Annotated in this window: 49 protein-coding genes (1 of these 49 only partly in view); 25 read left to right on the forward strand and 24 right to left on the reverse strand. The window is 70.4% G+C overall.

The features are described 5' to 3' along the window. Nucleotides 1–91: 91 nt before the first annotated feature. Nucleotides 92–769 (forward strand): maleylpyruvate isomerase N-terminal domain-containing protein, encoded by a 678-nt coding sequence (locus ACEN2M_RS12125; RefSeq protein WP_441648387.1) that lies wholly within the window; start codon nt 92–94, stop codon nt 767–769. 425 nt (nt 770–1,194) lie between these two features. On the opposite strand, the gene ACEN2M_RS12130 is transcribed toward ACEN2M_RS12125, so the two are convergent. Next, complete coding sequence (locus ACEN2M_RS12130; protein WP_441648388.1) at nt 1,195–6,645, reverse strand: DUF4011 domain-containing protein; 5,451 nt, start codon at nt 6,643–6,645, stop codon at nt 1,195–1,197. Between the two features lie 282 nt (nt 6,646–6,927). Here ACEN2M_RS12130 and rpsO point away from each other — a divergent pair, with 282 nt between their 5' ends. Further along, nucleotides 6,928–7,197 (forward strand): 30S ribosomal protein S15, encoded by a 270-nt coding sequence (gene rpsO / locus ACEN2M_RS12135; protein ID WP_066594293.1) that lies wholly within the window; start codon nt 6,928–6,930, stop codon nt 7,195–7,197. Between the two features lie 107 nt (nt 7,198–7,304). On the opposite strand, the gene ACEN2M_RS12140 is transcribed toward rpsO, so the two are convergent. Further along, the gene (locus tag ACEN2M_RS12140) at nt 7,305–7,919 is read right to left on the reverse strand and encodes a hypothetical protein (protein ID WP_441648389.1); all 615 of its coding nucleotides are present in this window, start codon (nt 7,917–7,919) and stop codon (nt 7,305–7,307) included. Then, nucleotides 7,916–8,203: a hypothetical protein gene (locus tag ACEN2M_RS12145; RefSeq protein WP_441648390.1), complete on the reverse strand. Its 288-nt coding sequence runs from the start codon at nt 8,201–8,203 to the stop codon at nt 7,916–7,918. The genes ACEN2M_RS12140 and ACEN2M_RS12145 overlap by 4 nt, the downstream gene beginning before the upstream one ends. 204 nt (nt 8,204–8,407) lie before the next feature. Here ACEN2M_RS12145 and ACEN2M_RS12150 point away from each other — a divergent pair, with 204 nt between their 5' ends. Then, nucleotides 8,408–9,220, forward strand: coding sequence for a fructosamine kinase family protein (locus tag ACEN2M_RS12150; RefSeq protein ID WP_441648391.1), 813 nt, complete (start codon nt 8,408–8,410; stop codon nt 9,218–9,220). A 247-nt stretch (nt 9,221–9,467) separates the two neighbouring features. On the opposite strand, the gene ACEN2M_RS12155 is transcribed toward ACEN2M_RS12150, so the two are convergent. Continuing rightward, entirely contained in the window at nt 9,468–10,022 is a 555-nt protein-coding gene (locus tag ACEN2M_RS12155) for a type 1 glutamine amidotransferase domain-containing protein (RefSeq protein WP_441648392.1), read from the reverse strand. A 233-nt stretch (nt 10,023–10,255) separates the two neighbouring features. Between ACEN2M_RS12155 and ACEN2M_RS12160 the strand changes: the two genes are divergently transcribed. After that, the gene (locus ACEN2M_RS12160) at nt 10,256–11,794 is read left to right on the forward strand and encodes an amino acid permease (protein WP_441648393.1); all 1,539 of its coding nucleotides are present in this window, start codon (nt 10,256–10,258) and stop codon (nt 11,792–11,794) included. A gap of 222 nt (nt 11,795–12,016) precedes the next feature. Further along, complete coding sequence (locus ACEN2M_RS12165) at nt 12,017–14,044, forward strand: multicopper oxidase family protein (protein ID WP_441648394.1); 2,028 nt, start codon at nt 12,017–12,019, stop codon at nt 14,042–14,044. A gap of 29 nt (nt 14,045–14,073) precedes the next feature. On the opposite strand, the gene ACEN2M_RS12170 is transcribed toward ACEN2M_RS12165, so the two are convergent. Both ACEN2M_RS12170 and ACEN2M_RS12175 read right to left on the reverse strand, forming a co-directional pair. After that, nucleotides 14,074–14,526: a hypothetical protein gene (locus ACEN2M_RS12170; protein WP_441648395.1), complete on the reverse strand. Its 453-nt coding sequence runs from the start codon at nt 14,524–14,526 to the stop codon at nt 14,074–14,076. A gap of 109 nt (nt 14,527–14,635) precedes the next feature. Then, on the reverse strand, nt 14,636–16,357 hold the full coding sequence (locus tag ACEN2M_RS12175) for a glycoside hydrolase family 13 protein (RefSeq protein WP_441648396.1): 1,722 nt from the start codon (nt 16,355–16,357) through the stop codon (nt 14,636–14,638). Nucleotides 16,358–16,641: 284 nt separating this feature from the next. Between ACEN2M_RS12175 and ACEN2M_RS12180 the strand changes: the two genes are divergently transcribed. From ACEN2M_RS12180 to ACEN2M_RS12200, 5 genes are all read left to right on the forward strand, one after another. After that, nucleotides 16,642–17,844 carry an LLM class flavin-dependent oxidoreductase gene (locus ACEN2M_RS12180; protein ID WP_441648397.1) on the forward strand — a complete coding sequence of 401 codons (1,203 nt, stop codon included), beginning with the start codon at nt 16,642–16,644 and terminating at the stop codon, nt 17,842–17,844. Between the two features lies 1 nt (nt 17,845). Beyond that, on the forward strand, nt 17,846–18,487 hold the full coding sequence (locus ACEN2M_RS12185) for an FMN reductase (RefSeq protein WP_441648398.1): 642 nt from the start codon (nt 17,846–17,848) through the stop codon (nt 18,485–18,487). A gap of 230 nt (nt 18,488–18,717) precedes the next feature. Further along, on the forward strand, nt 18,718–19,776 hold the full coding sequence (locus ACEN2M_RS12190; protein WP_441648399.1) for a dihydroorotate dehydrogenase: 1,059 nt from the start codon (nt 18,718–18,720) through the stop codon (nt 19,774–19,776). Then, the gene (locus ACEN2M_RS12195; protein ID WP_441648400.1) at nt 19,773–20,870 is read left to right on the forward strand and encodes an iron-sulfur cluster-binding protein; all 1,098 of its coding nucleotides are present in this window, start codon (nt 19,773–19,775) and stop codon (nt 20,868–20,870) included. The genes ACEN2M_RS12190 and ACEN2M_RS12195 overlap by 4 nt, the downstream gene beginning before the upstream one ends. A 276-nt stretch (nt 20,871–21,146) precedes the next feature. Continuing rightward, on the forward strand, nt 21,147–23,435 hold the full coding sequence (locus ACEN2M_RS12200; RefSeq protein ID WP_441648401.1) for a polyribonucleotide nucleotidyltransferase: 2,289 nt from the start codon (nt 21,147–21,149) through the stop codon (nt 23,433–23,435). A gap of 101 nt (nt 23,436–23,536) precedes the next feature. Here the strand turns inward: ACEN2M_RS12200 and ACEN2M_RS12205 are convergent, their stop codons facing one another. After that, complete coding sequence (locus ACEN2M_RS12205; RefSeq protein WP_441648402.1) at nt 23,537–24,016, reverse strand: Lrp/AsnC family transcriptional regulator; 480 nt, start codon at nt 24,014–24,016, stop codon at nt 23,537–23,539. Between the two features lie 161 nt (nt 24,017–24,177). Here ACEN2M_RS12205 and ACEN2M_RS12210 point away from each other — a divergent pair, with 161 nt between their 5' ends. Further along, complete coding sequence (locus ACEN2M_RS12210; protein WP_441648403.1) at nt 24,178–24,840, forward strand: VOC family protein; 663 nt, start codon at nt 24,178–24,180, stop codon at nt 24,838–24,840. Nucleotides 24,841–24,869: 29 nt separating this feature from the next. On the opposite strand, the gene ACEN2M_RS12215 is transcribed toward ACEN2M_RS12210, so the two are convergent. Further along, nucleotides 24,870–25,373, reverse strand: coding sequence for a glutathione peroxidase (locus ACEN2M_RS12215; RefSeq protein WP_441648404.1), 504 nt, complete (start codon nt 25,371–25,373; stop codon nt 24,870–24,872). Nucleotides 25,374–25,574: 201 nt separating this feature from the next. On the opposite strand from ACEN2M_RS12215, the gene ACEN2M_RS12220 reads away from it, so the two are divergent. From ACEN2M_RS12220 to ACEN2M_RS12230, 3 genes are all read left to right on the forward strand, one after another. Continuing rightward, entirely contained in the window at nt 25,575–26,684 is a 1,110-nt protein-coding gene (locus tag ACEN2M_RS12220) for an aldo/keto reductase (RefSeq protein ID WP_441648405.1), read from the forward strand. Between the two features lie 63 nt (nt 26,685–26,747). Beyond that, entirely contained in the window at nt 26,748–28,115 is a 1,368-nt protein-coding gene (locus ACEN2M_RS12225; protein WP_441648406.1) for a M16 family metallopeptidase, read from the forward strand. A gap of 65 nt (nt 28,116–28,180) precedes the next feature. Then, nucleotides 28,181–28,783, forward strand: a complete 603-nt coding sequence (locus tag ACEN2M_RS12230) for a histidine phosphatase family protein (RefSeq protein WP_441648407.1) — start codon at nt 28,181–28,183, stop codon at nt 28,781–28,783. Between the two features lie 19 nt (nt 28,784–28,802). Here ACEN2M_RS12230 and ACEN2M_RS12235 read toward each other — a convergent pair whose 3' ends face one another. From ACEN2M_RS12235 to rfaE2, 3 genes are read right to left on the reverse strand one after another with little or no spacing between them, the layout of a single operon-like run. After that, a complete protein-coding gene (locus ACEN2M_RS12235) occupies nt 28,803–29,285 on the reverse strand; it encodes a GNAT family N-acetyltransferase (protein ID WP_441648408.1) in 483 nt (160 codons plus the stop codon). Nucleotides 29,286–29,288: 3 nt separating this feature from the next. Beyond that, a complete protein-coding gene (locus tag ACEN2M_RS12240; protein WP_441648409.1) occupies nt 29,289–30,161 on the reverse strand; it encodes a glycosyltransferase family 2 protein in 873 nt (290 codons plus the stop codon). Then, nucleotides 30,158–31,693, reverse strand: a complete 1,536-nt coding sequence (rfaE2, locus tag ACEN2M_RS12245; protein WP_441648410.1) for a D-glycero-beta-D-manno-heptose 1-phosphate adenylyltransferase — start codon at nt 31,691–31,693, stop codon at nt 30,158–30,160. The genes ACEN2M_RS12240 and rfaE2 overlap by 4 nt, the downstream gene beginning before the upstream one ends. Nucleotides 31,694–31,880: 187 nt before the next feature. Here rfaE2 and ACEN2M_RS12250 point away from each other — a divergent pair, with 187 nt between their 5' ends. Further along, on the forward strand, nt 31,881–33,017 hold the full coding sequence (locus ACEN2M_RS12250; protein WP_441648411.1) for a glycosyltransferase family 9 protein: 1,137 nt from the start codon (nt 31,881–31,883) through the stop codon (nt 33,015–33,017). Here the strand turns inward: ACEN2M_RS12250 and ACEN2M_RS12255 are convergent. The 7 genes from ACEN2M_RS12255 to ACEN2M_RS12285 all read right to left on the reverse strand — a co-directional run bounded on the left by ACEN2M_RS12255 (nt 32,986) and on the right by ACEN2M_RS12285 (nt 39,835). Continuing rightward, entirely contained in the window at nt 32,986–33,687 is a 702-nt protein-coding gene (locus ACEN2M_RS12255; protein WP_441648412.1) for an SDR family oxidoreductase, read from the reverse strand. The two genes, ACEN2M_RS12250 and ACEN2M_RS12255, sit on opposite strands and share 32 nt — an antisense overlap. Before the next feature lie 81 nt (nt 33,688–33,768). Continuing rightward, nucleotides 33,769–35,151: a PfkB family carbohydrate kinase gene (locus ACEN2M_RS12260; RefSeq protein WP_441648413.1), complete on the reverse strand. Its 1,383-nt coding sequence runs from the start codon at nt 35,149–35,151 to the stop codon at nt 33,769–33,771. After that, a complete protein-coding gene (locus tag ACEN2M_RS12265; RefSeq protein ID WP_441648414.1) occupies nt 35,148–35,786 on the reverse strand; it encodes a D-sedoheptulose-7-phosphate isomerase in 639 nt (212 codons plus the stop codon). The genes ACEN2M_RS12260 and ACEN2M_RS12265 overlap by 4 nt, the downstream gene beginning before the upstream one ends. After that, nucleotides 35,783–37,114 (reverse strand): glycosyltransferase, encoded by a 1,332-nt coding sequence (locus tag ACEN2M_RS12270; RefSeq protein ID WP_441648415.1) that lies wholly within the window; start codon nt 37,112–37,114, stop codon nt 35,783–35,785. Before ACEN2M_RS12270 ends, ACEN2M_RS12265 begins: the two co-directional genes overlap by 4 nt. After that, nucleotides 37,111–38,154: a glycosyltransferase gene (locus tag ACEN2M_RS12275; RefSeq protein WP_441648416.1), complete on the reverse strand. Its 1,044-nt coding sequence runs from the start codon at nt 38,152–38,154 to the stop codon at nt 37,111–37,113. Before ACEN2M_RS12275 ends, ACEN2M_RS12270 begins: the two co-directional genes overlap by 4 nt. Next, entirely contained in the window at nt 38,151–39,284 is a 1,134-nt protein-coding gene (locus ACEN2M_RS12280) for a glycosyltransferase family 9 protein (RefSeq protein ID WP_441648417.1), read from the reverse strand. The genes ACEN2M_RS12275 and ACEN2M_RS12280 overlap by 4 nt, the downstream gene beginning before the upstream one ends. Next, on the reverse strand, nt 39,281–39,835 hold the full coding sequence (locus ACEN2M_RS12285) for a D-glycero-alpha-D-manno-heptose-1,7-bisphosphate 7-phosphatase (RefSeq protein ID WP_441648418.1): 555 nt from the start codon (nt 39,833–39,835) through the stop codon (nt 39,281–39,283). The genes ACEN2M_RS12280 and ACEN2M_RS12285 overlap by 4 nt, the downstream gene beginning before the upstream one ends. 85 nt (nt 39,836–39,920) lie before the next feature. Between ACEN2M_RS12285 and ACEN2M_RS12290 the strand changes: the two genes are divergently transcribed. Continuing rightward, complete coding sequence (locus ACEN2M_RS12290; protein WP_441648419.1) at nt 39,921–40,910, forward strand: glycosyltransferase family 9 protein; 990 nt, start codon at nt 39,921–39,923, stop codon at nt 40,908–40,910. Here ACEN2M_RS12290 and ACEN2M_RS12295 read toward each other — a convergent pair. After that, on the reverse strand, nt 40,832–41,770 hold the full coding sequence (locus tag ACEN2M_RS12295) for a sigma-70 family RNA polymerase sigma factor (protein WP_441648420.1): 939 nt from the start codon (nt 41,768–41,770) through the stop codon (nt 40,832–40,834). The two genes, ACEN2M_RS12290 and ACEN2M_RS12295, sit on opposite strands and share 79 nt — an antisense overlap. Nucleotides 41,771–42,026: 256 nt before the next feature. On the opposite strand from ACEN2M_RS12295, the gene dapB reads away from it, so the two are divergent. Together dapB and ACEN2M_RS12305 are read left to right on the forward strand one after the other, a co-directional pair. After that, nucleotides 42,027–42,842, forward strand: coding sequence for a 4-hydroxy-tetrahydrodipicolinate reductase (dapB, locus tag ACEN2M_RS12300; RefSeq protein ID WP_441648421.1), 816 nt, complete (start codon nt 42,027–42,029; stop codon nt 42,840–42,842). Continuing rightward, complete coding sequence (locus tag ACEN2M_RS12305) at nt 42,839–43,282, forward strand: tetratricopeptide repeat protein (RefSeq protein WP_441648422.1); 444 nt, start codon at nt 42,839–42,841, stop codon at nt 43,280–43,282. The genes dapB and ACEN2M_RS12305 overlap by 4 nt, the downstream gene beginning before the upstream one ends. 249 nt (nt 43,283–43,531) lie before the next feature. On the opposite strand, the gene ACEN2M_RS12310 is transcribed toward ACEN2M_RS12305, so the two are convergent. From ACEN2M_RS12310 to ACEN2M_RS12330, 5 genes are all read right to left on the reverse strand, one after another. Beyond that, the gene (locus ACEN2M_RS12310; protein ID WP_441648423.1) at nt 43,532–44,512 is read right to left on the reverse strand and encodes a hypothetical protein; all 981 of its coding nucleotides are present in this window, start codon (nt 44,510–44,512) and stop codon (nt 43,532–43,534) included. 357 nt (nt 44,513–44,869) lie between these two features. Next, entirely contained in the window at nt 44,870–45,754 is an 885-nt protein-coding gene (locus ACEN2M_RS12315) for a TIGR01777 family oxidoreductase (protein WP_441648424.1), read from the reverse strand. Nucleotides 45,755–45,772: 18 nt separating this feature from the next. Further along, nucleotides 45,773–46,198, reverse strand: coding sequence for an OsmC family peroxiredoxin (locus ACEN2M_RS12320; RefSeq protein ID WP_441648425.1), 426 nt, complete (start codon nt 46,196–46,198; stop codon nt 45,773–45,775). A 97-nt stretch (nt 46,199–46,295) separates the two neighbouring features. Further along, nucleotides 46,296–46,778 carry a DUF4395 domain-containing protein gene (locus ACEN2M_RS12325; protein ID WP_441648426.1) on the reverse strand — a complete coding sequence of 161 codons (483 nt, stop codon included), beginning with the start codon at nt 46,776–46,778 and terminating at the stop codon, nt 46,296–46,298. Continuing rightward, nucleotides 46,775–47,236 (reverse strand): TlpA family protein disulfide reductase, encoded by a 462-nt coding sequence (locus ACEN2M_RS12330; RefSeq protein ID WP_441648427.1) that lies wholly within the window; start codon nt 47,234–47,236, stop codon nt 46,775–46,777. Before ACEN2M_RS12330 ends, ACEN2M_RS12325 begins: the two co-directional genes overlap by 4 nt. Before the next feature lie 113 nt (nt 47,237–47,349). Here ACEN2M_RS12330 and dapA point away from each other — a divergent pair, with 113 nt between their 5' ends. The 7 genes from dapA to pgsA form a co-directional block, all read left to right on the forward strand. Beyond that, nucleotides 47,350–48,327 carry a 4-hydroxy-tetrahydrodipicolinate synthase gene (dapA, locus tag ACEN2M_RS12335; RefSeq protein ID WP_441648428.1) on the forward strand — a complete coding sequence of 326 codons (978 nt, stop codon included), beginning with the start codon at nt 47,350–47,352 and terminating at the stop codon, nt 48,325–48,327. Nucleotides 48,328–48,412: 85 nt separating this feature from the next. Next, nucleotides 48,413–50,089 (forward strand): ribonuclease J, encoded by a 1,677-nt coding sequence (locus tag ACEN2M_RS12340; protein WP_441648429.1) that lies wholly within the window; start codon nt 48,413–48,415, stop codon nt 50,087–50,089. A 181-nt stretch (nt 50,090–50,270) separates the two neighbouring features. After that, nucleotides 50,271–51,350 (forward strand): hypothetical protein, encoded by a 1,080-nt coding sequence (locus ACEN2M_RS12345; RefSeq protein ID WP_441648430.1) that lies wholly within the window; start codon nt 50,271–50,273, stop codon nt 51,348–51,350. Next, nucleotides 51,347–52,099 carry an ABC transporter ATP-binding protein gene (locus ACEN2M_RS12350; RefSeq protein WP_441648431.1) on the forward strand — a complete coding sequence of 251 codons (753 nt, stop codon included), beginning with the start codon at nt 51,347–51,349 and terminating at the stop codon, nt 52,097–52,099. The genes ACEN2M_RS12345 and ACEN2M_RS12350 overlap by 4 nt, the downstream gene beginning before the upstream one ends. After that, the gene (locus ACEN2M_RS12355) at nt 52,096–53,322 is read left to right on the forward strand and encodes an ABC transporter permease (RefSeq protein ID WP_441648432.1); all 1,227 of its coding nucleotides are present in this window, start codon (nt 52,096–52,098) and stop codon (nt 53,320–53,322) included. Before ACEN2M_RS12350 ends, ACEN2M_RS12355 begins: the two co-directional genes overlap by 4 nt. 168 nt (nt 53,323–53,490) lie before the next feature. After that, entirely contained in the window at nt 53,491–56,403 is a 2,913-nt protein-coding gene (locus ACEN2M_RS12360; protein WP_441648433.1) for a DNA translocase FtsK 4TM domain-containing protein, read from the forward strand. Nucleotides 56,404–56,406: 3 nt separating this feature from the next. Then, a protein-coding gene (gene pgsA / locus ACEN2M_RS12365) for a CDP-diacylglycerol--glycerol-3-phosphate 3-phosphatidyltransferase (protein WP_441648434.1) crosses the window boundary here: on the forward strand, nt 56,407–56,607 show its 5' portion. 402 nt of this gene lie beyond the right edge of the window; only the first 201 of its 603 coding nucleotides appear in the window; it begins with the start codon at nt 56,407–56,409; its stop codon lies beyond the right edge, outside the window.

Here is a 56,607-nt window from a genome sequence, read left to right on the forward strand (position 1 = left end):
CCCCCCCCCCCCCCCCCCCCTCCCCCCCCCCCCCCCCCCCCCCCCCCCCCCCCCCCCCCCCCCCCCCCCCCCCCCCCGCTACTCTGTGGGCATGAGTGAGACTCCCCGGGACTGGTCAGACACGCTTTTCGCCTTCGACACCGCCACGAGATGGTTCGTGGCCGTGACCGCCGGCATCGCCGAGCGCGCCGCCGGCGATGCCGCGGTCTGGGCGCAGCCGGGCCTGGGCGAGTGGACCGTGCGCGACCTCGTCGGGCACACCAGTCGGGCGCTGAGCACCATCGAGGCCTACCTCGACCTCGCGGCGGAGGAGGATGCCGCCGGAGTGGCCGCGCCCATCGAGGTGACCTCTCCTGCCGCTTACTACGAGCGGGCGCTCGCCGCGGGCACCCCCGAGGTGATCGCCCAGCGCGGCAGGGAGACCGCGTTGACCCTCGGCGCCGAGCCCGCGGCGGCGGTGGCGGCGCTCGCCGCCAGGGTGCTGGCGAGAGTGGCCACCCTCGATGGCTCCGAGCCGGCCGATACGCCGGCCGGGCGCATCCGCATCGCCGAGTACCTGCCGTCGCGCACGGTGGAACTCACGGTGCACACCAGCGACCTGCTGCAGAGTCAGGGGGTGCCGGCCGCCGAGCAGACCGTGCCCGAGCCCGCCGCCGCCGCGACCCTGCACGTGCTCGCCGACCTGGCCGCCCAGAAGGGCGTGGCCGCGCCCCTGCTGCGCGCCGCGACCGGCCGGGCGCCCCTGGCCGCCGGCTTCACGGTGCTCTAGGCCGGGCGCCGCTGGCCGCCGGCTTCACTGTGCTCTAAGCCGGGGCAGCCCCCGCCCCAACCCCAGGCTTGCCGTCAGACGACATGACTCGCCCGATTTTGCTAGTGGAGGGGCGTTCCGCACTAGCAAAAGTGGGCCACTCTCGTTGCGCCCTGCGATGACTGGCCGAATTTGCTAGTGCGAGGGGTGCCTTCACTAGCAAAAGTGGGCCAGTCTCGGGTGCGGGTGCGGGTGCGGGTGCGGGTGCGGGTGCGGGTGCGGGCGCGGTCTGCGGCCTCCGATGACTGGCCCGAATTTGCTAGTGCGAGGGGTGCCTGCACTAGCAAAAGTGGGCCACTCTCGTTGCGCCCTGCGATGACTGGCCCGAATTTGCTAGTGCGAGGGGTGCCTGGACTAGCAAAAGTGGGCCAGTCTCGGTGGGGTGGTCAGGGGAGGGCGGCCGCCTCGTGCGCCTGACGGGCGGCGTCGAGGGCGTCGAGCCTCTCGGCGAGGCGGTCGAGCACCGCATCGCGGTCGCCGAGCCACTCGGGCATCCACACCCGCTCCACTGCAGGCCAGCCCATCAGCCTGGACAGCACCTCGACGGGCAAGCCGTCCCGGTCCGACACCGTGCGGCGCGCGGCCCAGGTGGGGCCGTCGAGCAGTACCGCCATCACCGGATGCCCGGGCGCCCCGTTCGTGGCCACGCTGAGGTCGACCCTGAAGTCGGAGAGTCCCACGTCGGCCTGCACCGCGAAGCCGCGCTCGCGCAAAGCCTCGGCGATCTCCTCCCGGTGCCGGTCCAGCGCCGCCGACTGGCGCAGCGGGCTGGCGAGCCCGGCCGAGCCTCCGGCGGCCAGGTCCAGGTAGGCGCGCAGGTCCTTCACCCCGGCGGAGATGGTCTCCTCGGCGCGCAGGTCGGCGGGCGCGAAGCTGCTGAACACGATCACCTGGCGCCTGGCCCTGGTGATCGCCACGTTGAGGCGGCGCTCGCCGCCGGGCAGGTTGAGCGGACCGAAGTTCAGCGGCAGCCGGCCGGAGGCATCCGCGCTGAACGCCGTGGAGAACAGGATGGTGTCACGCTCGTCGCCCTGCACGTTCTCGAGGTTCTTCACGAACAGGCCGTCGGTATCGGTGTCGAGCGCGTGCACGATGCGCTCATCGCCGCTGTCGCGGAGGCTGCCCTCGATGAGGGCCCGCTGCTGCACATTGAAGGTGATCACGCCGATCGACGGGGTCTCCTCGGGGTCGCTCGCGAACCGGGCCAGGATCTCGGCCACGATGGCCTGGGCCTCGACCGGGTTCGTGCGCAGGGACTTGCCCGTGCCGCTCCGCAGGAAGGCACCGTCGACCCGGCGGAGGCTGACGCCGTACCCGGCCACGCCGACCGTCGACTCGGCGGCCGGCCCGGCGCCGAGCTCGGGGGCACCGTGGTGCGGCGCCGGGAACGACGACAGCCGGTCCCGGTAGTAGGCGCGGTTGCTGAACGCGATCAGCGACTCGTCCTGGCTGCGGTAGTGCCAGGAGAGCCACTTGCTCGGCACCTGGGCCTGCACGCACTCCGACAGGATCGACTCCTCGTCGCGCACGAACTCGAGGGTGTCTGCCTCGCCGTCGCCGGCGCCGATGGTCGACTCAGCGAACGAGGTGGGCGGCATCTGCTTGCTGTCGCCCACAACCACCACCGAGCGGGCCCGCCCCATGGCGCCCACGGCATCCGACACCCGCACCTGGGACGCCTCGTCGAAGACCACGATGTCGAACAGGCCGGCCTGGGCCGGGAAGAACCGGGCCACAGACTCCGGGCTCATCAGCATGCACGGCAGGATGTCGGTGATCAGGTCGCCGAACTCGTGCATGAGTTCCCGCACCCCCATGCCGCCGCGCTGCCGGTCCAGCTGGCGTTTGAGCAGGCCGAGCCGGGCGGCCGGGTCGGCCGTCGACGGGTCGGGTGCAGCGGTGGCCGGCTCGGCCGCCCCGATGGACCGCCGCCGCAGCACGCTGTAGGGGATGAAGGTGGGCAGGTGCCTGCGCACCGCGCCCGACGACGTGGTGAAGCGGGTGATCGAGCGGTTCTGGGCGGCGGCGTCGAACTGGTCCAGGGTGGTGGCCGTGCCGCGCTCGGCGACGGATGCGTTGGCGAGCCCCTTTTCGAACGCCAGGCCGGCGTCGTCGGCGTCGACCTCGCCGCGGAGCACCGCCGTGTGCGCGGCCGTGAGCCCGAGCCGGCGCAGCGGTTCCAGGTGCTCGAGCAGGGCGATCCACCGGGTGAGCGTGGGCAGCCCGGGCGCCTGGGCGTCCCGTTCCTCGCGGCCGCGGGACCAGACGGCGACGAGGCCGCCGTCCGCGGCCCAGCCCGCGATCGCGGCCGGTCCGGCGCCGGTGGCCGTCATCACGGCCTGCAGGGCGGTCAGGGCGCGGCCCAGTGCGGTGGCGAGCGCGGCGTCCGGTGCGGTGGTGGCGTCGAGGTAGTCGCGCAGGGCGGCCACGAAGTCGTCGCCGAGGTCGCGGTGCTCCGACGAGACCACACCGCCGGCCCAGCGCAGCCAGGCGAGGCGGGCGGCGAGTTCGTCCCGGCCGGTCTGCCCCGTCGGCGCCCCGGCGACGAGGGGGTTCCAGTCGTCCGCGATGCTGACACCGTCGACGGCGCGCACCAGGTCGCGCAGCGTGAGCAACTGCGCCTGGCTGTCGGCGAGCTGGCCGGTCACCGTCGAGAGGGAGCCCAGGGGCAGCTTGCTGCCGGGCTTCAGCTCGGCGGCCAGGCGCGCGAGCACGGCCTTCCGGCGGCCGCGGCGACCGAAGAAGCCCGACGCATCCGCCGCCTGGGCGTCACGATGCAGTGACGCGGCCTCCAGCCGCAGCGCACCGGGCTCAAGCACCGTCAGTGCCGGGTGCTCCGCCTGCACGAAGGCCGTGGTGCCCTGCTCGGCGGCGGCCGCGGCCGCCACCCAGTCTGCGGAGCGGGTGTGGTCGAGGGTGGCCAGCGGAATCCGGTCTGCGGCGGCGAGGCTGCTCAGGGTGACGAACTCGGTGGGGCTCGCCGCCGCGGCCACCGCCGTCGCCGTGGCGGTGGCGGCCGGCGACTCGGCCGGCCCGGCCTGTTCGCCGACCTGGGTCAGTGCGGCCAGCGCCTCGTCGAGCTCGAGCACGGCGCGGGCCACGGTGGTCAGGTCGAGCGGGTCGGCGGGCGGTGCGGTGATGAACGCCCACGGATGCTGCGGCCGAGGCCTCGCCGGATCGGTCACGTCGGGCAGGTCCCGCAGCATCCGCCGCAGCTCGTCGAGCTCGTCGGCGGTGATGCGCGTGGGCAGGTCGGCCGGCACGGGCAGGGCCCGCACGTCGTCGTCCGCGGTGAGCTGGGCGGTGCGGGCGGAGTAGAACGACAGACCGGCGGCGTTCTGTTCGTGCAGGCGGTCGGTGTACCGGGCCAGGCTGCGCCTTGCGGTGCCGAGCACGTCGAGGTCGTTCTTCAGCCCCTGGCCGTCCACGGACACCTCGTGCTCGAGGGCCTGCCGGATCTGGGCGCGCACGGCGGCCGGCTTGCTGGCCAAGGCGTGCAGGTCGAGGGCGAACGGCCCCATGCCCACCTCGTTCAGCCGGGCCTGCACCACCTGCAGCGCGGCGCGTTTCTCGGCGACGAACAGCACCTTCTTGCCCTCGTAGACGGCACGGGTGAGCAGGTTGGTGATGGTCTGCGATTTGCCGGTGCCTGGGGGGCCCTCGAGCACGAACGTGCGCTCGGCGATGGCCTCGGCGACCGCGGCGAGCTGCGACGAGTCGCCGGGCACCGGGCACTCGGCCCCGAGCGCATCGAGGTCGGCAGGTTCGGGCAGCGGCACCGGGTCGACGTACGGCTGGGTGGGGGTGTGCACAAGATGGTTCACCAGGGAGTTCTCGGCCAGGGTCGCCCAGTTCTCGTCGAGGTCCTTCCAGAGCCGGAACTTCGCGAACTGCAGGATCGACAGGTCGAGGGTTTCCTCCACCCGGTAGGGCAGCCCCGCGGCCAACAGCGCCTCGCGGGTGGCGCGGAACGCGGCCGCCAGGTCGATGCCCGCGGCGTCGTCGGCCGGGGTCGCCAGCCCGGGAATCGTGAGGCCGTGCTGCTGGCGGAGCTTCTCGAGCAGACAGTAATTGGGCGTGGACGCCCCCGACTCGTCCAGTCGCACCCTGTAGTCGCCGCCGCGGCCGGCGGGCTCGAGCGCCACCGGCACGAGCACCAGGGGGCTGCGCAGCTCCCGGTCGTTCGCGGTCCAGACCAGACTGCCGAAGGCCAGGTAGAGGTTGTTTGCGCCGGTCTCCTGCACCACGGTGCGGGCCTTGTAGGCCAGCGCGCGCAGCTTGGTGGCGTAGGCGGCGTCGGTGACGTCGGCGAACACCGCCTTCTTGTCGGCGAGCACGGCCGCGAGCTGGTCGGCGGGCAGGTCGCGGCCGAACCGGATGCCGCGCTCCCGGTCGGTCGTGGACATCCGGTCGGCGGGCAACAGGGTCAGCCCGGCACCGTCGGTGACGAGGTCTTCGACGGCGGCCAGCTGCCGGTCGGGCACGGTGAGGGCGAGGGCGCCGCGTTCGGTGAAATTGATCAGCCGGTTGCGCAGGCTCAGGTCGAGGAGGGCGTTCTTCCACTGGCTGATGCGGGGCGGCGTGCCCGGCGCCGTGGGGTCGGTGCTCGTGGCCGGCGTGGCGGGGGTCGTCGCATCCGTCGGAGCGACCTGGCTGCCGTCGCCCGGCGCGGCCGGCCGGTACTCGGTGACGACCACGGTGCCGTCGGCGGCCACGGTGCGGGCCGGCAGCGGCAGGATGTGCGTGCGGCGCGCCTGCACCACGTCGACGACGCCGATCACGGTGGAAAGGTCGGCCAGCCACTGCAGGTGGGGGGAGCGTTGCGCCTGGGCGAAGGTGACCGGACTGTGGATGTGCTGGTCGGTGACCTGGGTGGTCTCGACGAGCCGGATCAGGTCGAGGTCGATGAGGTTGATCACCTCGGCCACGTCGGTGAGCGCCGGAGAGCCGAGGGTCTCCTCCTCGCGCCAGTAGCCGAGGAAGGCGTGCCCGGAGACCACCCAGAGCAGCGGATGCAGCCCGGCCTGCTCGAGGGCGGCGGCCATCACGACCACGGTGTCGAGGCAGGTGCCCACGCCGGTGGTGCCGCCGTCGGGCGCGCGGCCGAGCACCTCGCCGGGCGTGCGCACCTTCTGGCCGTCGTCGGCCCAGCTGGCCGGCGGGGTGGCGTAACGGATGCCGCGGGCCCGCATGGCCACGAAGACGGCCTCGACCACCTGGTCGACGCGGTCGGGGCCCGACTGGTAACCGGGCATCGCTGCCGAGCCGGTGCGGGCCTCGAGCAGGGCGGCGGCCTCGCCCAGCAGGACAGCGATCTCGGGGTGGTTGGGCAGCACGTGCGCCGAGAGCATCTCCAGGGCCAGGTCCACCGGCTGGGCGATCCACTGCTGCGCGGCGAGCAGCTGAATCGGCACCGAGGCCTCGGCCACGGCGACCCCGTCGACGAGCAGGCCGGCCCGGATCTCGGCCGGCCGCTGCTCCTCGATGAGCAGCATGGCGGCCGGGTCGACGGTGAGCGAGACATCCGTGAAGGTGGCGGTGCGCTCGGCGGCCAGGTCCACGAGGAGGTCGCGGGCGGTGCCGAGGGTGGCGCCGTCGCTCTGTACCTCGAGCCGCAGCACGGCCTCGCGCACGGCCGGCCCACGGTTGTCGACGCCCACCCGGCCGACGACGTTGATGCGGTTGTGCGCCAGGGCGTAGCTGAGCACCGGCGTCGCCGTGAGGGTGAGGGAGATCTCCGTGTTGCTGGCGGTGCCGATGGTGTTGATGGCGATGTCGCCGGCAGTGGCGGGCGCGGGGGAGTCCGGGCTGGTCGGTGCCGTCTCGGTCGATGCCATCGGGGTGCTCCTCGTGTCGTGCGGGTGTGGTGCCTACGCTGCGCGTGCTCTGGTCCCCCCACCTGGGGGTCCATTCAATCATCGGCGAGGTGAGCCCGTCCGGGCGGACCTCGCCCGCGAACCGGCCGGTGTGTCTCGCGCCACGGGCGGGAGGCACCCTCGATCCGCCGGGAGGGCCCAACTCTGCTAAGATCTTGAGGTTGCCGTTCAACGGCCGCGGACAAAGAGAGCTCAGGCATTCTGCCCCGAGCACCGCGCAGTGAGAGAAAGGGGATCCCATCTATGGCACTCGAAGCTAATGCTAAGAAGGCGATCATCGAAAAGTACGCTACCCACCCAGGCGACACGGGTTCCCCCGAAGTTCAGATTGCCATGCTCACGCAGCGCATTCTCGACCTCACGGAGCACCTCAAAGAGCACAAGCACGACCACCACTCGCGTCGTGGCCTGCTCCTCCTGGTTGGTCAGCGTCGCCGTTTGCTCGGCTACCTGTCCGATGTGGACATCAACCGTTACCGCTCGCTCATCGAGCGTCTCGGCCTGCGCCGCTAACGCACGTAGCCGAATGGTTCGCTGATAACGCGATCTTCTTCGAAACGGGCCGTCACCTTTGAGGTGGCGGCCCGTTTTGTGTACCCGGATGCGGCCGGCCGCGACGCTCAGACGGGCTCGGCCGGCAGATCGAGCTGCCGGGTGTAGTACCCCCAGGGGAATGTCGTATCGCGCACCAGGTGCCAGCCGTCGGCTTCGAGGTGCAGTCTGGCCGCGCTTCCAGGTGACCACAGCAGCCGGCGGTGCTCCCACTGCCGGTCGGACGACTCCAACACGTGAGACATCGTGCCGTAGTCGACAACGTGCCACCCGCGGCGGCCCTCGTCGGCGAGCAGGGCCATTTCGTCGAACGCCGTCACCGGACCGATCACCTTTCGACTCGGCTGGCCAGGCCCGCCCGGCCGGCCGGTTGCCGTGACGGTCGTGCTGGAGAACCGCTGCTGGGCGGCCTGCCGACTCACGCCGAGCAACCGGCCGAGCGTGTCCCAGCTGTGCCCCGCGGCGCGAGCGCCGGAGATCGACTCCCGGAGCAGCCGGCTGGTCTCCTCCGCGGCGGTGCGGCTGGCACTGACCAGCCGCAGGTACGCATCCGGGTCGCCTTCGAGGTCAGCACGGAGCCCGGCCGGCGTGCCCAGCACCGCCTCGGCGACGGCATCGCGCACCGCGGTCGCTTCCGCGGGAGTCAGCGCGTGCCGGGAGTGATCGGAGGGTTGCGCCATCATCGCTGGTCAGTGCCGTCGTCGTCGGTGGCTACCCGTAGTGGTTCGAGGTCGTCGAGTGCCGCCGCATCGCGTCGTCTGGCCATCAGCTTGCGGCCGATCTCGGTCCACAGCACGACGCACACCAGGAGCATGCAGATGGCACCGGTGAAGAAGCCGAAAACGCCGTCGGCAGCGTCGTCGTCGACCAGCACGGCCGCCCCGGAGAGCGCGGCGATGACGACGACTGCGGCCGCAATGGCGGGACCGTACCAGCGTGGGCGGGGGAAGGAAGCGGCTGAATTCATGTGTCAAGGATGCCTTGACGCTGCGACAATGTCAAGTATTTCTTGACACCTGCCACTCTGCTGTCGGTGCGTCCTCCCGCGCGATCCTCCCGCGAGAGCGGGGGTGTGGTTGCTTCGGCAGCGCGGAGGCGACCACATGGCCGCTCTCGCGGGATGCGGCGTGCCCCCGTAGCGCGAGACCGGGCAAGCGGCAACAGTGGAGGGATGAACGACTTCGTCAACTCACCCACCGGCGACCCGCGGGGCTTCGACAAGAGGCGCCACGGGGCCCCCTCGGGCTTCTTCGAGGCCGAGGCCGCCGGCCTGGTCTGGCTCGCGGTGCCCGGAGGGGTGCGCACGGCGCAGGTGATCGACCTGGAGCCCGGGCATATCGTGCTGGAGACCGTCGATGAGGTACCGCCCACCCCGGCCGCCGCCCGCACCTTCGGGGCCGAGCTCTCGGTGACCCACTCCGCCGGGGCACCGGCGTTCGGCGCCCCGCCGGATAACTGGAGCGGCCCGCTGTTCATCGGCAATCGCAGCCTCCCGGCCGCGTACGAAAGCACCTGGGGAGCGTTCTACGCCCGCTACCGGGTGCTGCCGTATCTGGACATCGCCGTCGACGTGGGCGGGATCACGGCCAGGCAGGCCGAGGCCGTGCATGCCGCCTGTGCCCGCATCGGGGCCGGCGACTTCGACGACGGCGCCCCGCCCGCCCGGGTGCACGGTGACCTCTGGACCGGCAACGTGCTCTGGTCGGCCGATGGCGTGGTGTTGATCGACCCGGCCGCGCACGGTGGCCACCGCGAGACCGATCTGGCGATGCTGGCCCTCTTCGGCTGCCCGTACCTCGAGGAGATCACCGCCGGCTACGAGTCGGCGTCTCCGCTTCGGCCGGGCTGGCGGTCGCGCACACCGCTGCACCAGCTGCATCCGCTGGCCGTGCATGCCGCCGGGCACGGTGCGGCGTACGGCCGGGCGCTCGAGCAGGCCGCCGAAGCGGTGCTCGAGCTGCCCAGTGTGGCCCGGCCCGAGTAACCGGTTCCGCCCCGCCTGGCTCACTTCGGGCCAGCCCACCCCGTGCATCCGCTCGTCGAGTTGCGGCACAAGCCCCCATGGGCGCCTCCGATGGGTGCATCCGGCGCAACTCGCGGATGTCTCTCTCCCTGAGTTGCGGCAACGTGCCCCATGAGTGCGGGCAAAGTGAAGGGGGAGTTTGCCGCAACTCGGCGACGGGCAGGGTGCCACTCACCCGGATGCGGGCGGCGGAGCCGACGTTGTGTGACTACGGGGTCTGGCCGGCGTGGGCGCCCTCGCGCGCCTCTTCGATCACCTTCGCGTTGAAGGCGGGCAGGTCGGCCGGGGTGCGACTGGAGACCAGGCCCTGATCGACCACCACCTCTTCATCGACCCAGGTGGCGCCCGCGTTTCGCAGGTCGGTCTTCAGGCTCGGGTAAGACGTGAGGGTGCGCCCCTCGATCACTCCGGCCTCGATCAGAATCCAGGCGGCATGGCAGATGGCCGACACCGGCTTGTGCTCGGCGAAAAAGTCCCTGGTGAAGGCGATCGCGTTTTCATCCAGGCGCAGGTGGTCGGCGTTCACCACCCCGCCGGGCAGCACGAGGGCGTCGAAATCCGCGGCCTTCGCATCGGCGACGGCGAGGTCGACGTACTGGGAGTGGCCCTTCTTGCCGGTGACGCTCTCGGTGGCGGGGGAGACGAGCACGGCGGTGGCGCCGGCATCCGTCACGGCCTGCCAGGGGCTGCTGAGCTCGCTGTCTTCGTAGCCGTCCGTGAGTAGGAAGGCGATGCGCTTGCCGGACAGTTCGGTGGTCGTCATGAGGTTCTCCTTGTCATCGGTGGGTACGGCATGAGTCGATTCCACGCTAGCCACGACCGCGGGGCCGACCGAGAATACTCACGAAACGTGAAGGTTTCGCCCAGCCGGCCCCAGGCCGCAGGCGGTCCTGTGCAAGGCATCGCACATCGCGGCGGTGCCCGCTAGGGACTTTTGGTCTGCCGCTCGGGAACCCGTCGCCCTAAACTTGAGCTTTACACGGAACGGAACCCCTCATGAGTCTCTGGCGTACGAAGAGCATCGAGTCATCGATAGCGGATTCCCTGGAAAAGGGGCACAGCCTCAAACGCACCCTGGGCACCTGGGACCTGATGGTCATGGGCGTGGCCGTGGCGGTGGGCGCAGGCATCTTCTCGGTGGGCGCCAAGGCGGCAGGCAGCTACGCCGGCCCATCCGTGACGCTGGCCTTCGTGCTCGCCGCGGTCACCTGCGCTCTCGCGATCATGTGTTACGCCGAGTTCGCCTCCGCGGTGCCGGTCGCCGGCTCCGCCTACACCTTCACCTACGCCACCCTCGGCGAACTGCTGGCCTGGATCATCGGCTGGGACCTGATCCTGGAGATGCTCACCGCCGCCGCCGTGATCGCCAAGTACTGGGGCATCTACCTCAGCAACGTCTTCGAGCTCTGGAACTGGAACGTCCCCGACACCATCACCGTGCTCGGCCTCAACGTGAGCTGGGGCGCCTTCGTGATCGTCGCCATCTTCACCACCCTGCTGGTGCTGGGCACCCAGCTCTCCGCCCGGGTCGCCAGCGTGTTCACCATCATCAAGGTGGCGATCGTGCTGTTCGTCATCGTGGTCGGCGCCTTCTTCATCAACCCGGCCAACTACTCGCCGTTCATCCCCGAGTCCGTGCCCACCACGGATGGCGTCGGCAGCGACGTCTGGACCCAGTCGCTGTTCTCCTTCATGACCGGCGCCGCGCCCGCGCAGTACGGCATCTTCGGCCTGCTCGCCGGCGCCTCGCTGGTGTTCTTCGCCTTCATCGGCTTCGACGTGGTTGCCACCAGCGCCGAAGAGGTCAAGAACCCGCAGAAGACCCTGCCGCGCGGCATCTTCGCGGGCCTGGCCATCGTCACCGTTCTCTACGTGGGCGTCAGCCTGGTGCTCACCGGCATGGTGCCGTACACCGTGCTCGCAGACGACCCCAACGCCTCGCTGGCCACGGCCTTCGTCGCGGTCGGTGCCGGATGGGCCGCTCAGGTCATTTCCATCGGCATCCTGGCCGGCCTCACCACGGTGATCATGGTGCTGCTGCTCGGGCTGAGCCGGGTGCTGTTCGCCATGAGCCGCGACGGCCTGCTGCCGCGCTGGCTGAGCGTCACCTCGGAGAAGCGCCGCACACCGGTGCGCATCCAGATCATCACCGGAGCCGCAGTGGCGCTGATCGCCGGGCTCACCGACGTGGGTGTGCTCGAAGAGATGATCAACATCGGCACGCTCTCGGCATTCGTGCTCGTGAGCATCGCCGTCGTGGTGCTGCGCAAGAAGCGCCCCGACCTCAAGCGGTCGTTCCAGGTGCCGTGGTCGCCGTTCCTGCCGATCCTCTCGGCCGTGCTCTGCTTCTGGCTGATGCTCAACCTCACTACCCTCACCTGGGCGCGATTCGGTGTCTGGCTGCTGCTCGGTTTCATCGTGTACTTCGCCTACGGCCGCCGGCACTCGCTGGTGGGCATCAACGCCAAGCTTCTCGTCGACGCCACCGAACGCGAAGAGCTCCAAGCCGAGAAGCGGGCGATCAAGGGCGAGTAGCTCCGTAACTGTTCCCGAAACGGACCTGTGCACCCGGCGCACCGGACGCAAATGTCCGCTTCGGCAACAGAAACCCGTCGGTTGCCGTGATGGGGAGCGGGGCCTCGCGCTGCCGCTTGGGGCGGAGTAGCGTTTTTTGCGGATCGCCCGTTCGAACCGGACGGGCGTGCGAGCCGCAGCCCGGAGGAAGATCCCATGCACCGGCACTCGGAGTGATCAGCCGTGACGGCGTCGCTGCTGCTCGCCCTCGACCTCGTTGCGGCCATCGTCACCGCCGGGGCGTGGATCGGCGCCGCGGTTCTGGCGGCTGGGCTGGGCGCGCGCGGGTCGCCCGCGGCTGACCCCCGCCCGCCGGATGCCGCCCGCCCGCCGAGTGACGCGCACTCGCCGCACCCGCACCCGCCGCCGACGACCCGTCAGCGCCGGGTCGCCTGGCTCGTGATCGCCCTGTTCGGCGTCGGCGCCCTGGGTCTTCTCGCCCAGGTGTTCTGCACCGCCCTGCTCGCCGGTCACGGTTGGTGGTTCGTTCAGGAGAAGGTGGTGTTCGCGCTGCCGGTGGCCGTCGCCGCGTCGGTCGCCGTCGGCGTGCTCGCCGTCCCCGAGCTGGTGGCCGTGGCCCGCGGCATCCGCCCCGCTCCCGGCGCGCACGGCCGAGCGGCTCTTGTCGGTGCTGCCGCGGCCGGCGCCGCCGGGATCATCGCCCGGCTGGTGATCGGCTATCCGTTGGAGCTCATTCCGGCGCTGGTGCTGCTGGCGCTCGTGCTCCTGAGCGCCGCGCTGGCCTGGGCTGTGGGCGCGGGGCGGCCGACGCGGGTGGTCACCGGGCTCGCAGCATTCTGCGTGCTCGTCGTCGCGGCATCCCTCGGAGTGGTGTGGCTCGGCAGCGTCGCAGCGCCGGGGGCGTTGTCGGCGACCCACGAACACGGCGCCGCCGACCCGGCGACGGCACCGCCGGGCGGCGTGTCGGTGACCGACCTGCGCACACCCGCCGACACGCCGGGCACCCTACGATCCTTCGACCTCACGGCGCAGCAGCAGCGGGTGACGCTTGCTTCGGGCAAGAGCGTGGCGGCGTGGACCTACGGGTCGCTGCCCGGCCCGGAACTGCGGGTCACCCAGGGCGACCTGGTCGAGGTGACTCTGCACAACGCCGACATCGAGGAGGGCGTCACCATCCACTGGCACGGCTACGACGTGCCGGCCGGCGAGGACGGCGTCGCCGGGGTCACCCAGGACGCCGTGCTGCCCGGCGACTCGTTCACCTACAGGTTCGCGGCCACCGACACCGGCACCTACTGGTATCACACCCACCAGGTGTCGGCCGATGGTGTGCGGCGCGGACTGTTCGGCACCCTGGTGGTGCTGCCGCCGGCCGGGGTCGCCGAATCGGTCGACCTCACGGTGCCGCTGCACACGCTGAGCACCGCGGTGATCCTCGGCGATTCCGATGTGGCGTCGGCCCGGGATGTCGCCGCCGGGCAATCCGTGCGGCTGCGGCTGGTCAACACCGACCAGGTGCCGCACCGCTTCACCCTCGACGGAGCCCCGTTCACCGTGGTCGCCGCAGACGGCCGCGACCTGGCCGGCGGCACGCCGGTCGCCGGCCAGGCGCTCCGGGTCCCCGCGGGCGGGCGACTGGATGTCTCGGTGACGGTGCCGGAGACCGGTGTGCGCCTCAGCAGCAACGCTTCGACGACGGCCATCCTCACGCTCGGGCCGGCCGAAACGGCGGCGCCCCCGGCGGCCCCCGCATCCGGCGACCTCGACCTGCTGCGCTACGGCACGCCCACCGACCAGGCGCTGCCGGCCGGAGCCGGCCGGGTGGAGGCGACCATGGTCCTGGACCGCAACCCCCGGTTCCTGGCCGGCCGGCCCGCCTACGGGTACACCGTCAACGGTCAGGTGTTCCCGCACATTCCGAGCATCGAGGTGAGCGAGGGGAACACGGTGCGGCTCACGGTGGTCAACCGTGGGCTGGAGACGCATCCGATGCACGTGCACGGCCATCATGTGCGGGTGCTGTCGCGGGACGGCCGCCCGTCGACCGGGGCGCCGCTCTGGCTGGACACCTTCGACGTGCAGCCAGGCGAGGTGTGGGTGGTCGAAACCACCGCCGACAACCCGGGCATCTGGATGGACCACTGCCACAACCTCGACCACGCTGCCGAGGGGATGATGATGGCGCTGACCTACCGGGGCGTGACGAGCCCGTTCGAGCAGGGCGGCCCGCACGGCAACCGGTCCGAGTGACCGGGCGCGGCATGGCCGGCCCGGTTCGGTCAGGCCGAGTCGTCCAGCGCGGTGCGCTCAGCTGCCGGCGTGCGTACGCTCTTCGCGCCGCTCGGCTGCGTCCCGACCATCCTGGCACCCGTCTCGGCCAGGCCGAGGATGACGAAGGCGTTGATGCCGTGCAACAGGCCGAGGCCGGGAACGTCGAACGAGGTGTAGCCGAGGAACAACTGCACCAGGACGGCCACCAGCAGCCAGACCGCCCAGCTGATGCCGATGCGAGCGATCAGCGCGATCACGAGCACGGTGAGCACCAGCAGCGGGATGACCAGCTGGCCCACGGCGCTGTGCACAATGAAGCCGGTGACGCCCGACTCCACCGAGACGGTACCGCCCTCGTCGGAGGCATTGAGGATTGCGAACGTTGACCACGCGATCACGGCGGCCTGCACAACGACGCAGACAGCGATGATGTGGCACACGATCTGATAGGCCCTGCGCATGGCAGGCCTCCTTCCGGTCGACCGGAACCCAGATCGAAGCCGATCCAGGCTTCGCGGGCAGCGTACGCCCGGACGCCGGGGCCGGTCAACGGGGCCGACCGGCCCCCTCCTAGAGCCTGTAGAGCCGGGCCTCCCAGGGGCGGAGCGCCGCGGAACCGTCACCGGGGTAGTTGCCCAGCAGCAGCTCGGCGCCCGAGATGTCGTCGGGCAGCCAGTCGCCCTGCACGGTCAACGGGGCATCCGAGACGTTGGCCAGCACCAGCAGCGTCTGGCCGTTCAGGATGCGCGTGAACGCGTAGAGCCGGTCGTGGTCGGGGGCGATCAGTGTGAAGGCACCGAGCGCGACCACGGGATCGGAGTGGCGCAGTTCGATCAGCCGCTGGTAGAAACCGAAAACGCTGCGGGCAGCCGCGCGGTCGGCCGCCACGTTGATGGTGCGGTAGTTCGGGTTCGCCGCCAGCCACGGGGTGCCGGTGCTGAACCCGGCGTGCTCGGAGTCATCCCACTGCATCGGTGTGCGGGCGTTGTCGCGGCCCATGGCGTGCACCCCGGCCAGCACACTCGCCGGAGACTGGTCGAACTGCTCCACGGCCTCCCGGTAGTGGTTGAGCGATTCGATGTCGCGGTAGTGCTCGATGCCGTCGAACCGCACGTTCGTCATGCCGATCTCTTCGCCCTGATAGATATAGGGCGTGCCACGGTGCAGGTGCAGTACCAGCGCCCACAGCGTGGCCGACTCGTAGCGGAAATCGGTGTCATTGCCGAACCGTGACACCAGCCGGGGCTGGTCGTGGTTGTTCAGGTACAGGCTGTTCCAGCCGGTCTCGGCCAGGCCGTCCTGCCACCGGGCCAGGCTCTTCTTCAGCGGCACCAGGTCGCGGGGCAGCGGGTCGAACTTGTGGCTGCCCTGGTCGAGCGAGACGTGCTCGAACTGGAAGATCATGTCGACCTCGGCGCGTGCGGCATCCGTGAACAGCACGGCATCGTCGATGCTCACCCCGGGCATCTCGCCCACGGTGAGGTGCTCGCCGGTGCGGCCGGCGAACACGGCTCGGTGCATCTCCTGCAGGTAGTCGTGGATCTGCGCGCCCATCGGGGAGCCGCCGCCCGTCGACGCTGCCGGTCCGCTGACCAGCTCCACCTGCTTGGCGATGAAGTTGATCACGTCCATCCTGAACCCGTCGACGCCGCGGTCCAGCCACCAGTTCATCATGTCGTAGACCGCGCTCCGCACCTCAGGGTTCTCCCAGTTGAGGTCGGGCTGCTGGGTGGCGAACAGGTGCAGGTAGTACTCACCCGTCGTCTCGTCGAGGGTCCAGGCCGGGCCGGAGAACGCGCTGCCCCAACCGTTGGGCTCGGCGCCGTCGGCGCCGGGCTGCCGCCACCAGTACCAGTCGCGCTTGGGGTTGTCCAGTGACGAGCGCGACTCGACGAACCACGGATGCTCGTCGCTGGTGTGGTTGACCACCAGGTCCATCACGATCTTGAGGCCGCGCTCGTGGGCCTCGGCCAACAGCAGGTCGAACTCGGCCAGGCTGCCGAACACCGGGTCGATGTCCTGGTAGTCGCGAATGTCGTAGCCGTTGTCGTGCTGCGGCGACGGGTACACCGGGGAGAGCCAGATCGCGTCGACGCCGAGCTCGGCGAGATAGTCCAGCTTGCCGCGCACACCGCCGAGGTCGCCGATACCGTCGCCGTTGGAGTCGGCGAAGCTGCGCGGATAGACCTGATAGACCACGGCGGTGGTCCACCACGGGGCCGCGGCGGACGGGGCGTCGCTGGGCGCGGGGGCGGAGCGCGCGGGCACGGTGCGGTTGTCGAGACTGGTCACGGGGTCCTCCCAAGCCGGGAGGTCCAGCGCGGGCGAGCCCGGGCCATCCGGCGTCACACGAATTGGTTGCCTGCAGAAATAATCGTCCGTCCAATGTAGCGTCCGGGGCTCGGCTGGCACCACTCTGGGGAGACGCGGCCGCCGAGGGGGAGCGCGGGACACCCCGGTCAGCCGGCGCCGAGCCGTTTCGGTCTGCTGCCGCGATAATGGGTCGGGAATAGGATCGGGTCATCCGCCGTTGACACCCACATACATGCAAACGCATTGAGTCTTGGAGGCTGGAAATGCAGTTCGGAATCTTCACTGTCGGCGATCTCACCACCGATCCCACCAACGGGAGCACCCCCACCGAGCACGAGCGCATCAAGGCCATGCTCACCATCGCCCAGAAGGTGGAAGAGGTCGGCCTCGACGTCTTCGCCACCGGCGAGCACCACAACCCGCCGTTCGTGCCGTCGAGCCCGACGACCATGCTCGGCTACATCGCGGCCAAGACGGAGCGGATCATCCTCTCCACCGCCACGACGCTGATCACCACGAGTGACCCCGTGAAGATCGCCGAGGACTTCGCGATGCTGCAGCACGTGGCCGACGGCCGGGTCGACCTCACCCTGGGCCGCGGCAACACCGGCCCGGTCTACCCCTGGTTCGGCCAGGACATCCGCCAGGGCATCCCGCTGGCGCTGGAGAACTACGCGCTGCTCCGCCGCCTGTGGCGGGAGGACTACGTCGACTGGGAAGGCCAGTTCCGCACCCCGCTGCAGGGCTTCCAATCCACCCCGCGCCCGCTCGACGGCGTGGCTCCGTTCGTCTGGCACGGCAGCATCCGCAGCCCCGAAATCGCCGAACAGGCCGCGTACTACGGCGACGGCTTCTTCTCCAACCACATCTTCTGGCCCGCCTCGCACACCGCGAAGATGGTGAAGTACTACCGCAACCGCTTCGAGCACTACGGTCACGGCACCGCCGCGCAGGCGATCGTCGGCCTTGGCGGCCAGGTCTTCATGAGCAAGAACTCGCAGGACGCCAAGCGCAAATTCCGCCCGTACTTCGACAACGCGCCGGTCTACGGCAACGGCCCGAGCATGGAGGACTTCACCGAGCAGACCCCGCTCACCGTGGGCAGCCCGCAGGAAGTCATCGACCGCACCCTGGGCTTCCGGGACTACGTGGGCGACTACCAGCGCCAGCTCTGGCTGATGGACCACGCCGGCCTGCCGCTGAAGACCGTGCTCGAGCAGCTCGACATCCTCGGCGAGGAGGTCGTGCCCGTGCTCCGCAAGGAGTTCGCGAAGAACCGTCCCGCCGATGTGCCCGAGGGTCCCACCCACGAGTCCCTGGTGCTTGCCGCCGGCGCCGCCCCCGCGACGGATGCCGTCGCATCCGCTGCGCGCGACGACCTCGACACCGCCGGCGCCATCGCGCCGCACCGCCGTGCCAACGGAGCCGCATTCGGCCTCGCCGGTGCGACCAAGACAGGAGCCTAGGATGACCGAGCGCACCCTCGCGGTTGTCTCGGCCGGCCTCAGCCAGCCGTCGTCGACCCGGTTGCTCGCCGACAAGCTCGCCACGGCCACCGTGGCGCGGCTGGCCGACGAGGGCATCACGACGAAGGTGGTGACCTACGAGCTGCGCGACTATGCGCAGGACATCATGAACAACATGCTCACCGGGTTCGCCAACCCGCGGCTGGAAGAGATGATCGAGGCCGTCACCTCGGCCGACGGCCTCATCGCCGTCACCCCGATCTTCACGACCAGCTACAGCGGCCTGTTCAAGACCTTCTTCGACGTGATCGACAACCGGTCGCTCACCGATCAGCCGGTGCTGATCGGTGCGACCGCGGGAACTCCGCGGCACTCGCTGGCGCTGGACTACGCCTTGCGGCCGATGTTCACCTACCTGCACGCCGTGGTGGTGCCCACCTCGGTGTTCGCCGCCTCGGAAGACTGGGGCACAGGTGACGGCGGCCGCGTCGACAGCCGGGTGCAGACCCTGCCGGCCCGCATCGAGCGCGCGGCGGGGGAGCTCTCGGCCCTGGTCGCCCGCTCCGACCGGTCCGCCCGGGTGCGCGACCCGTTCGAACTGCCCGCGGACTTCAACCCCGCCGGGATGTTCCCGCCCCGCTAGTTCCGCTCCACGAAAGCGGTCGTGTGGTCACGTGCGTCCCACGAAAGCGGTCGTGTGGTCGCCTCAGCTCGCTGAGGTGACCCCACGACCGCTTTCGCGTGCTCACCGGGTGTGCCGGGACTTTCGGCTCTGATGGAGCCGCGCGGCAGGCGGCAGACTGAAACGCGGTGCGCCGGAGAGAGTGCTTCCGCGAGACGGAACCCGTGACAACCGCGCAGACAGGTCGTCGCATGGTCCCCGTTCTCGACGGCACCGCGGCCCCGGATGCCCGCGCCGCGGCCCCGCAAGCCGGCACCGCAGTCCCGGATGCCCGCGCCGTGGCCCCGGATGCCCGCGCCGCGTTTTTCGCCGCTGCCCCCGACCCGCTCGACCCGGCCGGCGCCCCGGCGGTCGACCTCTCCGTGCGCATCGGCACCCTCACGCTGCACACCCCGGTGATGCCGGCATCCGGCTGCTTCGGCCCTGAGCTCGGCGCGCTCATCCCGGTCGCCGAGCTGGGCGCGACCGTCACCAAGACCGTCTTCGGTTCCGCCCGCGGCGGCAACCCGGTGCACAGGCTCACCGAGATCCCCGCCGGCATGGTCAACAGTGTCGGCATCCCCAGCCACGGCCCGGCCGGCTACCTGGCCACGCTGCATCCCCGGTATGCGGCGCTGGACGCACCCACCATCATCAGCGTCGGCGGGCACCGGCCGGGCGAATACGCGCCGGTCGTGGCGGCGCTCGGCGAGCACGGCGCGGCCTACGAGCTCAATGTGTCCTGCCCCAACCTCGATCGTGACGGCACCGACATCGGCTCGGATCCGGCCGCGATCCGCGAGGTCGTCGCCGCCGTGCGCCTGGTCACCGACAAGCCCATCATCGTGAAGCTGCCCGTGCTGGTCGCCTCCATCGCCGCCTGCGCGCGGGCCGCCGAGGAGGCCGGCGCCGACGCGGTCTGTGTGGCCAATTCGATACCGGCGATGCCGCTGGATGCGCTCACCCGCCGACCCATTCTCGGCAACGTCATCGGCGGGCTGTCCGGCCCGTCGATCAAGCCGATCGTGCTGCGGCTGGTCTGGCTGGCGTCGCGGGCGGTGCAGATTCCCGTGATCGCCTGCGGTGGGGTCGGCTCTGTCGACGACGCCCTGGACTACTTCTCGGTGGGGGCCAGAGCAGTGCAGGTGGGCACGGCCAGCTTCGCGCGGCCGTTCGCGGCGGTGGAGATCGCGCGCGGGTTGCGGCAACGGTGCATGGATGCCGGGGTGGGCAGTATTCGCGAGTTGCTTGAGCTGGAGGCTGCGCTGTGAACCCGAACCTGTCCTCCGAACGCAACCATGCGTTGGTCGAGCCTGTCGACACCCCGCAGGTCGGGTCACGGGGTCTCGACACGCTCGACCAGCGAGGTGGGGACGGACGCAGGCGGGCGACAGCCGAGTACACGGCAGGTCGCGAGGCCGCCGCGCGGGCACGCGCGTTTGCCGAGGCTGATGAACGCGCCCTGGAGGGGCTCATCTCGGTGCGACCGCGCTCGGCCGTGTCACGGCCGCAACCGGTGTGGGACGACGCCCTGGTGCTCGTGCACGAACCGGTGGGGGAGCGCTACCGCCGCCTGGTCCTGGCCAGCGACACCATCGCCGCCACGGCCCAGGCCGGCCAATTCCTCATGATCACGGTGCCCCCGCACGACGGCGCCACGATTCTGCTGCCCCGGCCGATGGCCATCCATCGCCGCCGCCCGGCCACGCCGGCTCGCCCCGCCAGCACCCACCAGCCGGCGACCGCTGCCGCGCCCGGCACGATCGAGCTGATCTACGGCGTCGTCGGCCGCGGCACCCGTGCCCTGGCCGCCGTGCCCGTCGGCGGCACCCTGCAGCTCACCGGCCCGCTCGGCCGTGGCTTCGAGTTCCCCGCCGGCACCCGCACCGTCCTGCTCATCGGTCGCGGCGTCGGCATCTGCGGCGTGATGGGCGCCGCCGAGGATGCCGCGGCGGCGGGCATCCGCACCACCATGGTGCTCAGCGGTCGCAGCGCCGACCAACTGCTCGGTCGCACCGACTGCGCCGAACTGGGCGTACGCGTGCTCGAAGCCACCGACGACGACGGCACCAGCGACCTGACGGCACTGAGCGCCCGGCTGCGCGGCCACTTCGACGGCACGACGACGGAGAAGACCCCGCCCGACGTGGTCATGGTCTGCGGCGCCGGCGTGCTCGCCCGGCTCGCCGCCGAGCTCGGCGCGCACTGGGAAGTGCCGGTGCAGGCCTCGCTCGAAGCGCACATGGCTTGCGGCCTGGGCTACTGCCACGGCTGCGCCGCCCCGGTGCGCACCGACCCCAGTGTGGAGGGGCCGCTGGTCTGCGCAGACGGCCCGGTCTTCGACGCCGTCATCCCTATCGTTTAACCCCTGTTCTGCTAGGCTTGGTCAGGTAGTTCTTCGGATCTACCGGTAATACCCGGAGCAGACTGGCAGGACGCTGGTCCTCGGTGGTGGTTTCCCAACGCGACAGTGTCAAAAAACACGGTGCCAGGCACAGCGCCGTTGGTGAATTTCTACTGGTGGCCAGCAACGTCAGCGCCCAACACATGTTCGGCAGCTTGTTCTGCTGCGTTCCTGCTCCGATGTCCCACTCGCGCGCCACACGGGCAAACGAGTCTAAACAAAGGAGAGAACCCCCATATGGAGGGTCCAGAAATCACGTTCGCCGAGACCGTTATCGACAACGGCAAGTACGGCAAGCGCACCATCCGTTTCGAAACCGGGCGTCTCGCCCAGCAGGCGCAGGGCTCTGCCGCCGCCTACATCGACGAAGAGACCATGCTTCTCTCCGCCACGAGCGCCAGCAAGCAGCCGAAGGACAACTTCGACTTCTTCCCGCTGACGATCGACGTTGAAGAGCGCATGTACGCCGCTGGCCGCATCCCGGGCAGCTTCTTCCGCCGCGAAGGTCGCCCGTCGACCGAAGCGATCCTCACCTGCCGCCTGATCGACCGGCCGCTGCGCCCGTCGTTCGTCGACGGCCTGCGCAACGAGATCCAGGTTGTCGTCACCGTTCTGGCCATCGCGCCCGACGAGTACTACGACGTGCTGGCCATCAACGCCGCGTCCATGTCGACCCAGATCGCCGGCCTGCCGTTCTCCGGTCCGATCGGTGGCGTTCGCGTCGCCCTCATCCCCGACGACAACGGCTCCGGCCAGTGGGTCGCCTTCCCGAAGCACTCGCAGGTTGAAGAGGCAGTGTTCAGCATGGTCGTCGCCGGCCGCGTTGTGACGGATGCCGATGGCAGCGAAGACGTCGCGATCATGATGATCGAGGCCGAAGCCACCGACAACGCCTGGACCTTGATCCAGGGCGGCGCCATCAAGCCGAACGAAGAGGTCATCGCCGAGGGTATCGAGGCGTCCAAGCCGTTCATCAAGCAGCTCATCGTCGCCCAGCAGCAGGTCGCGTCCGCCGCGTCCAAGCCCACCGGCAACTACCCGCTGTTCCCGCCGTACACCACCGAGGTCTACGACGCCGTCGCAGCCCTCGCGTACGACGGCCTCAAGGACGTCTACGTGATCGCCGACAAGATCGCGCGTCAGGATGCCGACGACGTGCTCAAGGCATCCGTCAAGACCGCCGTCGCGGCCAAGGTCGAAGCGGGCGAACTGCCCGCAACCGCCAACAACCAGGTCGGCGCGGCGTACAAGTCCGTCACCAAGCTCGTCGTGCGCTCACGCGTGCTCAACGAGGGTGTCCGTATGGACGGACGCGGCCTGGCCGACATCCGCCCGCTCGACGCCGAGGTTGCGGTCATCCCGCGCGTGCACGGTTCCGCTATCTTCCAGCGCGGCGAAACCCAGATCCTGGGTGTCACCACGCTGAACATGCTCAAGCTCGAGCAGACGATCGACTCCCTGAGCCCGGTCACCAAGAAGCGTTACATGCACAACTACAACTTCCCGCCCTACTCCACCGGTGAAACCGGTCGGGTCGGCACGCCCAAGCGTCGCGAGATCGGCCACGGAGCGCTCGCTGAGCGTGCCCTGGTTCCCGTGCTGCCCACGCGTGAGGAATTCCCGTACGCCATCCGTCAGGTCTCCGAGGCGCTCAGCTCCAACGGTTCCACCTCGATGGGTTCCGTTTGCGCTTCCACCCTGTCGCTGCTGAACGCCGGAGTGCCGCTGCGCGCCCCGGTCGCCGGCATCGCCATGGGCCTCATCTCCGACACCGTCGACGGCAAGACCCGCTACGCGGCTCTGACCGACATCCTCGGCGCCGAAGACGCCCTCGGCGACATGGACTTCAAGGTTGCCGGCACCAGCGAATTCGTCACAGCGATCCAGCTCGACACCAAGCTCGACGGCATTCCCGCGTCGGTCCTGGCCGGTGCGCTGACGCAGGCGAAGGATGCTCGCACGACGATCCTCGCCGTGCTGAACGCCGCGATCGACAAGCCCGACGAGATGGCACCGACCGCGCCCCGCGTGATCAGCGTGCAGATCCCCGTCGACAAGATCGGCGAGCTCATCGGCCCGAAGGGCAAGATGATCAACTCGATCCAGGACGAGACCGGAGCCGACATCTCGATCGAGGAAGACGGCACCGTGTACATCGGTGCTGTCGATGGTCCCTCGGCCGAGGCCGCTCGCGCCATGGTCAACTCCGTCGCGAACCCCACCAACCCCGAGGTTGGCGAGCAGTTCCTCGGAACTGTCGTGAAGATCGCCGCTTTCGGCGCCTTCGTCTCGCTCCTCCCGGGCAAGGACGGCCTGCTGCACATCTCTGAGGTGCGCAAGCTCGCCGGCGGCAAGCGCGTGGAGAACGTCGAAGACGTCCTCGGCGTGGGCCAGAAGGTCCTCGTTGAGATCACCAAGATTGACGACCGTGGCAAGCTTTCGCTCGCCCCGGTCCTCGCCGATGAAGCCGACACGCACGGTCGTGACGCTGCATCCGAGGGACCCGAAGCTCCGGCCGAAGGTTAGTCACTAGTTCTGCCGGCCACCTCTCGCCAGGTGTGCCGGTCAGACGGAAGGCCCGTCCTGCTTCGGCAGGGCGGGCCTTTTCGCGTCTGGGGGGCCGGGCGCTAGGCGGGGCGGGGCCGTACGCCGCGCTCGAGCAGCGGCACGATCCGGAACGGGATGAGCTCGCCCATCGCCAGGGCGGTCTCGGTGCGCTCGACACCCTCGCAGGCGAGGATGGTGCGGTCGATCCGGAACAGGTCTTCGGCGTCCGAGCAGGCGACCTGCACCAGAAGATCGGCCGCCCCGCTCATGCCGTGCGCCTGCACGACCTCAGGGATCGTGCTGAGTTGGGCGATGATCTCGGCGGCGCGCTTTTGCACGATGAACACCTCGATGAACGCCGTCAACGGATAGCCGAGCACGGCCGGGCTGATCCGACGATCGAACGCGAGGAAAACCTTGGACTCCGCCAGTCGACTCATCCGGGCCTGCACCGTGTTGCGGGAGAGGCCGAGGGTTTGCGCCAGCCCCACGAACGTGCTGTCCGGGTCGGCGCACAGCGCACGGAGCAATTCAAGGTCGACTTTGTCCACGTGGTGCATACTGCCTGACCGTAGCACGCAGAGTGACCCCTGAACAGGGCACAGTGCACACCGAGACCGGCATCGGCTGCGCGGATGGTCAAGTACTTGCCCGCTCGTAGAGGAAGCACGGCGCTCCGACGAGGGTTGACCGGGTCGGCGCCGCACGGAAGAGTGGTCGGATGAACGACACGGCGAACACCCTGACTCCCGCCCAAACCCGCTCGGTGCTCGCCGGGGGTGACTTCCTGCATCTGGAGGGAACGCTGTACGCGACCTACCGCACCCCGGATTTCGCCACGGCCGTTCGTCTGGTGGATGCCGTGGCCGCCGACGCCGAGGCGCTGGACCACCACCCGGACGTGAAGCTCGGCTACGGAACCGTGGAGTTCGAACTACAGAGCCACGATGTGGGCGGCGTCACCGAACGGGATCTGCGGCTCGCCCTGCGCATCCAGGAGCTCGCGGCCGAGCAGCACGCCGAAGCCACCCGTCTCGTGCCCAGCCGTGCCGATGTGGCAATCGACTGCAGCGATGCCGAAGCGGTGCGCCCGTTCTGGCGGGTGGGCCTGGGCTACCGGGAGTTCGGACCGGCCGACGACCTCGAACTGCGCGATCCCCGCGGCGTCGGCCCCAAGGTGTGGTTCCAACACATGGAGATTCCGCGCACCGAGCGCAACCGCATCCACCTGGACGTGTACGTGCCCGTGGCCGACTGTGAGGAGCGGGTGGCCGACATTATCGACGTCGGGGGAGTGCTGCTCACCGACGAGCACGCCCCGGACTGGTGGGTGCTCGCCGACCCGGAGGGCAACGAGCTCTGCGTGTGCAGCTGGGACGCCTGACCGGCGTAGTGCGGTCGAGCGTGCCGAGATCAGGCGGTCGCGCGCGCCAGGGCCTTCTCGATCGCGCCCACGAGCTGGGCCGATTCGGGCTCGACCGTCGACGCGAACCTGTCCACGATCACGCCGTCCGCGTTCACCAGGAACTTCTCGAAGTTCCACTTGATCAGGCCGGGCAGCACGCCCTTCTTGAACGCGGTGAGCTGGGCGTAGAGCGGATGCTGATGCTTGCCGCGCACGTCCACCTTGGCGGTGAGCGGGAAGGTGACGCCGAAGTTGAGCTCGCAGAACTGCTGGATGTCCTCTTCGCTGCCGGGTTCCTCGCCCATGAACTGGTTGCACGGCAACCCGAGCACGACCAGGCCGTCGTCGGCGAACCGGCGATAGAGCGCCTCGAGCCCCGCGTACTGCGGGGTGAAGCCGCACTTCGACGCCACGTTGACGACCAGCACGGTCTTGCCGGCGAAGCGGCCGAACGTGGTGGGCGTGCCGTCGATCAGGGTGAGCGGGATGTCGTAGAGCGGGGAGTCGGACATGCCGAAAAGACTACTCCTCGACGGTGGGGAGCGGCTCCGAAGGCACATTGCCCAGCCGATCGGGGGTTAAGGCACACGTTTCGGTAACGCTTGCCGCGCGCCCCCAGCGGATCTGGCGGATCGGGTTATTGTCGGCTTTACACGGGTTTGCGTGGAGCCGCGCTCACCCGTTCGAGGGGTGGTGGAAGCGTGAAGAACGGCATGGTGACTGGTGGAGTCGCGGGGGTTGGCGTGCAAAACGGCGACAGGACAGCCACGAGTACCACCGAGCCGGACCCGCGCCTGGACGTCCTGCCCCTCGAACAGAGGGCGGCGGCAGAGGCCCTCGCCCTGCAGACCCGCCCGGTGCAGGTGCAGCACACGGCACCCGTGCGGCTGCCGAAACGCGCCGCCGGCATCCGCCGCACCATCGGCGACACCGACCTCACCGTGCATCCGCTCGCCCTGGGCTGCAGCGTCTTCGGCTGGACCACCGACGGTGACACCGCGATGGCGATCCTGGACCGGCACTGGGAGCTCGGCGGCAATTTCCTCGACACCGCCGACAGCTACGCGGCGGGCCGCAGTGAGGTGCTGATCGGGTCGTGGATGCGAACCAGGGGCGTCCGGGACGACGTCGTCATCTCCACCAAGATCGGCCGCAACCGCGACAACCCCGGACTCTCGCCGCGCAGCATCGTCGGGGCCGTGCACGCGTCCCTGGAGCGGCTCGGCACCGATCACATCGACCTGCTGCACTTCCACTTCGACGACCTCGACGTTCCGCTGGAGGAGAGTCTCGGTGCCATGGAAATGCTCATCGCCGACGGCACCGTCGGCCACCTGGCGGCATCGAACTTCACGGCAGAACGCCTGATGGAAGCCCGGGTTCTGGCCGCCAACGGCCTGCCGAGGTTCGTGGCCGTCGAGACTCCGTACAACCTGATGAACCGGGTCTCCTACGAATCGTCCCTGGCCCTGGTCACCCGCGCGCAGGGGCTGGCCGTGATGCCGTATTTCGCTCTCGCGCACGGTTTCCTCACCGGCAAATACCACTCCAAGGCCGACCTCACCGACAGCATCCGCGCCGGCCGGGCGTCGGCGTACCTCAACCGCACCGGCCTGAAGGTGCTGGCCGTGCTCGAACGCATCGCGGAGGACCACGGTGTGGCACCGTCGACGATCGCGTTGGCCTGGCTGTTGGCCAGGGAGGGCGTGGTGGCGCCGGTGGCCAGCGCGAGCCGGCCGGACCAGGTGGATGCCCTCGTGGCCGCGGCCGCCGTGCGGCTGGGCCGGGCGGACATGGTCGACCTCGACAAGGTCTCCGCCTGACCCCCGGCCCGCCAACCCGACCGGCAGGCCCCGCACAGCGTGGTGTCGTAAGGTTGACCTGATATGAACGGCGCCGTTGAATTTCCCCTTGACCTGACCGAACTCTCGTTTCGGGCCGCCGGTGACTCCCTCGTGCGGCGCAGCGTGCTGCCCAGCGGGGTGCGCATCGTCACCGAACAGGTTCCGGGCAGCCGTAGCCTCACCATCGGTTACTGGGTGGCCGTGGGTTCCCGCGACGAGCAGGTCGGCCACTTCGGGTCCACCCACTTTCTCGAGCACCTGCTGTTCAAGGGCACCAAGCAGCGCACCGCGCTCGACATCGCGATAGCGTTCGACGCCGTCGGCGGCGAGCACAACGCCATGACGGCCAAGGAATACACCTGCTACTACGCCAAGGTGCAGGACCGGGACCTCACCATGGCCGTCGAGGTTCTCACCGACATGATCACCTCGTCGCTGCTGGATCCCGCCGAATTCGAAACCGAACGCGGCGTCATCCTCGAGGAACTCGCGATGGCCGACGACGACCCGGCCGACGTCGCCAACGAACGGTTCTTCCAGGCCGTCATGGGCACGCATCCGCTGGGCCGGCCGATCGGCGGCAGCCCGGACACCATCCGCGCCGCAAGCCGTGACGCGGTCTGGGAGCACTATCGTGCCAACTACCGGCCGCAGGACCTGGTCGTGACCGTCGCCGGCGCCGTGGACCACGACGTGCTCGTGGCCGCCGTGACCCGGTCGCTGCTGCAGGCCGGCTGGGACCTGGGCGAGTGCGCCGCACCGGTGGGACGCCGCTCCGGCACCGCAGCGGTGATCAACCAGGGCCAACCCGTCAGCGTCGTGCACCGGCCGCTGGAACAGGCCAACCTGCTGATCGGCGTGCCGGGCCTGGTGGCCGCCGACGACCGCCGGGTGGCCATGAACGTGCTCACCTCCATCTTCGGCGGCGGCATGTCGTCGCGGCTGTTCCAGGAGGTACGCGAAAAGCGCGGCCTGGCCTACTCCGTCTATTCGTTCGCGCCAGGCTACTCGGATGCGGGCATCTTCGGCATGTACGCCGGCTGCACCCCCGCCAAGGCCGGGCAGGTCACCGAGATCATGCTCGACGAGCTGCACCGCCTCGCCGACCACGGCGTGACCGCCGACGAGATGAAGCGGGCCTCCGGCCAACTCTCCGGCGCATCCGCCCTGGCCCTCGAAGACTCCGACACGCGGATGTCCAGGCTCGGCCGCTCCGAGATCACCCTGGGCGAGTTCGTGGACCTCGACGAGGCCCTGCGGCGCCTCGCGCTGGTCAGCGCGGACGACGTGCAGCAGCTGGCCGCGGACATGGTGGCCCGGCCGTTCTCGATCGCCGCCGTCGGCGCGCTCGAGGAAGACGTTTTCGACACCGTGCTGTCCCGCAGAACCGTGCCGCGCCCGCCGAGCTGACCAGTTCTTCCCGGCGAGCCCCGGATCCGGTTCGACATGTCCCGACATCAACCGAAAGGGCGATGATGCCCCAGTACCTCTACCTTGTGCGACACGGCGAACAGCAGGACGCCGAGTACGGCCTGCCGGACGGCCCGCTGTCGCCGCGCGGCAAGCGTCAGGCGCACCTCATCGCCGAGCGCCTCGGCGGGGTGCCGTTCACCGGTGCCTGGCATTCGCCGCTGCAGCGCGCCGCGGAGACTGCCGCGATCATCGCGGACCGGTTGCCGTCGCTCACCCCGGAGCCGTCGCCGTTGCTGTTCGACTGTGTGCCGTCCGGCCGGTCCCCGGAGATGCCCAAGTCGTACGGGGCGTTCTTCAACTCCGTCAGCGAAGAATCGATCGAGGCCGGGCGCGCCCAGATGGAAGACGCGGTCGCCGAGTTCCTGCATCCGCACCGTGGCCCCCGGCACGACCTGCTGATCACACACAACTTCGTGATCGCCTGGTTCGTGCGTGAGGTGCTCGGGGCGCCGGACTGGCGGTGGATCAGCATCAACCAGGCCAACTGCGGCCTCACCGTGCTGCAGCAGAAGCCCGGGCGGCCGTGGTCACTGGTCACCCATAACGACCTCGGCCACCTGCCGGTGGAGTTGCGCACCGGCCTGCCGGACCCGCTGCTGTTCTAGCCGCTCAGGTCTGACCAGCTCAGCCGAGGCTCTTGCGGTACCAATTGGTGGCGTTCGGGTTGTCGTTGTACGGCGGTACGTCCACGTACCCGGAGCGCTGGTAGAGCCGGCCCGCCGCCTCCAGGCTCGAGTTGGTGTCGAGCACCAGCTCCGTGGCCCCGAACTGCCTGGCCCGCTTCTCCAGCTCGGCGAGCAGCAGGCTGCCCCAGCCGCGGCCGCGCACCTGCGGTTGCAGCCAGAGGTGTTTGGCCTCGAATCGCACAGCGCCATCCGCTCCGTCATCGATGCGCCGGATGCCGCCGCAACCCACGAATGTTCGCGGTTGGGACTCCTCGCTCACCAGCAGGAACAGGCCGCGCGGGGGCACAAACTGTTCAGGCGGCGGAAACGTGGTGCGGTAGCCTCCCGAGCTCGGGAAGGTGGAGGCGCGATCACTGAAATACTGCGTGAGCAAGGCGATGGATCCAGCATCCGTCACCGGCACATCCGTGAACTGGGGCATGCCTCAAGGGTACGTGGCGGCGGGGCGGAAGACGATGTCCCCAGCCTCGGTGCTGCGGTCGGGCACGGTGGTCGGCGCTTCGAGGTGCACGGCGCCGCTGGGCAGGATGCCCGCACCGCCGAAGCGTTCCATCACCCGCCACTGCGCCACCACGTCTTCGCCCACATGACTGGACGGCAGCGTGCTCCAGAAGTCGAATCCGCCGCACTCGACCAGGAGCTGCCGGCGGAACAGCACACAGCCGCCCACCCAGGCGATCTTGTAGGCCAGCCAACTGCCCCTGTCGATGGTGAGCTCACCGGCCACGTGGGTGAGATTGGCCGCGTTGTGCAGGGTCATCCGGTCCACCTGCGGGGAGTCGCTGCGCAGCACCTCCGGACGCACGGCGTCGTCCCACAGCTCGAAAGGTTCCCGCTGGGCCGGCCGGCTGTCGTGCAGGTAGGACAGCCCCTGCACCGCCGCCCCGACGAAACCGCACCGCAGGGTATCCAGGGCATCGGACAGGCGGGCCAGCATGCCAGGTTCCAGCCACACGTCGTCGTCGAGGAAGAGCACAGCGTCGGCCACCGACTGGTCGAGCAGGAATTGCCGGTGTTCGGCGAGTCCGCGCCGCGGCCGGTGCACGAGGTAACGCACCTCGCGGCCCTGGGCACGCAGTACCCGCAGCATCGCGGCCACCGCCGGCCTGGATTCGGAACTGGTCTCGGACTGCTCGCTCACGGTGACGCTGAACGGCGGGTCGTCCTGACCGGCCAGACCTGCCAGCGTCACGGCGAGCTCCGCCGCCCGGTCCACGGTGGGAATGAGTACCTCGAGGCGCGCCGCCGACTGCTCCGGCGGCAACGCCCAGGCACCGGACCAACGCCGGGAGGTCACGAGTCGGCCGCCGTCGCTCGCGGGGAGGCCGACCCGAGGATGCGGTTGACGATGGCTGTCGTGGAGTGCGCGGGAACGTAGTCCACAATCCGCACCTCCCCGCCGTAGGACGTGACCACCGGGGCCTCGTCGAGCATGTCGGGGGAGTAGTCGCCGCCCTTGGCGTACACTTCCGGGCGCAGGGCCTCGAGCAGCGGAATCGGTGTGTCGGTGTCGAACACGACGACGTAGTCGACGCAATCCAATGCCGCCAGGACGGCGGCCCTATCGGCGACGGGGTTCACCGGCCGGCCCGGTCCCTTCAACCGCCGGGTGGAGTCGTCGCCGTTGACCGCGACGACGAGCACGTCGCCAAGCCTGCGGGCCTGGCGAAGGTACGCGACATGGCCGCGATGCAGCACATCGAAACAGCCGTTGGTGAACACGACGCGCCTGGCGGCTTGCCGTTCCGCCCGCATCCGCTCGGCCAGGGCCTCGGCCGTCAGCACCGGGTCGGTGCTGCCGCCGAGAGCGTAGACCAGGTCGGCGGTTGAGCAGACCGCGGTGCCCGGCCGGCGCACCACGACGTCGGCCGCCACCTGGGCCAGCTCTGCGCTGACCGGCCAGGACAGGCCGGCGCCGCGCGCCACGGCGAGCGCGGCAACGTAGGTGTCACCGGCGCCGGCGGCGTTCTGCTCGGGGGCGGGCGATGTGCGGGTGCGGTACCGGAAGGTGTCCGGACCGAGCAGCAGGCTGCCCTCCACGTCGAGGGTCACGGCGACCATGCCGGCGCCGGTGCGGGCGCGCAGCTCGTCAGCATGCTCGAGGAAGAAGTCGGCTCGATGGTCGGCCGGAGGACCAGGGCGGCCCAGCGCCCTGGCCGCCTCAGCGGCGTTGGGGGTCACCAGCTGGGGTGCGAGCACTGCCCAACGCACGGCGTCGTGCGCGTCGACCACGATCAGCGGCGCCGAATGGTTCTGGGCGGCCAGTTCGCGGATGCCGTCGGCGTCGAACAGGCCCAGACCGTAGTCGGCGAAAACATCCGCCGCCGACCCCACCCGGGCGCGCCGGGCGGCGTCGAGTACCGACCGGCGGGCGTCGCCGGGCAGAGCACCCCGGTGCGAGTCGTCGACTCTCACCAGGGTCTGGCCGCCGCTCACGATGCGGGTCTTGGTGGCCGTGCTGACGCCGGGGTGCACGATCAGGCCCGCCACGTCGATGCCGGCGTCGCCGAGAGCCCGGCGCAGATCGCGTCCGGCGTCGTCGGCGCCGACCAACCCGACCACGCGCACCCTGGCGCCGAGGGCCGCGAGATTCATGGCGGTGTTGGCCGCCCCGCCCGGCCGCAGAACCCGGGCACGCAGGTCGACCACCGGCGCCGGTGCCTCCCGGCAGAGCCGGTCGCTGGTACCGCTCCACCACATGTCGAGCAGGAAGTCCCCGATCACGGTGATCGCGGGCGCGGCCACCCGCAGGTCGGCGGGCAGGTCAGGCCAGAGCGGCACGGAGCCGCGCTCGGCGGACCGCTGCTTGGGCGAGGAATCGTTCGTCACCCTGTCCTCCCGGCTTGGGGTCTCGCTGGTGCACGGTGGCTTTTCTGTCGGAGCCTGCAGATCCCATACCCACATCCGCTGACCGGCACACCCGGGTTTCAATTTCTGCCGTCGGGGGCACAACCAAGGAAAGGACCTCGCAGCCTGGACCGGTGGAGCCCGAGCGGGCCGAAACGAAGGAGCCACCATGGCCGACCGGCAGGACACCCCCGCAGGCTCGCCGGTGGTCTTCGGAGACGTGCTGGCACCATTCGCCGATGTGCAGCGCATCGCCGTACTGCGGGCGGGCGGGCTGGGCGACCTGCTGGTCGTCGAACCCGCGCTCGCCGCCCTGGCCGCGGCCTACCCGGCGGCCGAGCTGACCCTGCTCGGAACCGGCGCGCAGCACCGGCTCCTCGAGGGACGACCGGGACCAATCAACAAGGTGGAGGAACTGCCCGCCGGGCGTGGCCTGCGAGCCGGGGCAGAGGACCCAGCCGAGTACCAACGATTCGTGCGGCGGATGCGCCGGCGGAGGTTCGATCTGGCTGTGCAACTGCACGGCGGCGGCCGGAATTCCAACCCGTTCCTGCTCGACATCGGAGCACGCCACACCGTGGGCATGCGAACGCCGGATGCGCCGGCGCTGGAACGAACCCTGCCGTACGGGCACACCCAGCACGAGCTGTTGCGTGCCCTCGAGGTGGTGGGCTTGGCCGGGGCGGCACCGGTCACGCTCGGGCCGGCCCTCGCGGTCACGGCAGCGGAGCGCCGCCGAGGCGTGCAGCTGGTGCCGGCCGGGTCAGGGCCGGTGGTGGCCATCCACCCCGGCTCGACCGACCCGCGTCGACGCTGGCCGACCGAGAGGTTCGGCCAGGTGGCCAAGGCGGCGCTGTCCGACGGTGCGAGGGTGGTGGTGCTCGGCGACGAGTCGGAGCGCGGCATCGCCCGCGACGTGGTGGAGGCCGCCGGCCGGCCGGCCGAGGGAGTGGCCCCCACGCTGTCGCTCGCCGGAAGCATCGACCTGCCGGGCCTCGTCGGCGTGCTCGCCGAAACCGACATCCTGGTCGCCAATGACAGCGGTCCGCGTCACCTGGCCCAGGCGGTCGGAGCGGCAACGGTGAGCCTGTACTGGATCGGCAACCTGCTCACCGCCGGCCCGCTGCTGCGCGCACGGCACCGGGTGCACGTGTCCTGGGCGATGGCCTGCGGCCGGTGTGGTGCGGACTTCAGCAGCCCGGTGCGGTGTGAGCACGATGACTCCGTCGTCGCCGGACTGCCGGTGCGGCCGGTGATCGACGACGTACGCGAGCTCATGGCCAGGAGTCGTCCTCCTCGTGGGTGATCACCAGCTCACGCACTTCGCATCCCGTCGGCTGGCCCAGCGCAAAGGTCACCGCCGCCGCGACCCTGGCGGGGTCGTTCAGCCTGGAGTCGTCCTGGGGCCGGTATTTCTCGTCGCGGTCGTCGAAGAACCTGGTGGCCATGCCGGCCGGGATCAACGTCGTCACACCGATCTGTCCGCGCGTCTCGGCCGCCAGCGCCCGGGTGAAGCCGATCACGCCGAACTTCGACGCGCAGTACGCCGTGGCGTCCGAGACAGCCTTCAGTCCGAGGGAGGACGCGACGGTGACGACACGACCGTGGGTTTTCAGCAGGTGCGGCAGGGCGGCCCGCACGACGTTCGCGGTGCCCAGCAGGTTGACCATGATCACCCGCTCCCACTCCGCGGCCTCCACCTCGTCCAGGCGCCCGCACCTGTCGATGCCGGCGGCCGTGACCACGGCATCCAGCCCGCCCAGCGCCTCCGCCGCCTCGAGCACGGCGGCCGCGACCGCAGTCCGGTCCGACACGTCGACAGCGTAGGAGAGGACCCCGTCGCCGGGCACCTGGTCCCGGTCGAGCACGACGGGTTGGCCGCCGGCCGAGCGCACCGCCGCCACGACGGCGGCGCCGAGCCCGGAAGCACCGCCAGTGACGAGAACGCGGCCGGGACGGGGGAATGAGTCATTCATGTATAGCTCCTCGGGTCGGGATGGTCGGGATGGTCGGGGTGGTCGGGTGTGCGGTTCACGAGCGGAAGGGAGCGGAGGGCACTAGCCGACCCTGGCGAGGGCGCCGGCGAGAAGGGTGGTCGACCTGGCCGCGATGTAGGGAACCGTCACGCTCTGCCCGCCCCAGCTCTGCACCAGGGCCGCCTCCGGCAGGGTCGCTCCGGCATAGTCGCCGCCCTTCACCCACAGATGGGGCCGGATGCTGCCCAGCGCTGTTTCGGGTGTGTCCTCGTCGAACACCAGCACGGCATCCACGCACTCCAGGGCCAGCAAGAGGTCGACCCGGTCCTGCTGGCCCAGAATCGGCCGGTGATCGCCCTTGAGCCGGCGCACCGAATCGTCGGAGTTGAGGCAGACGATCAGGCAGTCGCCCAGGCGCCGGGCCGCCGCCAGGGTGCGGGCATGGCCGGCGTGCAGCAGGTCGAAGCAACCGCCTGTCGCCACGACGGTGCCGCCGGCAGAGCGCACGGCCCCGGCCAGCTCAACGGCGCCGAGGGCAGCATCCGGAGCGGGGCCGGCCGGCCGGCCGAGAGCGGACACCCCGCCTGCGGTGAGGAACACGCCCGCCGCCTGCACCGCCGCAGCCACGGCGTCGGCCAGGCCGGCACCGCCCGCCAGCGCCAGAGTCAGCGACGCGGCGAACCTGTCGCCGGCACCGCAGACATCAGCGGCTCCCACCGCAACTGCCGGCACCAGCAACGGGAGCGCCGGCCCGCCGGCCGGTCGACCGGTGGCCGGCTGCGTGAGCAGCAGAGCGCCGAGGGCGCCCAGCGTGACGACGACCGAGCCGCATCCCCAGGATGCAGCCAACGCTCCGGCGGCGTCGGCGGCGCCGGTCACCCCCTGCGCGGCGTGGCCGGTGAAGGCCGCCGCCTCGGCGAGGTTCGGGGTGACGACGGTGGCCGACGCCACCGGGCGGGCGCCACGCGGGTGCGGGTCCCACACCAGGGGAACACCGGAACGTCGCCGCTCGAGGGCTGTGCGCAGAGCCGGATCGGCGGCCAATCCGCGCCCGTAGTCGGACACGATGATCGCATCCGCCCCGGCGACGGACTCGAGCATCGCGGCGGTGACCCGCGGCGCGGCAACGGCACCGCATCCCTCGTCGAGGCGGGTCACGGCGTGGTCGTTGGTGCGCACTCGGGTCTTCACTGGCGTGGGCCCGGAGGAGTGCCCGGCGATGGTGCGCACGCCGGCGAGGGCCCGGCGCATGTCGTGAGAGCGGGCGTCGTCGGACAGCGCGGTGACCAACTCGACCTCGGCGCCGTCCGCGGCGAGCAGAACCGCGACCAGTCCGGCGCCACCGGCCCGCACCGACGAGCCGGTGACGTCGACGACGGGCACGGGCGCGTCCGGGCTGAGCCGTTCACTGGTGCCGCTGATATCCACGTCCAGGAGCACGTCGCCGACCACGACGATCCTCATGGTGTCGACTCCGTGCCGCTCCGGCTGCGATCCAGCTGCGCCTCGAAGGCCAGGCAGAGCGCGTGCACGGCAACGAGCTGCACCTCCTGCACGGTGGCGGCCGGCCCGGGCAGCAGAATCCGGTCGTCGGCGGCGTCGGCCAGCGGGTTCGGACCCGCCCCGGTGATCGCCCAGACCACGGTGCCGGCGGCCCGGCCCGCCTGCGCCGCGCGCACCAGGTTGGGGCTTCGACCACTGGTGGACAACAGGATCAGAACGTCCCCGGTGCGGGCGTGCGCGCTCACCTGCCGGGCGAAGACCTCCTCGAAACCGTAGTCGTTGCCTATCGCCGTCAGGCTCGACGTGTCGGCGTGCAGGGCTATCGCCGAGAACGGTGCTCGCTCGCCCTGGTAGCGCCCGACCAGTTCGGCGGTGAGGTGTTGGGCCTCGGCCGCCGAACCGCCGTTGCCCGCGGCCAGCAGCCGGTGCCCGCCGAGCAACCGCCGGCAGAGCTCCCTGCCCCACCCGTCCAGGCGGTCGGCCTGGGCGGCGAGGCCGGCGGCCACGGCGGCGAGCTCGTCGATGTGCGCGGTGACGACGGCACCGGGCGCCGGTGCCAGCCGCGGCCGCGGGCGGGTGGCGGGGCCGGGGCTCATGGGCGGTGCCCCCGTCGGCCGACGACGGTGACCGGTGGAGCCGCGAACGCCGCCGCCGTTCTGCTGAAAGTGTCTTCGGGCACGGCGGGCGCGCCGCGGGGCACGGGATCGGCGAGAACCCTGCGGTAGACGTCGACGGTGGCGGCCGCGATCCGGTCCCAGGAGTAACCGTCGGAGACCCTGGCACGGCCCGAGGAGCCCAGGGCGGCGGCCGTCTCGGGATCATCGAGCAGCCGGCCCACGGCGCGGGCGATGGCCGGCGCATCCTGGGGTGGCACGTGAATGCCGGTCACACCGTCGACGACGCTGTCGCCGAGCCCGCCGACCCTCGCCGCGACGACGGGCACCGCGCAGGCCATCGCCTCCAGCGGCGTGATCCCGAACGGCTCGTACCAGGGCGCGCAGACGACGACGGCCACCGAGCGCAGGATGGCCGGCAACTCGGCCTGCGGAATCTGGCCGCGCAGGATCACCTGACCGCTCACCCCGTGCGCTGCGGCGACGCCGAGCAGCCGGGCACCGTCGGGATCCTCGTGCATATCGTTCTGGGAACGCCCGCCGCCCACGATGACGAGGTCGACGTCATCCCGGCCGGCGTCCCTGAGTAGCGCCAAGGCCGCGATCACCAGGTCGACGCCCTTCCGAGGCACCAGCCGGCCGACCACGGCGATTCTGGTGCGGTTCTCCGGCACCGGCTCGCGGGGGCCGTCCGGCCTGAACAGGGACAGGTCCACCCCGCAGGGCACCACGGACACCGTGGCGGGGTCAACGCCCATCGCGGTCAGTTCAGTGACCTCGTCCGTGCAGGTGGCGATGATCGCAGCAACGCTCTGCCCCACCCAGGGTTCCAGGGTGCGTCGTTCCCGTGGGCTGGTGTCGTCACGACCCTGGTATCGCCGCTTGACGGTGCCGAGGGCGTGAAAGGTCTGCACCACGGGGATCCGGTCGTGGCCGGCGGCGCCGAGAGTCTCCACCGCGGCGAGGGAGACCAGCCCGGACATCCAGAAGTGGGCGTGCACAAGGTCGGGAGGAGTGTCGGCCCAGTCCGCGGCGAGCCCGGCGGCCAGCTCGGGCAGGTAGGGGAGCAGGTCGTCCTTGGGCACGGCAACCGGCGGGCCGGCGAGCAGATGCACCACCTCGACACCGGGCGCGGCGTGGACCCGGTCGGGCAGGGTGGCGTCGTCCCTGCGGGTGTAGACCGTCACGGTGTGGCCGAGTTCGGCCAGGGCGCAAGCGAGCGCGGCGACGTGCACGTTCTGCCCGCCGGCATCCACGCCGCCGAGCGCGGCAAGGGGACTCGCGTGTTCGGATACCAGGGCGATTCTCATCGTCTACTCCCGTCTCTGCTGATGACCGCGGTCTCTGCCGATGTCACCGTGTCGTCTCGAGGGCCGCCGGGATGGTTGCCGGCCGTGCCCGGCGCTCGCCGGGTCAGGTCGCCCAACACCTCATCCCACCGGGTGAGGAAAGCTGCCAGGCCGTACCGCTCCAGCGCCGCAGCCCTGGCCAGCCGGCCGCGGCGCCTGGCCTCATCCGGCTCCTCGAGGAGCAGGCGGGCGGTGGCCAGGAGGTCGTCCACACTGGTGGAGAGGGCACCGGCTTCGGCGGGCACGGCCCTGACCGCCTCCGTGCTGGCCAACACGATGACGGGAATGGCCAGGTGCATGGCCTCGATCAGCGAGAGGCCGAGCGACGTCCAGCGGGCCGGGTGCAGGTAGAGCCGGTGCCTGGCGAGTTCGGCGTGCAGTCGCCCGGTGGGGAGGTCACCGCAGTGCTCGACCCGGCCGGGCGGAAGCGCACCGTCGGGGATTCCGAAGACGTCCACAGGACCTGCCGCACCGAACCGGGGGAGCAGGTCGGTTCCGGTGACCCGCCAGCGGCGCATGGGCTCGTTGATCACGGCGGCCATCCGGGGCAGTTCGCCGGTGTACAGCGCGCCGGGGTCGACGATGCCGTGTTCGATGACAGTGCTCGGCGCCCGGCCGCAGTCCCAGAACAGGTCGTTGAAGTGGCTCACGTGCACGACCGGGATGTCGCTCCGGTCGGCGAGCACATGCCTGCTGTTGGGCACGTCGGCCCGGGGGGTGTTGTGCTCCACGAACACGGCGGGCAGGTCCCGGCCGGGGCGGCGGCCGAGCCACTCGGCGCACAAGTCGATCTCCCGGGGGCGCTGCAGCACCACAACGTCGACGTCGGTGGTGCGGAGATCCCGCACGGGCACCTCGCGGGCCCGCTCCGGCCAGTCGCGGCCCGAGCGGCCGAGGCCCCACGGGTCGCCGGGAACGGTGACCGGCAGCAGGTAGTCGTGCGCGCCCCGGACGAAGGCATCCGCCCACGCCCCGTGCACGTGCCAGAGCAGAATCCTCATGCCGCCCCCTCGTCGCCGGTCGGCCCTGCCGACGCCGCCGGGCCGGCCTGCCGGCCCGTACGGGAGAGCAGGCGCAGCGTCGCCCGCGCGGCATCCTCGGCGGTCACTCCGGTGAGGCACGGATGTCCGGGCAGCGGGCAGATGCGGGCGCGGCTACCCCGGCAGGGGGCATCCTGGTCGCCCAGAATCTCGCTGTCGACCCCGTACGGCGCCCACCGCACCGCGGGGACGACCGGGGCGAACAGGCTGACCACGGGCGTGCCTACCGCGGCGGCGAGATGGGCGGGGCCGGTATTGCCGGTGATCACGGCGGCAGCCCCGGCCAGGAGCGCGGCCAGGCCGGCGGCGTCGGTGCGCCCGCCCAGGTCGACGCCATCGGTTCCGGCCACGAACCGGGTCAGCTCCCTCTCGCGCGGGCCGCCCGTGACGGCGACCCTGAAACCGCAATCGGCCAGCATCGCCACCAGCGACCGAAAATGCGTGGCCGGCCAGCTCCGGGCCGGGGCGTCAGTGCCCGGGTGCACGACCAGGTAGGCCAAGCCGGAGGAGCCTGGTCGAAGTGGCATCAGTCCGGGCTGCGTGGCGCCGCCCCGGATGTCGGCGGACACGGCGGGCAGCAGGCGCAGGCGGCCGTCATCACCGGCGGGCAGCGTATACCCGGCGGCGGCGGCGATCCGCAGTGCCCGCAACGCCTCCGGCTGGTCCTCCGGAAAGTCCTCGCCGGGCCGGAGCCGCACATCCAGGAGACTGCCCGCGTAGTCCACCGAGGCGCCGACGATGGTGGCAACCCCGGCCAGGCGTAGCAGCAGGGCCAGGGGGAGGGGGGACTGGTGGAAGGAGGTGAGGATCACAGCCTCGTCGGGAGCGCAGGTGCGCACCAGCTCACGTAGCTCGGTGATGTGCTCGTCGGTCGGTGCCGGGGCGGGGTCCGCGATCCACGGGCAGGACCAGGTGAGAACCCTGTGCACTCCGGGCAGGAGCCGGCCCGCCGGGGCGCCCTGGGGACCGCACAGCAGCCACACCTCGCTGGCCTCGCCCAGCCGGCCCGACGCGACGGCCCGCACCGCGGGCCCGGCCAAGACGACATCGCCCAGGCTGTCCAGCCTGGCCACGAGCACCCGGCGGGTCACTTCAGCCTCCCACAGGGCAGGTCGGCCAGGAGCTCATCGACGGCGGCGAAGAGGTCGGGTGCGACGACGGGGGCTCCCAGGATCTCGCCGAAGCGGGTGTGCGGGGTGGGCACCAGGATGGAGCGGGCGCCGGCGGCGGTGGCGGCGTCGACGTCGGAGCCGATATCGCCGATCACAACCACCTGAGCGGTGCTGAGCCCGAGCCGGTCGGCCGCGCGCAGGATCAGGCCGGGCTTGGGCTTGCGGCAGGAGCAGTCGTCCTCCGGGGCGTGCGGGCAGACACACCACACGTCGAAGCCGCCGAAGATCTCGTCGACGCGCCGGTTCACCCTGTCGGAATCCTCGGGGCTCACCAACCCACGGGCCAAGCCGGACTGGTTGGTGACGATGCCCGCCAGCAGCCCGCAGCTGCGCAACAGCTTCAGCGCCGGTATCGCCGTCGGCATCGGCTCGACCCGGCCCGGATCGTCGTTGTACGGCACGTCGACCACCAGGGTGCCGTCCCTGTCGAAGAGCACGGCCCGGGTGCCTGCGAAGCCTGCCTCGGTCATGGTGAACCTGTTCCCCCGGCGGGGCCGGACTAAACGTCGGCCGAAGAGCACTGGCGCGGCGGAGAAACGCTGCCATGGTGGGGGCATGTCAGATCTGTCCGTCGGACCGGCCCCGGATTCCGACCGGCCCGTGCTGGTGGTGCTGCGCGCCTTGGGGCTCGGCGACCTCCTGACCGCGGTGCCGGCGTTGCGCGCCCTGTCCAGGAGCTGCCCCGAACACCGGCTGGTGCTCGCGACGCCGAGCTGGCTCGAGCCCGTGGTGAGCCTGGTCGGCGGCATTCACACTGTGCTGCCCACATCCGGCGTGCAGGCGCCGATCGGGATGCGCGCGGGCGTCGCCGACATCGCGGTGAACCTGCACGGTCGTGGCCCGGTCAGCACGCGCTTGCTCGACGCTCTCGCCGCGCGGCGCAAGATCGGGCATCGCGAGCCCGGCTGGCCGGGGCCGGCCTGGCAGGACGGCCTGCACGAGCGGGTGCGCTGGTCCCGGTTGATGGAGGCACACGGCATGCCGGCGGACCCCGGCGACATCAGCATCGCCCGGCCGGTCCTGCCCGGTGCTCTGCCCGGTTCTCTGCCCGGTTCTCTGTCGGGCGCCGCCGTGGTGCACGTGGGCGCGGCCTATGCCTCACGGCGCTGGCCGGCCGATCGTTTCGCGGCCGTGGCCCGCTCCCTCAGCGATAATGGGCGACTGGTGCTGGTCAGCGGTGGCGCCGCGGACCATAGTCGGGCCGCTGCGGTCGTGCGAGCCGCCGGGCTGCCCGGAGGTGCCAACCTGGCGGGACGGCTCGGCCTGGCCGAGTTCGCGTCACTCATCGCGGACGCGGGCGTGCTGGTGTCCGCAGACACCGGCGCTGCGCACCTGGCCAGCGCCTACCGAACACCCTCCGTGGTGCTGTTCGGGCCGGTGCCGCCGGCCCTGTGGGGGCCGCCGGCCGACGGACCGCACATCGCCCTCACCGGCGACCCGCACCGGGCCGGTGACCCGTTCGCCGATCACCCGGACCCGGCGCTGCTGGCCGTGACGCCGGCCGACGTCATCGCCGCCGTCGATTCCCTCGGCCGGGCGGGCTGACCGCGCCCGGACACATCCGGCGTTGACGTCGGGTTCATCTCCAGGCGCAACTTGGCCAGGATGCCGCCGAGCAGGCGGGACACCTGCATCTGGGTGACCTGCAACTCCATGGCGATCTCGGCCTGGGTCCAGTCCTCGAAGTACCTCCGGTAGACGATGTGCCGTTCCCGATCGGTGAGCCCACGGCAGGCCTGCACCACGAGCACCCGCATTTCGGCTCGCGCGAGCAGGGCATCGTCACTGGCGAGCACCTCCAGCAACGAGCGCGGGTGGGCGGGATCGTCGCTATCGGCATCCTGTCCGACATCGAGCGACGCCGGCCGCAGACTGCCCTCGCTCTGCAGCGCCTCGGTCACCTGGCCGAGCCCCACCGAGAGCGCGGTGGCGAGGTCGCGGGCAGACGGCTCGCGGCCGAGGGTCTGGATCAACCACTGGGTCTCCACGGCGATCCGGGCCCGCAGGTCCTGTACGGTGCGGGGTGGTCGAACGAACCAGCCGTGATCGCGCAGGTGACGCTTGACCTCCCCGGCGATGGTGGGCACGCAGTAGGCCACAAAGTCGCTGCCCTTGTCGAGGTCGAAACCCTTGACGGCCTTGATCAGGCCCAGACTGGCTACCTGTTTCAGGTCGCTCCAGTCCGAACGCGGGCCCGCGTAGCGCCGCGCGACGACCTCGGCGATCTCCAGGTGGTCCAGAACGATGCGCTGGTGGATGCCGAGCCTGGCGTGAGCCGGGCAGTCGGCTGCGGCTGCGAACAGGGCAGCGGTGCGCTGACGCCTGAGTTCATCGGCTTCCCTGCGGCGGGAGACCGAGCGTTGTGGTGACTGGGCCGGGACGTCTCCGGCGGATGGATCGGCCACGCTGACACCTCTTCCGGCTCGGTGCGGAAGCGCTCTCGTACTCCCGCATTGGGACAAAGGGCATTGCAGTCTTTCCCGACAGATAGAAGCACTGCTTCTCCGCCTTCTCAACCTGCCGGCCTGCACGCTGGCCCGGCTTCGGTCGGGCCTTCTGTGCCGATGCCGGCTGTTCGGCGCCCTGACTGCGCGCCGTCGCCGACGTTGCGGCGGCAGGCACGCTCCGAAAACCGGCTCAGGCGCTTGGTAGATTGGCAGCATGACAACACGGGTGGCCGTCATCGGCGCAACGGGCAAGATGGGTCGCCTGGTCTGCGCCCTGGTGGAGAACGACGCGGAGTACGACCTGGTGGCCCGGCTCGACTCGACCAGCGCATTGTCGGAGATGCTCGGTGCGGATGTGGCGATCGATCTCACCGCACCGGCCGTCAGCCAGAGCGTCGTCGACTTCGCCGTGTCCAACGGCATCCGGGTGCTCGTGGGCACCTCGGGCTGGTCGCAGCCCCGCATCGACGCGCTCGGCCACAAGCTCAAGGGCCGCACAGACGTCGGCGCCGTGATCATCCCCAACTTCTCGCTCGGCTCGGTGCTCGGCACCGCCTTCGCCGCCCTCGCCGCCCGTTTCTTCGACTCCATCGAGATCGTCGAAGCGCACCAGGCCGGCAAGGTCGACTCCCCGTCGGGTACGGCCGTGCGCACCGCCGAGCTGATGGCCGTTGCCAGGGCCGGCCTCGGCCCCGTCGCCGCCCCGCACATCGACCAGCGCGCCCGCGGCCAGCAGGTCGCCACGGTCCCGGTGCACAGCCTGCGCCTGGCCGGTGTACTCGCCCGCCAGGACGTGATCTTCGGTGGTTCGGGGGAGACCCTCACGATCACCCACAACACCCTCTCCGCCGACGCCTACGAGCGTGGCATCCTGGTGGCCCTGGCCGCCACGCGCGACTGTGTGGGAGTGACCGTGGGACTTGACCAGCTCATCGACCTGGGTCTCTCCGGCGAGGTGGTCGAGCCCGCTGCGGCGCCCGCGGGGCCGCCCGCCGGGCCCGAGAACGCTGAAATGGAGCCCGGCGAATGAAGGGTCGCATCGCCGTCATCGTGATGGCCGCCCTCCTGGTCTTCTATCTGGTGCTCGTCGGCTGGCGCGCGGTGCTCTTCGTGCAGAGCGGCGACCCCGTTGGCATCCTCATCGGCGTGGCTCTGATCGTGCTGCCGCTCATCGGAGCCTGGGCGCTGGTGCGGGAGATCAACTTCGGCGTGCGCTGCGAACGCCTGGTGAAACAGCTCGACGCCGAGGGCGCCCTGCCGGTCAACGACCTGCCCACCCGCCCGAGCGGACGGCCATACCGCGAGGCGGCCGACGCCCAATTCCCGCAGTACCAGGAGGCCGTGGATGCCGCGCCCAAGGACTGGCGGGCCTGGTTCCGGCTCGGCCTGGCCTACGACGCGTCCGGCGACCGCCGCCGCGCCCGGTCGGCGCTCCGCACCGCGATGAGCCTGGAGAAGTCCGCGGCCTAACCCGACCGCGCCGGCCTCTGGCTGTATCACGGGGGCTGCACCGCTATGCGGGGGCTGCACCGTTATGCGGGGGCTGCGCCGCTATGCGGGTGCGGCGCCCCGGACGTCGGGCCGCGGCGGGGTCGCTCCAGCCGATATGCGGGTGCCGCGCCGCTCTGCGGGTGGCGCGCCTGCCGCTTAACGGCGCCTGCCCCGCATACCTCGAGTTGACGCATCCGAGGGCCGCTGCCCCGCTCAACGTCGGCGAAATCAGTGCTCGGCCAGCCGAGGGCGGCCCGGGGTCAAGCCCAGGTGTGCCAGCCGCGCGGTCAACCGCGGCACGCTCATCCCGGTCGCGTGGTCCCAGCGCACGAAACCGCGAACTTGTAGCCGAATGGCATCCTCACGGAGTTTCTCTTCGTACACCACCTCGGCCGGAGTGCGCCCGTCGAGCATCGCTGGATCGAAGTACTTCACCCGGCCGTCGCTCTCGCCGACTCCGCGCAGGTAAAGCCAGAAGAAGTCGGAGAAGACAGTGCGGTCCTCGATCACGAACGGATGCTGCAACTCCGGCTCCGGCAAACCGGCCAACGCGATCGTCACTCGGCTGCCCGACTCGTCGGGTGACCCAGACAGGGGCGTGGCGAAGTCGATCACCGTGCGCGCCCGCACCGAACCCCGAAACGGCAGCATCCGGTGCCAGGTTTCGAGCAGGGTGGCCCGGTCGGTGAGCGGGGGTGTCCGGCCCGTCCGGTCCACGGCCAGAGCGCGGTCGGCCGCGGCGACTGCCGACCGGAGATCCACCGCGGTCGCGAGTTCGATCACCGTGCGGGCGACCGACGTGACAAGAACGCCATCCCGAACGTCCACATCTCGGGCGTCGAAGCCCACAGTGTGGCGACGGATGCCCGGCTCCGAGCGACCCCCGGTTGACCGTTGGCCGAGGAAATGCACCTCATCGGGCCACGGCGCCAGGATCGGCAGCTGCCACAGCGCCGCCGCCGACTGGTGCGACAGCGGTAGCGCGCTGCCGCGGGCCAGCGACGCGGCGCGGACCCTCAGCGCGTACCGTTGATCCCGGTCGAGACCGGCCCAGACCGCCGCGGGGCAATACTGGCCCCAGCCGATGCGGTGCAGGTAGCCGCGCTCGGCGGCGCGACGCAGGCGCAGGTCTGCGCCAAGCGCTCGCCGATATTCGGCGGCCAGGATGACCTCGGGCGGGTCAGACGGTTGTTCTCGGCGATTAGTCATCGGGCGAGTGTGGGCGCGGGGCACAAGGGCCGGCGCCACCCGGGGCGGTCGGTCTGAAACGACGGCCAGACGCCCCTGTGGAGGAGCGCCCGTCTGCACCGCGGAGAGTCGACGTGCGCGGCCCCGTACGGTTTCACGCCGAGCGAGCTGGCGCCATGGAGCGGGCCACTCGAGCTATGCGGGGTAGGCGCCGTTGGGCGCACGGCGCGCCACCCGCCTCACGGCGCCTACCCCGCACGACGAGATCAGGTGCGGCGCGAGGCAGCCCCGTGGCGCGAGGCAGCCCCGCGGCGCGAGGCAACCGCGCGGCGCGAGGCAGCCCCGCGGCGCGAGGACGCCGCGGGGTGTGCCCGAGGCCTAACGCAGCATCCAGGTGACCGCTTCGGCGGCGGTGTGGTGCGTGAAGCGGAACCCGTCGGCGACCAGCTTCGCCGAGCTGACCCGCTGGTCGGCCAGCAACAGCTGCCTGGCGGCATCCTGCAGCGCAAGCGTCAACGCGATCTCGGGTACCGGAACGAAGAACGGCCGGCGGAGCGCCGTCGCGACGGCCCGGATCACGTCGTTGGCGGTCGCCGGGGTGGGACCGGTGAGGTTCACCGGGCCGCTCAGCTGCGACGTGAGCAGGTGCACGATCGCGGCGGCCTCGTCGTGCAGGCTCACCCACGGCCAGACCTGGTTGCCACGACCGAGCGGACCGCCCAGGCCGAGCCGCACGATCGGCATGAGGGGCTTGAGCGCCCCGCCCTTGGCGAGCACCAGCCCGGTGCGGAGCATCACCACCCGGGTGCCCTCGGGGGCCAGCCGGGCCTCCGCCTCCCAGGCCGAGACCACGGTGGCGAGAAAATCGAAGCCGGGTGCAGACTCCTCGGTGAGCTCCTCCCCGGGCCGGTTGCCGTAGATGCCCACGGCGGATGCGTTCAGCAGCACGGTGGGCGGGGTGTCGGCCCGGCGCATGGCGTCGGTGATGGTGCGTGTGGCCTGCACGCGCGACTCCATGATCTGACGACGGTAGGACTTCGTCCAGGGCAGCCGCCCGATCGAGGCACCGGACAGGTTGATCACCGCGTCCACGTCGTTGAGCACGGCGGGGTCAAGCGTCAGCGACGCCGGATCCCAGCGGAACTCCGACCTGGAGCGCGGCGGGCGCCGCACGAGGCTCAGCACGGTGTGCCCGGCGGCTTCCAGTTGACGGGTCAATTCGGTGCCGACCAGCCCGGAGGCCCCGGAAACAAGTACTCGCATGAGGTTGCCGACCGCCGCTCAGGCCAGTTCGGCTTCGATGGTGATCGGGATGCCCGCCAACGCCTGCGAGATCGGGCAGTTCACCTTCGCGTCCTGGGCGAACGCCTCGAACTCCTCCTCGGAAAGGCCGGGCACGGTCGCGCTCACCAACAGGTGGCTGCCGGTGACGCCGGTTCCGGCGACGAAGGTGACGGCGGCGGTGGTCTGGATGTTGGTCGGCGTGTGACCGGCGGAGGCCAGAGTGTTGGCCAGCGCCATGGAGAAGCAGGAGGCGTGCGCGGCGCCGAGCAGCTCCTCGGGGTTGGTCGTGTTCGCGGTGCCCTCGGCGCGCGCCTTCCAGTTCACCGGGAACGACCCGCCGTGCGAGGAATCGAGCGTGACGGTGCCGGACCCGGTCATCAGGTCGCCGGTCCATACGGTGGTTGCTTCGCTGGTCAGGGCCATGGTGTTACCTCCTGGAAGTGGACCACCAGCCTAACCACCGGGCCTGGGTCGTTCACAGGAAATTCACGGTGCACAGGCAGGTTCATCGTCCCCGCGGTCAGGAGGCCGGGCTGCGCCCGATGACCCTGGCGCGCACCAGCAGGAGGTAGAGCTGGCAGCCCAGGCAGTAGTCGAATACCGCGTTCAGGAACGCGGCGACGAACGCGGCGGCCGCAGCGACGGGAACGGCGGCCGTCACCCCGGCCAAGCCGAGCACCACGCCGATCAGGGCGACCAGCAGGCCCACTCCCTGGGCGAAGGTGGGCGGCGCCGGGTCCTCGAGCGCGGCGGGCGGGCCGAGCCGCGGGCGCACCACGACCTTGAAGAGCAACCCGTATGGATGCCGGGCGACGCCGGCGACGGCGCCCCAGGCGAACACCGCGGTCTGGAGGGCCAACAGGGTCAGGGCGGCGACGGATGCGCCCACGAGCGCCAGAAAGATCACCGTGAGCAGCACGACGGCGGTGATGCCGGCGCCGAACCGGGGGCCGCGCGGGTCAATGCCGGCGCGGCTGCCCGGGACCGGGGCTGTGCGGGTCATCGGGCGTCCCCGTTCGTGCGCACCAGATCGTCCAGGTGGGCGTGCAGGGCGGACCGGGTGGGAACGCCGCCCACCCGGGCGCGCACCCGGCCGGCCCCGTCGAGCACGAGGGTGGTGGGCGTCTGCAGAACGTTGAACCGCCGAGCCAGGTCGGCGCGATGGGTGAGGTCCACGTCCACATGCCGCACACCGGTGCGGGCATCCGCCACCTGGCCGAGCAGGACGCTGGTGCCGGGGCAGCGTGCGCAGAATTCGGTGGAGAACTGCAGCAGGGTGGCCTCCCGGCCGAAGTCCTGCGGCGCCTCGGACGCCGGCAGGCCCAGCTGCGCGGCCGTGACGGTGTCTGCGCTGTCGAAGACCGTGGTGACCCGGCCCTGCCGGCGACGCCAGGCCAGTCCGAGCACGGTGGTCAGCGCGACCAGCAGCACCAGAACGAGCAGGGCGGCGGCGGGATTCATGCAGGCGAGGCTACGCCGCGACGGGCCGCCGAAGCGGCTTGTGACGGCAGATGACGCGCGCGGGCCCTGGCGCGAAGGCGCGAGACGGCGCGCTAGACGATAACCTGTAAAACGTGTCTACTCCTTACAACCCTTTCGGGCAGGTCCTCGTCGCCCTGGTGACACCATTCACGGCTGACGGCGAGGTCAACTGGGCCGATGTCGAGAAGCACATCGACGACGTCATCACCGCCGGCGCCGACGGCATCGTCGTCACCGGAACCACCGGAGAGACCTCCACCCTCACCGACCCCGAGAAGATCCGGCTCGTCGAGGTCGGCAAGGACGTCGCGGCCGGCCGCGCGAAGATCATCACCGGCGGCGGCTCCAACGAGACCGCGCACGCCATGCAACTCGCCAAGCAGAGCGAGAAGGCCGGCGCCGACGGCAACATGATCGTCACGCCGTACTACAACAAGCCCACCCAGGCGGGGGTGCTCACGCACTTCCGCATGATCGCGGATGCCACCGACCTGCCGGTGATCCTGTACGACATCCCCGGCCGCACGGGCATCCCGATCACCTACGAGACCATCCTGCGCGCCGCGAAGCACCCGAACATCCTCGCGGTCAAGGACGCCAAGGGCGACCTCGCCCAGGTCAGCCGGGTGCTCAACCAAACCGACCTGCTCTACTTCTCCGGCGACGACCCGAACGTGCTGCCGCACCTATCGATCGGCGCCACCGGCCTCATCGGCGTCACCGCCAACATCGCGGCCAAGCCGTACCGCCAGATGGTGGATGCCGTCAACGCCGGCGACCTCAAGGCCGCCACGCTGGCGCACCAGCAGCTCGAGCCGCTCGTGCGCGCCGTGATGACCCACGTGCCCGGCACCGTAGCGGCCAAGTACATCCTGCACGGGCTCGGCCGCATCTCCAGCCCCCGGGTGCGCCTGCCCCTCGTCGGCCCCGAAGAGTCCGAGGCCGCCATGATCGAGGACGAGATCGACCTCGTCCGGAACATCCCGGGCGTCGACTTCACCAACTTCCGCCCCGACCGCAACGCCGCCGCCGGTGGCGCCCTGCCCAAGGTCGCCGGAACCACCCGCTAGACGCTGAACGCAGCACCACCTCGCACCACCACGAACTCCAAGCACCACAAACTCCAGAACCACCAATTTCACAATAGGAGGGCTTATGCCCAACGACGTATACGCACCGCCCGCTCTCCCCAAGGGAACGCTTCGCGTCACGCCCATCGGCGGACTCGGCGAAATCGGCCGGAACATGACCACCTTCGAGATCAACGGCAAAATCCTGATCGTCGACTGCGGCGTGCTGTTCCCCGAAGAGCACCAGCCCGGTGTCGACCTGATCCTGCCGGACTTCACCCCGATCAAGGACCGCCTGAAGGACATCGTCGGTGTCGTGCTCACGCACGGCCACGAAGACCACATCGGCGCGGTGCCCTACCTGCTCAAGCTCCGCCAGGACATCCCGCTGATCGGCTCCGGCCTGACGCTGGCGTTCATCGAGGCCAAGCTCAAGGAACACCGCATCACCCCGTACACCCTGCAGGTGAAGGAGGGCCAGAAGGAGCGTCTCGGCCCGTTCAACCTCGAATTCGTCGCGGTCAACCACTCGATCCCCGACGCGCTGGCCGTGGCCATCAAGACCGAGGGTGGCAGCGTGCTGCACACCGGTGACTTCAAGATGGACCAGCTGCCGCTGGACAACCGCATCACCGACCTGCGCGACTTCGCCCGCCTGGGCGAAGAGGGCATCGACCTGTTCCTCGTCGACTCCACCAACGCCGACGTTCCCGGGTTCACCCCGAGCGAGCGCGCCATCGGCCCGGTGCTCGAAGACGTCATCGCCCGCGCCCCGCGCCGCGTGGTCATCGCCAGCTTCTCCAGCCACGTGCACCGTGTGCAGCAGGTGCTCGACGCCGCGCACGCCAACGGCCGCCGCGTGGCCCTGCTGGGACGCTCGATGGTGCGCAACATGACCATCGCCGCCGACCTCGGCTACCTCAAGGTGCCCGACGGTGTGCTCATCGACTTCAAGAAGGCCGGGAACATCCCGGACAACAAGATCGTCTACATGTCCACCGGTTCGCAGGGCGAGCCGATGGCCGTGCTCAGCCGCATCGTCAACATGGAACACCAGATCGAGGTCGGCCCCGGCGACACCGTCATCCTGGCCTCCAGCCTGATCCCCGGCAACGAGAACGCGGTCTACCGCATCATCGACGGCCTCACCAAGCTGGGCGCGAACGTCGTGCACAAGGGCAACGCCAAGGTGCACGTCTCCGGACACGCTGCCGCCGGCGAGCTGCTCTACGTGTACAACGTGCTGCGGCCCAAGAACGTTCTGCCCGTGCACGGCGAATACCGCCACCTGGTGGCCAACGCCAAGCTCGCCGTGCAGAGCGGGGTGCCCGTCGAGAAGGCGATCCTCGCCGAAGACGGTACCGTGCTCGACCTCCGCAACGGCGTGGTCACCAAGGTCGGCCAGCTCGACCTCGGCTACGTGTACGTCGACGGTTCCACCGTGGGCGAGATCACCGAAGCCGACCTCACCGACCGGCGCACCCTGTCTGAGGAAGGCTTCATCTCGATCATCGTCGTGGTGGACAAGTCCACAGGCAAGGTCATCGTCGGCCCGGAGATCCACGCCAAGGGCTTCGCCGAAGACGACTCGGTCTTCGACTCCGTGCGGCCCAAGATCGAGGCCGCCCTGGCCGAGGCAGCCCAGAACGGCACCCACGACACCTACGCGCTCACCCAGGTTGTGCGCCGTACCGTCGGCCGTTGGGTGCAGGCGTCGTTCCGCCGCCGCCCGATGATCGTTCCGATGATCATCGAGGCGTAACCAACAGCACCAGCACCATCCGTCAGCCCCCGGCCGCCTCGGCGCCGGGGGTTGACGCGTTCGCCGGCACCGCCAGATCGGGGGGTCATCCTTCAGGAGGATTTTGCCCGAAAGTCGCCCTGACCGGCGTGCTCTGCCCCTAGGCTCAAGCCAGCCGTCACCGTGCAGGTGCGGTGCGAGCATGGGGGAATCAGTGAATGTGATGCGCAAATGGGTCTTTCCGATCCTCCGTTTGCTCGTGGTCGCGGCGATTGCCGTGGCCCTGGTGAAACTGGCGTTCTTCGCCGACTCCGCCGAAGCCCAGGACCCGGCCCAGCCGACCGGCCAGGTCGTCGAACCGCAGATCCCGGTGGCTCTGGGCACGATCACCAACGACGTGACGCTGCCTGGCACGGTCTCGGCGGATGCCGCCGTTCCCGTCAAGGCCGTGGCGGCCGGCACCGTCGACGAGATCTTCTTCACCGCCGGCCAGAGCGTCGCGGCCGGCGACAAGATCTACGACATCAAGGTCGAGACCGTTGCCGACCCCGTGGAGACCACGGACCCCGCCACCGGGATGGTGGCGATCAACCAGCCCAAGCCGGCGGTCACGTTCGAGAAGGTGTTCGCCCCGGCCGACGGGGTGCTCAGCGCGCTCACGGTGATTCACGGCCAGGCGGTCACGATCGGTGACACCACCGGCCAGGTCGCCCCGCCCACCTACTCGGTGAGCGGATCGCTCAGCCCCGAGCAGCTGTACAGGCTCGTCACCGAGCCCACCGAGGCCTCCATCGCCATCACCAATGGACCGGCGCCGTTCACCTGCACGGGCCTGCGCATCAGCACCCCGCTGGCCGGGGCGGATGCCGGCGGCACCGGCGGCGCCACCGACCAGACGCCGGGCTCGGGAGGCGGCGGCACCTCGGGCACCACCGTCAGTTGCGCGATCCCGGCCGGCGTCACGGTCTTCCCCGGCCTCGCCGCCCAGATCACCATCGCCGGCGGCAAGGCCGAGAACGTTCTCGTCGTGCCCACCACGGCCGTGCAGGGCTCCGCCGAAAGCGGCGTCGTCTGGTTCGTGCTGCCCGACGGCAGCACCGAGGAACGCCCGGTGACGCTCGGCATGAACGACGGCATCTCGGTGCAGGTTCTCGAGGGCCTGGCCGAGGGCGACCTGATCAACCAGTTCGTGCCCGGCGCTGTCGCCCCCTCCGCCGACGGGTGCACGCCGATGCCCGACGGCACCACCTTCTGCGATCCCTCAGCGGTGATGGTCAGGTGACCCTGCTGCACCTGGCCGGCGTCACCCGCACCGTGCAATTGATCGATGCCCCGCCGCTGACCATCCTGTCCGGCGTCGACCTCGACGTGGAGGTGGGCGACAGGGTGTCCATCGTGGGACGCAGCGGCTCAGGCAAGTCCACCCTGCTCAACCTGCTCGGCCTGCTCGACAACCCCACCTCGGGTGAGCTGGACTTCGACAACCGTCCGGTGAAGTCGTTCTCCTCGGGGGAGCGCGACCGTGTGCGCGGCCGCGATGTGGGCTTCATCTTCCAGCAGTTCAACCTGCTGCAGGGGCGTACCGCGCTCGAGAACGTGATGACCCCGCTGCTCTACGCCCAGGGCAAGCAGTTCTGGCAGCGCGCCCGCATCGCCACCGAGATGCTCGACAGGGTGGGCCTCGGCCACCGGCTCAGTGCCATGCCAGACAAGCTCTCCGGCGGTGAACAGCAGCGGGTGGCCATTGCCAGGTCGCTGGTGCGTGGACCGCGGCTGATCCTGGCCGATGAACCCACCGGCGCCCTCGACCTGGAGACCGGCGCCGACGTGATGGCCCTGCTCGACGAGGTGGCCACGGGCTCTGGCGCCGCCCTGATCACCATCACCCACGACCCGGCCATCGCCGCGCTGGCCACCAGGCACCTGCGACTGGACCACGGTGTGCTCACAGCTGTCGGCGCGGCCGCTGAGACCGTGCCCGCCGCACCGCCCGTTCCGTACGACGACGAGTTCGAAACCGTGCCCGCGTGAACCGGCTGCTCAGCAACGTGGTCGGATCCTTCGTCGAGGCCTGGCAGGAACTGCGCATCCACAAGACCCGGGTGATGCTCTCACTGATCGGCGTGGCCGTCGCCGTCTGCGCGATCACCACAGTGGTGGGACTCGGCGCCGTGGCGCAGCAGGCCATGCTCGAACAGAGCGAGCAGCAGAGCGGCCGGTCGGCCACCCTGTCGCTTTACGTGGCCACGAACGACGGCATGCCCGTTGACGACGATGTGATGGCGGAGCTCTGGACCACCGAACTCGAGCGGTATGGCATCGACTACGCCAGCCGGGTGGTCTACTCCAGCCAGAACGTGCAGTTCACGGATGGCGTCGTGCCCGTGCGGGTCACCGGCGTCGACCAGGCCTACGGCACGATGCACCGCTTCAAACTCAGCGAAGGATCCTGGTTCGCCCCCGGCGACGAACAGCGGCTCGCACCGGCGGTCCTGGTCAACCAGGTGTTCTACGACCGGCTCGGCCGGCCGGACCTCGCCAGCCACCCGACCACCACCCTGGTGGGCGACCGACCGACCACCGCGGTCATCACCGGTGTCTACCCGGTCAGCTCCTGGGACACCGAACCGGCCATGTTCCTGCTGACCGACACGGTGCTCGCGCTCACCCCGGCGGATCAGGTCGCCGCCGGCGCCATCATGCCCAACTACGAACTCTGGGTGCCGGTCGGGGCGAGCGAGGACCTGACCGCCGCCCTGCAACGCGACATCCAGGGCGCCCTCGGTGCCGGTACCCAGGTGCAGGTGAGCCGGCAGGACTTCGCCGCGTTCAACGAGGACCCGTTCGCGTCGATCAAGCTTCTCGTCGGGGGAGTGGCCGCCCTGGTGCTGCTGCTCGGCGCCCTCGGCCTGGTGAACATCGCGCTGGTCACGCTCAAGCAGCGCATCCGTGAGATCGGGGTGCGCCGCAGCTTCGGTGCCACCGCAGGGCGGGTGTTCTTCTCGGTGATGATGGAGAGCATCGTGGCGACCCTGGTGGCCGGGGTGGTGGGCGTGATCGGGGCCGTGCTCATCGTGACCAACCCCATGCTGCAGGAGTTCATCGGTCAGGGCATGGTCACCGACTTCCCGCCGTTCCCGGTGGAGGCCGCCATCCTCGGCCTGGTCTGCGCCACCGTGGTCGGCGCTCTCGCCGGCCTGCTGCCGGCCCTGGTGGCCGTGCGGGTCAAGGTCATCGACGCCATCCGCTATTGACCGCGCCGTTGCCCACGAGGTTGACAGCCCGCGAAAGCGGCCGTGTGGTCACCACGGCCCTCCCGAAGCAGCCACAGGGCCGCTTTCGTGGGCCCGGGCAGCTGTGCCGCCCGGCAAATTGGGCGTGGGCTCACGCCGATGTCGGCACTCGGCGGTACCGTGGAACACATGGCTACGAGCACTAAGTCGACCGGGCGTGCCCGCAGCACGCCTGCGCGCGGCACCGGAACGACCGCGCGCACGAAGGCTGGCAGCACCGCGACCCAGAAGACCGTCAAATTCACCGCGACCGAGCCCAAACCGGGCATCGCCGTTCGCATGTGGATGGGCCTGGCCCACGTCACCGGAGGCGCCGCCCGTGCCCTCGGCCCCGAGCAGCTCTCCAAGGAGGAACGCCGGGACGGCCTACCCTTCTTCCTCGTGCTGCTGGCCATCGCCGGCGCGGTGATCGAATGGTTCCTGATCAACGACCCGGTGGCGCAGACCCTCGACGCCTGGACCTTCGGCGGCCTCTTCGGCCGGGTCGCCTTCGCCCTGCCGGTGATCATGCTGCTGTTCGCCATCTGGCTGTTCCGCAACCCCAGCTCGGTGCACGACAACGGCCGGATCGGCATCGGCCTGTCCCTGCTGCTGGTCACAGTCTCCGGGCTCTGCCACATCTTCGGCGGGCAGCCCGCGCCCAGCCAGGGCATGGAGGTGCTCGCCCTGTCCGGCGGTGTGATCGGCTGGATGATCGCGGCCCCCCTGATCTTCCTGATCACCACGGTGGGCGCGGCCATCGTCGTGATCCTGCTGCTCATCCTCAGCCTGTTCATCATCACCAAGACGCCGCCGAACAAGATCGGCGAACGCAGCCGCGAACTCTACGCCTGGCTGTTCGGCGCACCGCTGCCGGCCCCCGAGGAGCGCGCCGCCGCCAAGGAGATCCGCCAGGAGCGCATCCAGGCCCTCAAGACCAAGCAGATCGAACTCGACGGCCTCGACCCGGCCCACGACGACGAGACCGACGAGGGCGCCCTGCCCTGGTGGCGCCGCAACACCAGCAAACGCGAAGAAGACCCCGACTTCAGCAGCGCCATCTCCAGCGACGCCCACGAAGCCGACCCGCCGGCCGCCGACCCGCTCAGCACGCTGCTCAACCACAGCCCGGATGCCGCCAAGGGCGGCTTCGAGACGGCGCTCGAGTCACCCCAGGCCCACGTTCCCCCGATCCACAACGACCACTACGGCACCGAGGTGCTCGAGGACCTGCTCAAGGCCGAGGAAGCCATCAAGCGCTTCACCGGTGAAGTGGCCGCAGTGCCGCACTCCACAGGCCTGCACGCCGACGACCCGGTCGGCCTCACCGAGGTGCTGCCGGGGCTGGACGACCTCGACGAGGCCGCGACGGCCGTCGACAGGTCGGCAACCGATCTCGCCTTCGGCGAGCAGCCGGCGCTGCCATACGTGCTGCCCTCCGCCACGACCCTCATCGCCGGCCCGCCGGCCAAGGCCAGGTCCGCCGCGAACGACGAGATCGTGAAGTCGATCACCGAGGTGCTCAGCCAGTTCTCGGTGGATGCCAGGGTCACCGGCTTCTCACGTGGCCCGACGGTCACCCAGTACGAGATCGAACTCGGCCCCGGCGTCAAGGTCGAGCGGGTCACCGCGCTGAGCAAGAACCTCTCCTACGCCGTCGCCTCCAACGAGGTGCGCATCCTCTCGCCCATCCCGGGCAAGAGCGCCATCGGCATCGAGATCCCCAACACCGACCGCGAGATCGTCACCCTCGGCGACGTGCTGCGCTCCAGCACCGCCACCAACAGCACCCACCCGATGACCATCGGCGTCGGCAAGGACGTCGGCGGCGGCTTCGTCATCGCGAACCTCGCCAAGATGCCCCACCTGCTCGTGGCCGGATCCACCGGTTCGGGTAAGTCCAGCTTCGTGAACTCGATGATCACGAGCCTGCTCATGCGGGCCAAGCCCAGCGACGTGCGGATGGTCCTGATCGACCCCAAGCGCGTCGAACTGGCCGCATACGCCGGCGTTCCGCACCTGATCACCCCCATCATCACGAACCCCAAGAAGGCCGCCGAAGCGCTGCAGTGGGTCGTGAAAGAGATGGACATGCGCTACGACGACCTGGCCAGCTTCGGCTTCAGGCACATCGACGACTTCAACAAGGCCGTGGTCAACAACGAGATCGTGCTGCCGGCCGGCAGCGCCCGCACCCTCAAGCCGTACCCGTACCTGCTGGTGGTCGTCGACGAGCTCGCCGACCTCATGATGGTCGCCCCGCGCGACGTCGAAGACTCCATCGTGCGCATCACCCAGCTCGCCCGCGCCTCCGGCATTCACCTGGTACTGGCCACCCAGCGCCCCAGCGTCGACGTCGTCACCGGTCTGATCAAGGCCAACGTGCCGTCCCGCCTCGCCTTCGCCGTCACCAGCGTCACCGACTCCAGGGTCATCCTCGACCAGCCCGGCGCCGACAAGCTGATCGGCCAGGGCGACGCCCTGTTCCTGCCGATGGGTGCCTCCAAGGCGCTGCGGGTGCAGGGCGCCTGGGTGAACGAGGCCGAGATCGAACGGGTGGTCAAGCACGTCACCCAGCAGGCCAGGCCCGACTACCGTCCCGACGTCTCGGCCGAGGCGCCGCGCAAGGAGATCGACTCCGACATCGGCGACGACCTCGAGGTGCTGCTCGCCGCCGCCGAACTCGTGGTCTCCACCCAGTTCGGTTCCACCTCGATGCTGCAGCGCAAGCTGCGCGTGGGCTTCGCCAAAGCCGGCCGCCTGATGGACCTGCTCGAATCCCGCGAGATCGTCGGCCCGTCCGAGGGTTCCAAGGCCCGCGATGTGCTCGTCACCGCCGAGCAGCTGCCGGCCGTGCTGGCCAAGCTGCGCGGCTCCGACGCCGAGCACCACGCGGCCACCGCACGCTCCCAGTTCGAGGAGTCCCAGCGGTCGCAGGCGCACGAGCAGCCCACGCCCGACCCGCGCTACGCCGACGACCCGGTGGCGAAGATGAGCGAAGGGTACGCTGAAGAGGAAGGCGACTCGGACGAGGACGCCTGGCAACTCACCGACAGGGACTGACCCATGGTTACACCGACCACCCCGGCCAAGGCGTCCAACTGGAACCTCCCGAACATCATCACCGTCGTGCGCATCCTGCTCGCACCGCTGTTCTTCTGGATGCTGTTGGTCGACAACGGCGCCGACGGGGCCCTCCGCTGGTGGGCGGCACTGCTCTTCATCGTGGCCATCGCCACCGACGGCGTCGATGGGGCCATCGCCCGC

The organism is Cryobacterium sp. W22_MBD10_FK3, from assembly GCF_052113745.1.
GTDB lineage: Bacteria > Actinomycetota > Actinomycetes > Actinomycetales > Microbacteriaceae > Cryobacterium.

What these genes read in the sequence shown, in the direction of transcription:
- ACEN2M_RS12125 (WP_441648387.1), top strand. Translation starts at nt 92, where the DNA reads ATGAGTGAGACTCCCCGGGACTGGTCAGACACGCTTTTCGCCTTCGAC.
- ACEN2M_RS12130 (WP_441648388.1), bottom strand. Translation starts at nt 6,645, where the DNA reads ATGGCATCGACCGAGACGGCACCGACCAGCCCGGACTCCCCCGCGCCC.
- rpsO (WP_066594293.1), top strand. Translation starts at nt 6,928, where the DNA reads ATGGCACTCGAAGCTAATGCTAAGAAGGCGATCATCGAAAAGTACGCT.
- ACEN2M_RS12140 (WP_441648389.1), bottom strand. Translation starts at nt 7,919, where the DNA reads ATGATGGCGCAACCCTCCGATCACTCCCGGCACGCGCTGACTCCCGCG.
- ACEN2M_RS12145 (WP_441648390.1), bottom strand. Translation starts at nt 8,203, where the DNA reads ATGAATTCAGCCGCTTCCTTCCCCCGCCCACGCTGGTACGGTCCCGCC.
- ACEN2M_RS12150 (WP_441648391.1), top strand. Translation starts at nt 8,408, where the DNA reads ATGAACGACTTCGTCAACTCACCCACCGGCGACCCGCGGGGCTTCGAC.
- ACEN2M_RS12155 (WP_441648392.1), bottom strand. Translation starts at nt 10,022, where the DNA reads ATGACGACCACCGAACTGTCCGGCAAGCGCATCGCCTTCCTACTCACG.
- ACEN2M_RS12160 (WP_441648393.1), top strand. Translation starts at nt 10,256, where the DNA reads ATGAGTCTCTGGCGTACGAAGAGCATCGAGTCATCGATAGCGGATTCC.
- ACEN2M_RS12170 (WP_441648395.1), bottom strand. Translation starts at nt 14,526, where the DNA reads ATGCGCAGGGCCTATCAGATCGTGTGCCACATCATCGCTGTCTGCGTC.
- ACEN2M_RS12180 (WP_441648397.1), top strand. Translation starts at nt 16,642, where the DNA reads ATGCAGTTCGGAATCTTCACTGTCGGCGATCTCACCACCGATCCCACC.
- ACEN2M_RS12185 (WP_441648398.1), top strand. Translation starts at nt 17,846, where the DNA reads ATGACCGAGCGCACCCTCGCGGTTGTCTCGGCCGGCCTCAGCCAGCCG.
- ACEN2M_RS12190 (WP_441648399.1), top strand. Translation starts at nt 18,718, where the DNA reads ATGGTCCCCGTTCTCGACGGCACCGCGGCCCCGGATGCCCGCGCCGCG.
- ACEN2M_RS12200 (WP_441648401.1), top strand. Translation starts at nt 21,147, where the DNA reads ATGGAGGGTCCAGAAATCACGTTCGCCGAGACCGTTATCGACAACGGC.
- ACEN2M_RS12205 (WP_441648402.1), bottom strand. Translation starts at nt 24,016, where the DNA reads ATGCACCACGTGGACAAAGTCGACCTTGAATTGCTCCGTGCGCTGTGC.
- ACEN2M_RS12210 (WP_441648403.1), top strand. Translation starts at nt 24,178, where the DNA reads ATGAACGACACGGCGAACACCCTGACTCCCGCCCAAACCCGCTCGGTG.
- ACEN2M_RS12215 (WP_441648404.1), bottom strand. Translation starts at nt 25,373, where the DNA reads ATGTCCGACTCCCCGCTCTACGACATCCCGCTCACCCTGATCGACGGC.
- ACEN2M_RS12220 (WP_441648405.1), top strand. Translation starts at nt 25,575, where the DNA reads ATGGTGACTGGTGGAGTCGCGGGGGTTGGCGTGCAAAACGGCGACAGG.
- ACEN2M_RS12225 (WP_441648406.1), top strand. Translation starts at nt 26,748, where the DNA reads ATGAACGGCGCCGTTGAATTTCCCCTTGACCTGACCGAACTCTCGTTT.
- ACEN2M_RS12230 (WP_441648407.1), top strand. Translation starts at nt 28,181, where the DNA reads ATGCCCCAGTACCTCTACCTTGTGCGACACGGCGAACAGCAGGACGCC.
- ACEN2M_RS12235 (WP_441648408.1), bottom strand. Translation starts at nt 29,285, where the DNA reads ATGCCCCAGTTCACGGATGTGCCGGTGACGGATGCTGGATCCATCGCC.
- ACEN2M_RS12250 (WP_441648411.1), top strand. Translation starts at nt 31,881, where the DNA reads ATGGCCGACCGGCAGGACACCCCCGCAGGCTCGCCGGTGGTCTTCGGA.
- ACEN2M_RS12255 (WP_441648412.1), bottom strand. Translation starts at nt 33,687, where the DNA reads ATGAATGACTCATTCCCCCGTCCCGGCCGCGTTCTCGTCACTGGCGGT.
- ACEN2M_RS12260 (WP_441648413.1), bottom strand. Translation starts at nt 35,151, where the DNA reads ATGAGGATCGTCGTGGTCGGCGACGTGCTCCTGGACGTGGATATCAGC.
- ACEN2M_RS12265 (WP_441648414.1), bottom strand. Translation starts at nt 35,786, where the DNA reads ATGAGCCCCGGCCCCGCCACCCGCCCGCGGCCGCGGCTGGCACCGGCG.
- ACEN2M_RS12270 (WP_441648415.1), bottom strand. Translation starts at nt 37,114, where the DNA reads ATGAGAATCGCCCTGGTATCCGAACACGCGAGTCCCCTTGCCGCGCTC.
- ACEN2M_RS12275 (WP_441648416.1), bottom strand. Translation starts at nt 38,154, where the DNA reads ATGAGGATTCTGCTCTGGCACGTGCACGGGGCGTGGGCGGATGCCTTC.
- ACEN2M_RS12285 (WP_441648418.1), bottom strand. Translation starts at nt 39,835, where the DNA reads ATGACCGAGGCAGGCTTCGCAGGCACCCGGGCCGTGCTCTTCGACAGG.
- ACEN2M_RS12290 (WP_441648419.1), top strand. Translation starts at nt 39,921, where the DNA reads ATGTCAGATCTGTCCGTCGGACCGGCCCCGGATTCCGACCGGCCCGTG.
- dapB (WP_441648421.1), top strand. Translation starts at nt 42,027, where the DNA reads ATGACAACACGGGTGGCCGTCATCGGCGCAACGGGCAAGATGGGTCGC.
- ACEN2M_RS12305 (WP_441648422.1), top strand. Translation starts at nt 42,839, where the DNA reads ATGAAGGGTCGCATCGCCGTCATCGTGATGGCCGCCCTCCTGGTCTTC.
- ACEN2M_RS12310 (WP_441648423.1), bottom strand. Translation starts at nt 44,512, where the DNA reads ATGACTAATCGCCGAGAACAACCGTCTGACCCGCCCGAGGTCATCCTG.
- ACEN2M_RS12315 (WP_441648424.1), bottom strand. Translation starts at nt 45,754, where the DNA reads ATGCGAGTACTTGTTTCCGGGGCCTCCGGGCTGGTCGGCACCGAATTG.
- ACEN2M_RS12320 (WP_441648425.1), bottom strand. Translation starts at nt 46,198, where the DNA reads ATGGCCCTGACCAGCGAAGCAACCACCGTATGGACCGGCGACCTGATG.
- ACEN2M_RS12325 (WP_441648426.1), bottom strand. Translation starts at nt 46,778, where the DNA reads ATGACCCGCACAGCCCCGGTCCCGGGCAGCCGCGCCGGCATTGACCCG.
- ACEN2M_RS12330 (WP_441648427.1), bottom strand. Translation starts at nt 47,236, where the DNA reads ATGAATCCCGCCGCCGCCCTGCTCGTTCTGGTGCTGCTGGTCGCGCTG.
- ACEN2M_RS12340 (WP_441648429.1), top strand. Translation starts at nt 48,413, where the DNA reads ATGCCCAACGACGTATACGCACCGCCCGCTCTCCCCAAGGGAACGCTT.
- ACEN2M_RS12345 (WP_441648430.1), top strand. Translation starts at nt 50,271, where the DNA reads ATGGGGGAATCAGTGAATGTGATGCGCAAATGGGTCTTTCCGATCCTC.
- ACEN2M_RS12360 (WP_441648433.1), top strand. Translation starts at nt 53,491, where the DNA reads ATGGCTACGAGCACTAAGTCGACCGGGCGTGCCCGCAGCACGCCTGCG.